Below are 57,671 nucleotides of genomic sequence, written 5' to 3' on the forward strand. Positions count from 1 at the left end.
GGGCTGAGCTGGTGCACGCCGACCGCCGAGAAACTGCTGCAGACGCTGACGCCCGAATGGTCGCGGCACGGCGGCGAGCTGCCGGAACTGCTCGTCGGCCCGCTGTCCCGGCTGCTGTCCGAGGATGCCGCTCCCGGCGCCACGCTGAAGCTCGACCTCGAGGGCGGGCGGACGCTCGAAGCGATCGTCGTCGGCCGTTCGCGCCCCGGCGAACTGCTGGTGCGCATCAACCTGATCGACCCGCAGGCCGATGTCGGCTGCCTGCAGAAACACTTCGGCCTGACCCAGCGCGAAGCCGAGGTGCTTCTCTGGATCAGCTACGGCAAGCCCAACCGCGTCATCAGCGAGATCCTGCTGATCAGTCCCCGCACCGTCAACAAGCACCTCGAACAGGTCTTCGAGAAGCTCGGCGTCGAGACGCGGGCGGCGGCGGCGGCCTTCGCGGTACGGGTGATTTCGCAGTAAGGGCGGATGGTCAGGTCAGAACGAATTCCGTGCGGGCTTCGGTCCGGCCGTTGACGAGGAGTTCTACCGCGTGGACGCCGGGATGATGGCGGCGGGTGCTGAAATCCTTGATGGTCTGGCGGATCGAAAGGCTGGCTGTTTCGCCTGCGCCAAGCTCGAAAGTCTTGAGTTTGAACACTTTGGCACCCGCCTTGCCCGAGGCACGAGCGTAGTGGACACGGTAGTCGACGACCAATCGCTGGGGCGCCGACGCGGTCGAGACCAGCTCCGCCCGGATGGCGATTTCATCGCCCAGACGGACCGTCCCAGGCGACACCGAGAACGACATTAACCGCACCGAGGCGCCATGTGACACGCCGATCAGCGCCAGTGCGCCGGGATCGCCCTGCTTGATGAGCGTGCGCAGCGCATGGCGCACGATCCACTTGGTCCCGGCATCGTCCTGCGGCCAGGTGGCGAGGCGCTCCAGCAGCCAGTCAGGCCGGTCCTTGGCAATGTCGTTGAGGTGGTTGGCGACCGACTTGCGCACATAGACGCTGGGGTCCGCCCGGAGCGCTTCGAGGATCGGCGCCGCCAGCGTGACGTCGGCTTTCAGCGCCGGGACCCGCGCGGCCCAGGGCAGCCTTGGCCGGCTGCCTTCGCTGACGAGGCGGCGGACGTGCTCGTCCTCGCTCGCAGTCCATTCCAGCATCCTGGCCAGCGTCCGCTCCGGCTCGAGGGCGAGGAAGGGGCGGATCGCGAACTCGGCGGTGCCGAAGCGGGTGAGCGTCGCGAGCGCCGCAAGCGACCTGTCGAAATCACCCTGCCCATGGCGCGCGACGAACTCCGTCACGGCGACGGCCTGAAAGCCGTGGGTCAGTTGCGGCGCCATGGCGAGCACGATTTCCAGCGCGGCGGGATATTCGGTAGGGAGTGCCAAGGCCAGGGCATCGGCGATATGGCGCACCCGCTCCATGATCGACAGGCCGTCCAGCCCCTCGGCCGCGGCGCCAAGGAACGCGGCGCTGTCGAAGCGGGGCGAGGCGGCGGTTCCGGCGTCGGCGATCACCCTCAGGGCGGCAGGCCCGAGGATGTCCTTCAGCAGCGCCGGGGTCTGGGGCTCGCTCGCCATCGTGTCGTCCGTTCCTTCGGCGGCCGACTCGATTGCCGCCGGCGCCTGCGCTATAAGCGGGCATCGCCGCCCGTTCCACGTCCTCGTCAGGAAAGTCCCCGCATGGATGAGACCGATGATCTCGGTGCGCTGCCGCCCGACAGCAAGCTGACCCGCTCCAAGCAGCGCTGGGCGAGCGAGCACAAGTTCATCACCGGCACCGAGGCCCGACCCGAAACCGAGCGTCTGCCGCCCGGCCAGCACCGGGTCGAGAACTGGCCCGTGCTCGATCTCGGCAAGCAGCCCGACGTCAGCCTCGAACGCTGGCGCCTGACCGTGGGGGGGATGGTCGCGCGGCCCGTCGCACTGGACTGGGCGGCCTTCATGGCGATGCCGCAATCGCGCGTGCGCACCGACATCCACTGCGTCACCACATGGTCGCGCTACGACAACGACTGGACCGGCGTCTCCACGCGCGACCTGCTCGACGCCGTCCGGCCTCGCGACGAGGCAAGCCACCTGATGCTTCATGGCTACGACGGCTATACCACCAACGTGCCGCTGGCCGACTTCGCGGCGGCGGACGCAATGCTCGTCCACCAATGGCAGGGCAAGCCGCTGACCCGCGACCACGGTGGTCCGGTGCGTCTGGTGATCCCGCACCTCTACTTCTGGAAGAGCGCGAAGTGGATCAACCGGATCGACTTCCTCGGCGCTGACAAGGCCGGCTTCTGGGAGGTCAACGGCTACCACATGCGCGGCGATCCCTGGGCCGAGGAACGCTACAGCTGAGGCGGAGCCAGGGGGCCGAGACGATATCCCGCGCGAAGGCGGGTGGATGGCGGTTCGATGGTCGATGGATTTGATCGATCGACGGACCTTACCGTCCCCATCGCTATCCGCCGCGCGGCGCCGCCACATGCTCTTTGCGAGAGGTATCGCACTGCCGATGCCACCGAAGCCGCAGGGCCGACCGCCTGCCCCCGAGTTTCCACGAAGTTTCGCCACGCCGGGGCTGCCGCGTCGGTTTGTTTCTCTAATATTGCAAATGATTCTCAATTGCTTTAGCTGACCCCGCAAACAGGGGGACACATCATATGCGACATACTCGTAAATTCCTGGCGGCAAGCGCCGTGCTCGGATGGCTGGTCGCCGTCCCCGCCGCCCACGCCGAAACCGACGCGAACACCGAGAATCCCGAGCAGACCCAGGGCACCATCGTGGTCACCGGCGAGCACTACCGGGAGGAGGTCGCGTCCGGCAAGGACACTGTCCCGCTCATCGAAATCCCGCAGGCGATCTCGGTAGTGCCCGCCGAACAGCTCAAGCTGCGCGGCGTCACCCGCATCGCGGACGCGCTGTTCACGGTGGCGGGCGCCTCGCGCAGCAGCACTTATGGCTTCTACGACGCCTATACCCTGCGCGGGTTCGACGCCGCCTATGGCAGCCTGTACCTCGACGGGCTGATCAACGAGGCCGGGGGCGGGGGCAGCAACAATGAGCTGTTCGGGCTGGAATCGGTCGAAGTGGTCAAGGGCCCGGCTTCGGCACTGTTCGGCGGCGGGTCGTTGGGCGGCATCATCAACCTCGTCAGCAAGCGCCCCGTGCTGGGCAGCGCATTCGCGAACTTCAGCGCCTCCACCGGCTCCTACGACCTGTTCGAGGGATCGGTGGACGCCAACCTGCCGCTCAACGCGGAGCACACGCTGGCTGCGCGTTTCGTCGGGCTTTACCGCGATTCCGGCTCGTTCGTCCGCTTCGCCGGGCAGAACCGGATCTATCTCCAGCCCTCGCTGACCTGGCAGGTCGCGCCGTCCACCCGCTTCACCGCGATCGCCACGCTCAAGCGCGACGACGACAATCCCTGGGGCCCGCTGCCCGCCTACGGCACCGTCTTCCCCTTCGACGACGGCACTTACCTCCCGCGCGACTTCGCGGTCAGCAACGGCGGCGACCAGAAGCCCGTCCAGCGCGAGAACCGCAAGACCATCGGCTATTTCCTCGACCACGACTTCACCGATACCCTGCATTTCAGCCAGACCGCACGTTACACGCACCGCACCACCTTCTGGGACCGCTGGATCTTCGCAGACGGCTACCTGGACGACGAAGTGGGCGAGGACGGCAACCCCATTCCCGGCACCGGCCGCACCATCGGCCGCTACTACTACGGGCCCTACGACGAGACCTACAAGTCGGTCCTCGCCGACAACCGGCTGACCTGGAAAGTCAGCACCGGCTTCGTGCGGCACAACCTGCTGGGCGGCGTCGACTATCGCAAGACGAAGTCCCATTACGACAGCGATGCCGATTACGACCCGTCGCACTTCCCGCTCGATGCGCTCGACCCGGACTATTTCGCCCCGCTCAATCCCGTTTCGTCGCCCTATTCCGGCTCCGGCAAAGGTAGCCAGCTCGGCTTCTACGTGCAGGACCACATGGAGCTGGGCGACGCGGTCACGCTGACCTTCAACGGCCGCTGGGACCGCGCGAAGTCCGATGGCGAGTTGCAGACCGCGTTCTCGCCGCGCGTCGGCGCGACCTGGATGGTGGTGCCCGGCGTGTCGCTCTACGGGAGCTGGTCCAAGTCCTTCACGCCGCAGTACGGTTCGCAGGTGGTGCTCGAGGTGGAGGGGGACGGCAATCCCTCCGTCATCGGCCAGGCCCCGCCGGAACGCGGCCGCAACATCGAGGCCGGCGCGAAGTTCGACCTCGCGTCGGCCAACCTCAGCGGCATGGTCTCGGTCTACCAGCTGACCCGCAGCGACGTACTGACCGCCGATCCGCAGTTCCCGATGTACTCGCGCGTCTCGGGAAAGCAGCGCAGCGAGGGTGCGGAAGTCGAACTGCACTGGCGCCCGGCGCAGGGGTTCTCGCTCGACTTCGCCTATGCCTACATCAAGGCGCGCTACGTCGAGGACAGCGATTATCCCGTGGGGACACGCCTTCCCAACATCCCCCGGCACGCGGCTTCGGCCTTCGCCAGCTACGTGGTGCCGGAAGGCATGCTCGCCGGGCTCGGCGGGAACCTGGGCGTCGCTTATACCAGCACGCGCCAGACCTACGATGCATTCCCTTATCCGGGGCAGGACCCGCTGATGGTGCTGAAGGACTACACGCTGGTGAACGGCGGGATTTCCTACGCCTTCTCCTCGTGGGAGGCGCAGGTCAACGTCAACAACATCTTCGACACGCGCTACTTCCCCGATGCCTGCTGCCTCAGCCGCGTGACGCCGGGCGAGCCGCGCAACTGGCGCCTGACGATCCGCAAGTCGTTCTAGCGGAGACACGAAAAGCCGGAGGCGGTGCTCCGCCCCCGGCTTTTTTCATAACTTCCGGTGCCGGTCAGAACGGCAGGTTGTAAAGCCTGACCGCGTTGTCCTGCAGGACCTTCTTCTGGATGGTCCGGTCGTAGCCGCCGAGCACGTCCTTGAGGTGTTCCTGCACGCCCGGATAGAGCGAAGTCGGGTGCGGGAAGTCGGTTTCGAACATGACGTTGTCGACGCCGATGATCTCCAGCAGGTACTTGGGCGCGATCTTCTCGAACCAGAAGGTGCAGTAGAAATGGTCGCGGAAGTAGTCCCAGGGCTGCTTCTTGAGCATGTCGCGCTTGCCTGCCAGCATCTCGCGGAACTGGTGTTCCAGCGCCTCGACCGCGAAGGGCACCCAGCCGGCCCCGCTCTCGATCAGGCCGATCTTGAGCTTGGGGTGCTGATCGAGACGGCCCGAGACCATCCAGTTGCCCAGCGTCGCGGCGTTGCCGATCGAGAACATCGTCGCCACGACCGACAGCGTCTGCTCGAACTGGAAACCTTCCCAGGTCAGCGTGTTGGGATCGATCGCCGCATTGAGGTGGAAGTTGAGCGGCATGCCGGTCGCTTCGCACATCTCGAGGAAGGGCGTCCAGTAGTCGTGGTTGAAGCTCGGCACGCCCACGCGCTCGGGGGTGTCGGGCAGCACGAAGCCGCGCAGGCCCAGGTCGTGGCAGCGGCGCGCTTCGGCCTCGAGCTGCTTCTGGTCCCAGAACGGCAGGTGCGCCATGTTGAAGATGCGCTGGCCCGAGGCTTCCTGGAACTCCGCCGAGGCGTCGTTGTAGATCTGCACGATCTGCAACGCCAGTTCGGGATCGCCGAGGCTCATCAGCGCGCCGGCCTGCGTCACGCCCGAGTTCTGGAAGCCGATCTGGGCATGGACGCCCATGTCGTCCATCGCCGCGAGGCGCGCCTTCAGTTCGTGCCCGCCGGGGTGCGCCTGCTCCAGCTTTGGGAAGGCGAGGCGGCCGAGCAGCTTGTTGTTGTCGGCGCGGATGACGTTGCCGCCCAGCGTGCCGAAGTCACGGTCGCCCACGAACCAGCGGTCGGTGCCGTTGACGCGCTCGACGCGCGGCATCTTCGACTTGAGCGCTGCCGGCGCACGCGAGGTGAACAGCTCGGGCGCCTCGGTGATGTGCGTGTCGGTGTCGACGATCTTGATGCCTTCGAACATCGGATCGAGCCCGCCCGACTGCGAGGCATAGTCTACCTCGCGGATCAGGCCGCCATCCTTGTATCCGTCCGCAGACCAGTATTTGCGTGCCGACTGGGCCAGTTCCTGGGTGTCGTCATCGGCCATTGCGATTCTCCCGAAAAAATAATGTGCTCGTTTCGCAACCGGGCCGGGTCATGACAATCGCGAGGGGCAAGGCAACGCCGCGACGATGAATGGCGATGTCCTGCGAGACGCGGCGGGGGCGCCGATCACTCTGCTTGCGGCCCGAATACCGGTCGGGCATTCATTCGGCCGGGAGAAGACCATGACACAATCGCGAACGCTTGACGACATCCGAGTGGAGTTCGACGCCCCGGACAACGTACCGAAGGATCGCATCGTCGACCTGTCCTTCGCCAACGGCAGCGAACCCAACGACCTGGTCGACCCTTACGAGCCGTTCGCGTGGCTCAACGGGCAGGAGATTCCGCGCCTGCTCTACAATCCGCCGATGCGTTCGGGCCTCGGCGCGATCTCGGGCTCGGGGCGCGGCAACTGGGTGGTCTCGCACTACGAGGACATCGACCGCGTCTATTCCGACAACGATCATTTCTCGAACGCCGGCACTGCGGAGTTCCAGCGCCTGATCGGCGAAACCTTCAAGTCCATCCCGCTGGCGATCGACCCGCCGGACCACTCGAAGTACCGGCTCTACCTGATGCCCTACTTCAGCCCTTCCCGCATCACCCGCGACATCGAGCCGCGCATCCGCCGGATCGTCACCGAGATGATCGACGAAGTCGCGGACAAGGGCGAGGTCGACATGGCCTGGGACTTCGGCCGCGTCTATCCGGTTCGCATCTTCATGGGCCTGATGGGCTTCCCCGACGAGATGTTCGAGCAGTTCCTCGACTGGGAGTGGGACATCCTGCATTCGGGCACGCTGGAAAAGATGCAGGCCGCGCTGCGCGGCGTGCTCGACTTCCTGCGCGCCTTCATCGCCGAAAAGGAGGCGAACCCCGACGAGCACCTGGTCTCCTCGATCGTCCACGGCACAATCCAGGGCCGTGCGCCCACCGAGGACGAGAAGATCGGCATGGTCTGGTTCCTGTGGCTCGGCGGGCTCGACACGGTAGCGGCGACAATCGCGCAGATGTTCCGCCGCATGGCACTGCAGCCTGAAATCCAGCGCAGCATCCGCGAAAATCCGGCGCTCATCAACGGCGCGGTGGAAGAGTTCCTGCGCACCCAGCCGATCCTCTCCTCCACCCGCAGCGCGACCCGCGACTTCGAGTGGCACGGCGTCCAGATCCGCAAGGGCGACTCGGTGCAGTGCCTCAACCCGGCGGGCAACTTCGACCCCACCCGGTTCGAGAACCCGCGCGAGTTCGACCCGGAGCGCCGCGCCAATCGCCACTTCACTTTCGTCGGCGGCGTCCACATCTGCCTCGGCGCACACCTCGCCCGGCGCGAACTGCGCGTGCTGCTGGAGGAATGGTTCGCCCGCATCCCGGAGTTCAGGCCGAAGCCCGGCTCGGACACCAGCGTGTTCCCCGGCCTGCTCTCGATCCGCAACCTGCCGTTGGTGTGGGACGTGAAGTGAGCCGCTCGCCGCATTGAGCGTCGTCCCGGTCGCGCCAGGGACGACGCGAGGTCGGCGCTATGCTTCCGGCACGCGCGGAGTGAAGGCGATGGGCAGGCCCTTGATGCCCCAGACGCCGGGGAACGGCCGCCAGCCGGGCTCGCCGTCGGCGGCCGGGTCGCCCATCGCCTGCGCGACGAGGTGGATGCCTTCCTGCAACTGGGCGCGGGCGATGTATTGGCCGAGGCACATGTGCTTGCCCATGCCGAAGGCGACGTGGCGGTTCTCGGGGATGATCGGGCGGTCGGGGTCGAAGGCGGCGGGCGCCTCGAACAGGCGCGGATCACGGCCCGCGACGTTGAGGTTGAAGAACAGCATCGTGCCCGCCGGAATGCGCACGCCGCGATACTCGACATCCTGCACCGCCTCGCGGAAGGCGGAGCTGGGATTGAACACCCGCAGCGCCTCTTCGACCACGCGGCGGCAGTAGTCGAGGTCCTCGGCGCAGCGTGCGTAGATCCGCGGGCTGCCGAGCATGAGGTGCATCATGAAGGTCAGCACGTTCTTCGAGGTGTCGTACCCGGCCACGAACAGGAAGATCACGAGGTCCGCCAGCTGCCGGTCGGGCACGTCATGCTCCTTGCCGGCATCGAGTAGCATGTCGAGCAGGTCCGCCTCGCTCTTTGCGTCGGGGTTGGCGCGGCGCTCGGCCATCAGATCGTGCGCGAAGGCGTCGAGGTGCTCGAACGCCGCGTCGAGCGCGGGGACGCGGGCCTTGTCCATGCTGAAGGCAAGCCCGAGCGTCTCCATCGACAGGCGCAGGCCGGGTATCGCCTCCACCGGAGCACCGACCATCTGCGCCGTGACGGCGACCGGATAGTAGGAGGCGAACTCCTCGAAATCGATGTGCACGCGGGACTGGTCACGGGGCGTCCAGCTGGCCAGCAGGCCCTGCATCGTCTCGCGCATGATCGGGCGCAGCTGGTTGGCGTAGCGCGGCGTGAACTTGCGCGCGAAGGCGTCGCGCAGCAGGCGGTGCTCGCGGTCGGGCAGCGCGATCATCTGCTCCTGTGCGAAGCGTCCCCAGGGCGAGCCGCGGCATTCCATGATGTCGACCACCCCGTCGAAACCGGGGCGCAGCGCGTCGTCGCGGATCATCAGCTCGCGGATCGCGTGGAGGTCGAACACCGCGAAACCCGCCTCGGTGCGCGCTGCCCAGGGATGCTTCGCGCGCGCCTTGTCGAACTCCGGCCAGGGGTTGGCGGCGAAAGCCGGGTCGTTCCAGTCGAGATGATAGAGATCGAGCTGATCGATATCCTGCATGGCCGCTGCCTCTCCCGCCGCGCGTGGCCGCTCCCTCTCGAACGAGGAGCGTGCCTCACGAGCGTGCGGATATCACGACCCGCCCGGCGCGTGCCCGCGCTGCGACGAAGTTTGCCGCGACCTGCAATCACACAGGCAGCGCCGGTCAAGCGCGGGCCGTCAGTGCAGTTTGAGGCGGGGCCTCACGACGCGGTTGGCATGGCCCACGGCAATGAGCGCCGTGCCCTTGATCCAGCCGTGGATGGCGATGAGGTGCAGGCGGTAAAGCGAGAGGTAGATCAGCCGCGCCAGCCTGCCCTCCACCGCCATGCGACCGCCGACGAGATTGCCCATCAGCGTGCCCACGGTCGAGAACCGGCTGAGCGACACCAGCGAGCCGCGGTCCTGGTAATCGAAGGCTTTCAGCGGCCGGCCTTCCATCAGGCGCCTGAGGTTGTGGTACGCTGTCGTCGCCATCTGATGGGCCGCCTGCGCGCGCGGCGGGATCGGGCGGTCGCGGCCGGGGAGCAGGCAATAGGCGCAGTCGCCCAGCGCAAAAACCTTCGGGTCGGTCGCGCTCTGCAGCGTCGGAAGCACCACGACCTGCCCGGATCGCGAGGTTTCGAGCCCGTCCAGCCCGCCCGCGATCGGCCTGGCCTTGACGCCTGCAGCCCAGACCTGAAGATCGGCAGCGATCATCTCGCCGCTGCCGGTCACCATGCCCTGCGCGGTGCTTTCGACGATGGGCGTCGCGGTGCGGACCCGCACGCCGAGGGTCTCAAGCTCGTGCCGGGCAGATTCGGCGAGCTTTTCCGGCAGCGCGGGCAGGATGCGCGGGCCCGCCTCGATCAGCGAGACTTCCAGGCGGCTGCGGTCGAACACTTCGAGCCCGTAGTGGCTGAGCGCATCGGCGGCGCTGAACAGTTCGGCTGCGAGTTCGACCCCGGTCGCGCCGCCCCCGACGATCGAGACACGCACCCGCGCGTCGCTGCCCCCATCGTTCGTCATGGCGCGCGATACCCGCAGGCACTGGTCGAGCAGGCGGTCCCGGAAGCGGTCGGCATCGACGCGGCGGTCGAGGAAGATGCAGTTCTCCTTCACCCCCGGCGTCCCGAAGTCGTTCGTGACCGAGCCATAGGCGAGCACGAGATAATCGTAGCGTAGCGTCTGCGGCCCGACCACTTCGCTGCCGCGGTCGTCGAGGATTGGGGCGAGGTGGATGCGCTGCGCGGCGCGGTCGATGCCCGCCAGCGATCCCTTGAAGTAGCGGTAGCCCCACCGGTAGCAATGCCCCCGGTAGCCCACCTCGTCGAGGTTCGCGTCCAGTGATCCCGCCGCGACCTCGTGCAGCAGCGGCTTCCAGATGTGGGTGCGGTTCTCGTCGACGAGAATGATGTCGTGGCGCTTGCGGCCGTACCGCGCGCCCAGCCGCGTCGCGAGTTCAAGGCCGGCCGCGCCGCCACCGACGATCACGATCTGGGTCTTCTGCTGAGGCTGCACGCTGCGTTCCTTGCCACGAATCCGGAGTGTCTTGTAGTCCGGCGATGTATGTACTAACTGGTACACATGTGGGGCGGCGATGTCACCGCCCGTTTCTCGTTGCAGCCACGGCAGGCTCGAGCCGCAAGCAAGTGCGGCGCATACTGGCGCGTGCAAGAAAAGAAGGAGGTGCCGCATGTCCGGCACGAATGACCGCGGCTCCCTGCTCGTCCGGGCCTGGCTGTTGCTGCTGGGGATCGTCATCCTCGCGGCGGGCCTGTTCCTGACGGTCGGCGGCGCCAAGCTCGTCAGCCTGGGCGGGAGCTTCTACTTCCTGCTGGCCGGCCTCGCCCTGCTCGCCTCGGGCTTCCTCATCGCCCGCCGCAAGCCGGTGGGCGCGCTGGTGTTCGGCGCGGTGTTCCTGCTGACGATCTTGTGGTCGCTCTGGGAAGTCGGGCTCGAGTTCTGGCCGCTGATCTCGCGCCTCTTGGCGCTGGGCGTGGGCATGACGGTGGTGACCCTCTCGCTGCCGCTGATGCGCCGCGCGCAGGGCTTGGCGCCGAACTGGCGCCCCGCCCTCGCCGTCGCCGCCGTCGTGGGCCTCGGCTCACTCGCCGGCGGTGCGGGCATGTTCGTGCCGCATCCGACCGTGCCTTTCGCCGGCACCGAGGCCGCGATGCTTCGCGTCGATCCCGCGCACGAGCAGAAGAACTGGGAGGCTTACGGCAACACCTCCGGCGGCAGCCGCTTCGCCGCGCTCGACGAGATCAATCGCGGCAACGTGGGCAACCTCAAGGTCGCCTGGACCTACCGCACCGGCGACGTCGCGCAGAGCGACGGCAACGGCGCCGAGGACCAGAACACCCCGCTCCAGGTCGGCGACACCGTGTTCGTCTGCACGCCCCACAACAACGTCATCGCCCTCGACGCCGACACCGGCCGCGAGAAGTGGAAGACGCTCATCAACGCCCGCGCCTCGGTGTGGATGCGCTGCCGCGGCCTCGCCTACTTCGACGCCCGCGCGCCGCTGCAGCAGCCCAGCGTGCCCGGCTCCACGCCGGTGACGGCAGCGCTCGTACCCGAGGGTGCGCCTTGCCAGCGCCGCATCCTGATGAACACGATCAACGCCCAGCTCGTCGCACTCGATGCGGACACCGGCAAGTTCTGCCCCGGCTTCGGCGCCAATGGGCGCGTCGATCTCAAGGCGGGCCTCGGCGATGCGCCCGATCCGCAGTACCAGCTGACCTCCGCGCCGACGCTGGCAGGCACCACCGTCGTCGTCGGCGGCCGTGTTGCCGACAACGTGCAGACCGACATGCCCGGCGGCGTCATGCGCGGGTTCGACGTCGTGACCGGCAAGCTGCGTTGGGCCTTCGACCCCGGCAATCCGGCGATCACCGGCATGCCCGCGCCGGGCCAGACCTACACCCGTTCGACGCCCAACGTCTGGGCAGCGATGTCCTACGACCCGGCCTCCAACACCGTGTTCATGCCGGTGGGCAGCGCCTCGGTCGACCTCTACGGCGTGACCCGCAGCGCGCTCGACCACAAGTATGGCGCCTCGATGCTCGCGCTCGACGCGACGACCGGCAAGGAAAAGTGGCACTACCAGACGGTCCACAACGACCTCTGGGACTTCGACCTGCCGATGCAGCCCACCTTCGTCGACTTCCCTGTCGCAGGGCGCGGCAAGGTTCCGGCGCTGGTCTTCGGGACCAAGTCGGGCCAGCTCTACGTGCTCGACCGCGCCACCGGCCGGCCGCTCACCAAGGTGGTCGACACCAAGGTCAAGGCCGCCGACATCCCGAACGAGCCCTACTCGCTCACCCAGCCCAAGTCGGTGGGCATGCCGCAGATCGGCGCGCAGACGCTCACCGAAGCGGACATGTGGGGCGCCACGCCGTTCGACCAGCTGATGTGCCGCATCGCCTTCAAGGGCATGCGCTACGAGGGGCTGTTCACCGCGCCGGGCACCGACAAGTCGCTCGCTTTCCCCGGCTCGCTGGGCGGCATGAACTGGGGCGGCCTGTCGGTCGATCCCACCACCAACACCATCTTCGCCAACGACATGCGCCTTGGCCTGTGGGTCCAGATGTTCCCGCAGACGCTGGAGCAGAAGGCGGTCAAGTCATCGGGCGGCGAGTCCCCCAACACCGGCATGGGCAGCGTTCCCATGAAGGGCACGCCCTACTCGGTGACCAAGGACCGCTTCCTCTCGGTGCTCGGCATCCCGTGCCAGGCGCCGCCGTTCGGCACGCTGACGGCGGTCGACATGACCACGCGCAAGGTCAAGTGGCAGGTCCCGGTCGGCACCGTGGAGGACACCGGCCCGCTCGGCATCCGCATGGGCCTGCCGATCCCGGTCGGCATGCCGACGCTGGGCGGCACGCTGGCGACTCAGGGCGGCCTCGTCTTCATCGCCGGCACCCAAGACTTCTACCTGCGCGCGTTCGACTCAGGGAGCGGCAAGGAGTTGTGGAAGGGCCGCCTGCCCGTCGGCAGCCAGGGCGGACCGATGACCTACAAGTCCCCGCGCACCGGCAGGCAGTACGTGGTCATCACCGCCGGCGGCGCCCGCCAGTCGCCCCAGCGCGGCGACTACGTGATCGCTTACAAGCTGCCGTGAGGCGCAAGGGGCGGGCCTCAGGGTCCGTCCCGTTTTTTCCGAACAGGAGGGGGCCATGCGCCGCCGCATCACTCTACTCGCGCTGGCCGGTGGCTGCGCGCTGACCGCCGCCGCCCCTGCATGGGCCGACGACGCTGCTGCCGACGATCAGCCGACCGCCAAGCCCGCTGCCACCACCACCGCCCCGCATGCCGCCGCGACGGCGAAGCCGCCGCAGGCCCGTCACCCGCGCGACACGGCTACGGGCGATTGGGGCGGCTTGCGCACCCGGCTCAAGGACGCTGGCGTGAGCATCCGCGCGGACTACGTTTCGGAGACCTTCTCCGCCGTCGACGGAGGGCTGCGCCGCGGCACGGCCTATACCCAGCAGATCCGGGCGGGCGCCGACTTCGACATGGACAGGATCGCCGGCTTATCCGGCGGCACCATCCACCTGACCCTCAACGATCGGCGCGGCGTGGGCCTCTCGTCCGACTTCGTGGGCAACCGCCTGCCCATCCAGGAAGCCGCTGGCGGCCCTTACGCCCGCCTTAGCGAAGCGAGCTACGAGCAGGACATCGACGGCGGCAGGCTCAACCTGCGCGTGGGTTTCTTCGCCATGGGCAACGACCTGGGCGGCATGCCGATCGGCTGCAATCTGGTAAATGCGGCGTTCTGCGCGCATCCCCTCTCGATGTCGGGCAACAGCGGGTGGTACAACTACCCCAACGCCCGCTGGGGCGCTGCCGTGCGCTACCGGCTACGCCCCGACCTCGCGATCCGTACCGGCGTCTATCAGGTGAACCCCCGCCTCGGCGAGGAGGAGAACGCCTTCAAGCCCTTCGTCGGCGGTACGACCGGCGTCCTGCTCCCGATCGAGGCCGAGTACGATCCCGGCACCGCGCCCGGCAGTCACGCCATGCCCGGCCACTACAAGCTGGGCTTCTACTACGACACCTCGACCGCACCCCGGCAGGCAAACCCCGGCACGGTCGGCGGCCGTTTCGGCGGCTACATCCTCGCCGACCAGATGATCCTGCGCGACGGCGGCGACAACGGCGCACGGGGCCTGTCGGTCTTCGGCCAGTTCACCGCCAACCCTGAGGCCTCCGCCCAGATCACCCGGTGGTACGCGGCCGGCCTCGTCAAGATCGGCACCTTCGCGGGCCGCGATGCCGACACCGTGGCGCTCGGCGTCGTCCACGCGCAGGTCAACGAACGCCTCCGCGCCGCCCATGCCGATGCGCCCGCAGCGGAGGGCTACGCCAGCCTCCCACAGGGCGAGACCGCCATCGAGCTGAGCTACGGCTTCCAGGTCCGCCGCTGGCTGAGCATCCGGCCGGACGTGCAGTACATCGCCGATCCCGGCGCCTTCAGCTACCGCGAGACCGACAATGCGCTGGCGCTGGGCGTTCAGGTCAAGATGCAGATCTGAGACGATACACCCCATTGCCCGCGCGGCCCTGCTGAGGCCATAGGGACGACCATGAAAGCCACCAGCTTCACCGAACGCAATCGGCAGGACATCATCAAGGTCGCCACTGCCCACTTCGCCGACAAGGGCTTCGCCGGTGCCCGCGTCGACGAGATCGCGGCGGCGACGGCGACTTCCAAGCGCATGATCTACTACCACTTCGAGAGCAAGGAGGGCCTCTACCGGGCCGTTCTGACCGAAGCCTATCGCGGCATCCGCTCGGCCGAACTGGACGCAGGGCTGGAGGACATGCCGCCCCTCGCCGCGCTGGAACGGCTGACGGCGCTGACCTTTGACTACCATTTCCACCACCCCGAACTCGTCCGCCTGGTGATGGACGAGAACATGCGCCGCGCCCCTCACGTGGGCAGCGTGGTGGAGGCGCACAACGAAATGGTCCTGCCCAGCACCCGCGCCCTGATCGAGCGCGGCGTGGAAGATGGTAGCTTCCGACCGGGCATCGACGCCGTCGATCTGCACATGACCATCAGCGCACTCGCGTTCTACTTCGTGTCCAACCGCTATACTTTCGCCGCGCTGTTCAAGGCCGATACCATGAGCGAGGAAGCCGCCGCCCGCCGGCGCGCGCAGGTGGTCGCGACCGTGCTGGCCTATTGCCGCGCAGCCTAGTGGCGAAATCGCAGCGCAACATTATGACGGCCCGCCGCCCCACCGGGAATCCACCGGGCCTTACTTCGTTCGAACCGCACAACAGATACGATATAAGCTGGACGAATCGCGGCGCTCGTATTACCATGTTGCCAATTAGTATTACCTACATGGTTGACCAAGTATTACGAGGGCTCGGCGTATGGAAGGCGTTCGCGTAGGTAACAGGATCATCGGCGCCCAGGCGCCGGTAACCATCGGTTGGGAAAACATTCCCAAGGTGGAAGGCAACCGGTTGAAGGTCCTCTTCTTCACCTGGTTCCAACCTGCGGTACTCTTCGCTCTGATCGCGTTCTGGTACTACGCGCCCAATTCGATCGCCAAGGCATCGACGGCGATCGGCATCGGCCTCGGCTTCCAGGTGCTCCTGCTGGGAATGGAATGGGCCTTCCCGCGCCACGAGAGCTGGACCCTGACTTGGAAGGAACTCGTCACCGACCTGTTCTACGTAGGGCTTGGCTACACTTTCCTGCGCATGATCGACGGCTACATCGGCGGCGACGTCATGATCGAGGCCGTCCAGAAATCCTTCCACTGGGACAAGTTCGCCTGGTTCACGGGTATGCCGCTGCTGCTGCAGGCATTCTTCATCTCGTTCATCTTCGATTTCGGGCAGTACTGGATGCATCGCGGCATGCATAACTGGTATCCGCTCTGGCTGCCCCATTCGGTGCATCACTACATCACCCAGCTGAACATCAACAAGGGCGCGGTCGGCAACCCCGTCGAGTTGTTCCTGATCGGCCTCGGCATCGGCGGGTTCTTCGACTTCGTGCCGAGGGCCTTCCTTCTCGCCGGTGCGGTGGGCCTTGCGGTCGGAAGCTACCAGCACATCAACGTGCGCTTCAACTCGCCGCGCTGGTGGCGCTTCCTGTTCAACACGACCGAGCATCACAGCATGCACCACTCGCAGGACTTCGAAGCCACCCGCAGCAACTATTCCGGCACTTGGATCTTCATCGACCGCATGTTCGGCACCTGCCTCGACGGCGAAGCGGAACTGCTGGGCATGGAAGGCGGCCGCCGCATGGGCATCCGCGAGCAGATGACCTTCCCCTTCACCGAAGGCTGGAAGTCGCTCAAGCAGCGCTTCGGCAAGCAGCCATTCGCCGAGACGGCGGTCCCGGCCGAGTAACGGGACCGGCTCGCCCGGTAACGCCCACACACCCCATCTGTCACGCCCCGGCCGCCGCGGCGACCGAGCGGTCCTGCCTGAGCCCTGCCGCCGTGGCGGCATCGGAAAACTCTCCCGACTGGAGATCACATGAACTCGCGTTACATAGACTGGATCTGGCACATCCGGGGCAGTCTGGCGCTCGCTCCCCAGCAATCGAGCGACGAAGCCTTCGACAGGCTCCGCCCCCTGTTCCGCGAGACCGGCACCAGCCACGAGCAGGACAGCGACACTCTGACCTTCCGCAAGAAGGACCAGGCGGCGCAGGACAAGATGGCCGTGTTCGACGGCGGCGTCCTGCAGGTCGAACGGGGCGAGGCCGGATCGGTTCTGCAGTATCACCTGACCAGCCGGGCCTTGCTGTTCTGTTTCCTCGCCCCTCTGCTGTTCCTTGCCTTCGGACATCTGACCATGGCGATCGGCAAGTTCGAAAAACCTGCCGCCAAGACCGAAGAGAAGAAGAAGCCGGAAAAGGCACAGGCACCGATGAACCCGATCGACAAGTTCCTGGGCGCGCCCGCGCCGGATTCGCCCGAAAAGAAGAAAGCGGACAAGGCGAAGGAAAAGGCCGAGGACAAGGAGGACGAACACTCGCCCACGACCGCCTATGTCTTCGCCTCGATCTTCGCCGTGCTCTATGTCATCGGCCGCATTCTCGAAGATCGGAAGATCAAGAACCTGTTCAGAAAGAAGTTGCTGCAGGCGTAGACCCGTCGGCGATCGGGAAACCGGCCGTCCATACCTGCGCAAGTCCGGCCTGATGTCGATCTCGGCTGACCGACCGCGTACCGCCGGGATGCAGCGAATACCCTGGTGGTTCGTTGGATCACCATGCGACCCTCCGTTTCCATGTCCGACCCGATCAAGCAGGCCATTCGACGCCGGGTGGTCGGCATATTCAACGACACCGAACGGGGCGAGCAGCCGGTGGCGAGGAGTTCGAACGCGCTGTTCGATCGCACCTCGATCGCCTGGCGCGTCCACGGCGACGTGGGCACCATGATGGTGGGAGGCATCGCCGGCCTCCTCATGCAGATGCTCCACCCCAGCGTCCTCGCGGGGGTCTGGGATCACTCCAACTTTCGCGCCGACATGCATGGCCGTCTTCGCCGCACGGCCCGCTTCATCGCCACCACGACTTATGCCGACCGTGCCCAGGCCGAGGCGCTGATGAAACGCGTGCGCGCCATTCATGACGGAGTGAAAGGCGAACTGCCCGATGGCACACCTTACGAGGCGAATGATCCCTCTCTCCTGGCATGGGTCCATGTCACCGAGACCCGCAGCTTCCTCGATGCGTGGATCCGCTACGGCGAGCCGTGGATGTCCCGCCCGGATCAGGACAGGTACTTCGCGGAGATGGCATCGATCGGGAGCAAGATGGGCGCGTACCCAGTGCCTCGCTCACGCCTCGAGGCGGACCGCCTGATCGGTGCCATGCGCCCGCATCTGAAGGCGGATGAGCGAACCGCCGAAGTTGCGAGGCTGATCCTTCACGCCCCCACGTCCAAAGGGCTGGCAGCGCTGCCGGGAAGGCTCGCCGCTCAGGCCGGCGTCGATCTCTTGCCCCGCTGGGCCCGCGAACTTCATGGCCTCTCGCCGGCTCCCCTCGAAAAGCCGCTGGTTCGCGCCGGCACGCTGGGCGTGGCCCAGGCACTGCGCTGGGCATTCCGGTGATGGGCAAGGAACCCGGCCTCGACGAGCTCCATCGATCGATGCAGGAAGCGGCGGAGCAAGGCGATTTCGAGCGCGCGGCCCTGTTGCGCGATCGTATAAGTCTCCTGCGCGGTGTGCCGGACGGCGCTTCGACGGGCGATTTCGATCCCTCCGGCCTCGTTCGTCAGCAGCCGGGAGCCATGGGATTGGGAACCAGCCAGCAACATGTGACGCCGCCTGCCGGATGGACGCCGCCCAAAAAGCCGGACCCGATGACCAGTGGCCGCCGCCGCACCCGCAAGGGCAAATCCTGATACGCCTGGCCGGCGATGGGCACGCCGGCCCTCAACTCTTCCTAACTACGATGTCCGCCATCCAGTTGAGGGGAGCATGCATCCCGTGCCTGCGCGCGAGGCGGGCGATGACACCGTTGCGCGCGTCGGCCTCGGTAGGCCGGCCCGCGAGACGATCCGCCAGTATCGAGTTGACCGAGTCTGCCGGCCCCGCGCGATACCCCTCGACCACCTCGTCGGCCAGCGCATCATCCAGAGCGGCGCCTTCGGCCCTCCCCACCATGACGCATTCCCGCACCAGCGCGCGCATAAGGTCTGCCACCTCCGCGTCGTTCACAATACCGGCGGGCTTGAGGGTGAGCGCGCTGGCTGCGCCCGCGCAGTTGATGGCGAGCTTCTTCCACGCCGCCGTCAACCAGTCGCCGGTCACCCGGACATCGATGGGACTGTGGGCGAATAGATCCACGAAGGCCTCGCCGTTAGGACCTGCCGGAACGATCATGCTGCTACTGCGCCGCTGTACTACCACGCCGGGAGCGCTGCGCTCGGCAGGAATGTCGACGATCGCCGGGACCACGCAGTCGGAGGGGAGCGCGGGAAAGCGGGAGAGATGCTCGACCCCGTTCTGCAGGATCGCGACCCGCGTATCCGGGCCCATCAAGTGTTCCAGCCAGAGCGAGGCGCCGTCGGCGTCGTAAGCCTTGGTGACGACGATCACCCAGTCAACCGGCGTAGCGGCCGCGGGGGCCGACAGGATGCGCGGCCGGCTCTCCAGCACGCCTGTCGGCGTTTCCACTCGCAGGCGTTCGAACTGCGTGCGAACGCAGAGGGATACGTCGAGCCGGTCGTCGTGGATCAGCCACGCGCCCACTGTCGCGCCAACCGCGCCCGCTCCAACGACGGCAACTCTCGTCATGTCATTTCTCCGCCCGGCTTCATCGACGATGGAGACCTTCGTCCCCGTCGTGCCGCGCCACGTACCAACGATACAAGCGCAGGCCCGCATAGGCAGCCGACGCCAGTGCCAGTCCGGCCAGTACCACGTGCTCCACCGACCGCAACCGGCCGAATACGGCTTCCACGCCCTGGCCGAATATATAGCCGAGAGCCGTGAACAGCGGTCCCCATATCGCTGCGGCGACAAGGTTCAGCGCCATGAAATGCAAGGTGCGGATCCTGGACGTTCCCGCCGCCGCCGGGCTGATGGTTCTCAGGCCGTAAAGGAACCGGAAACTCAGGATGAAGATGGTCGGGTGCCGCTCCAGCCGGTCCATGGCGTTGGCGAACGCCGGACGCGCGACGATCCGCCGCAGCCACGGGGACTGCCGGAAATGCCGTCCGGCGAAGAAGAACACCTGATCCGCCACGAACGAGCCCCCGCTTGCCGCCAGTGCCGCTTCGACCGGATCGATCAGTCCGCGATGCGCCAACAGCCCGCCCAGCAGGACCACCGTTTCACCCTCGATCCCCGCCCCCAGGAACAGGGCCAGCAGGCCGTAGCGCAGGACGATGGTTTCGAGCGTCATTGGGGACACTTGCCCGATGGCGCTGCCGGCGACCAGCCCCTACCGGTACTCTGCCGGCATGGGAGTGGCGTCATCGGATATTGCGCCTAGTATGGGCCTTGATGACTGAAACGTTCCTGCAATCGGGTACGATCTACTACGCCTGCGAGTGGCTGATACGTATCCTGATGCTCATGGTGATCCCGCTGCGCCGGACGCCGGAAGCCACGCGCAGCTGGCTTCTGCTCATCTTCTTCCTCCCCATTCCGGGACTGCTGCTCTACCTGGCGATCGGCCGGCCGCGCTTTCCCCGCTGGCGAGGGCAACGCTTCGAGACTGCCGCATCGATCCTGTCGCCTCGGTTGCAGCCGCTCCAATGCGTCGACGCGCCGGGCGAGGCGGCGAGGCTCGCCGCGAAGCTCGGAGGATTTCCGGCCGTTTCGGGTAACTCCGTCGAACTGTTGGGCGATTATGACGGGACCATCGACCGTCTTATCGAGGATATCGACGGGGCTCGTTCCCATGTCCGGCTGCTTGTCTACATCTTCGCGGACGATGCGACAGGCAGCCGCGTCGCCGCCGCCCTGGCGCGGGCAGTGGAACGAGGGGTGGCCGTGCACGTGATGTTCGACCCCGTCGGCTCGCACCGGTGGAAGAAGGGCGCGCTGGCCATGCTCGCCGCCACAGGTGCGCAGGTCCGGGAGGCGTTGCCCTTCCACTGGCTGCGGGAGCGGACGCGGCGTGACATGCGCAACCACCGCAAGCTGTTCCTCATCGACGGAACGATCGGATACGCCGGATCGCAGAACATCGTCGACAAGGGTTTCCGCACGGGCATCGAGAACCGTGAACTCGTGGCCCGCGTGACCGGTCCCGCCGTCGCCGAGATGACGGCGGTCTTCCTGTCGGACTGGTTCCTGGAAACCGAGGTGATGCTGGACGATGGCGTGACGATACCGGCTTCGACCGGCAACGCACAGGCACAGCTTCTTCCCAGCGGGGCAAACTATCCGCTCGAGGGGTTCCAGACCTTGCTGATCGGGCAGCTTCACCGCGCCGTCCGCCGCGTGGTCATCACCTCGCCCTACTTCATCCCGGACGAGAGCCTCCTTGAAGCGATGCGCACGGCGGTTCTTCGCGGCGTCGAGGTAGACCTGATCGTCTCCGCCGTGGTCGATCAGCCGCTCGTGAGCCTCGCCCAGCGTTCCTACTACGACGACATCCTGCGCGCCGGGATCAGGGTCCATCTGTACCGCGACTACCTCCTCCACGCCAAGAACGTCAGCATCGATGGCGAACTGGGCATCGTCGGCTCCAGCAACGTCGATTTGCGATCGTTTCAGCTGAACGAAGAGGTCAGCCTGCTGCTCCATGACCGGGGAAGCATCGGTGCTCTGGAAACTGTGCAAGCCGGTTACATCACGGACAGCGACCCCCTCAGCATCGAAGCATGGCGGAAACGGCCCCGCATCCGCAAGATCGCCGAGAACATCGCGCGATTGGTCAGCCCCCTGCTCTGAAGAACACCTGATAGAGCCATCCGTCGGTTGCGACGCCGAAGCACGCGGCGGCCATGGCCTGTCTCCCGACAAGTATCAGCAAACCGGGAACATGGCGGAAACCGTCGCGGCGAAAGCACCGAGATGCACTGCCAGTTCGCTTGCGAAAGGGGGGCGGACGATCGCATGATGGTCTACATCGGCGACGATGCGGGTGGTCAGCCCCTTCAGATGGCGCCTCCAGCCAATGAAGCCGTCGACGTTGAGGAAGCGGTTGATATACCTTTGGTTGTGGCAACTCACGATCATCGCTGGTCCGTCGAAATCCCGTGGGACATGATCGTGCGCCGCCTTGAGGAATGACCGCGCCACGCCGCGCTCCGCAGCCGGCACCCATGCCGGCAGAGTCGTCGAACGCTTGCGCATGAGGTAGGCGCCGAAGGCGTTGCGCTTCTTCAAGGCAGCGCGGGCCGTCTCGACCAGGCCGTACCGTTCACGCTTCCGGTGCCAGGCGGCGCGGATCCACTTCCATGTGGCGCCCAGCGAATGACGCGTACCCGTGTTCGGCGCGTCGACGAGAACGAGCCCCACGTCATCACCGTCAAGGCGCAGGCGACAGGCGAGTTCATGCGCGAAGCGCCCGCCGAAGGAATAGCCGAGGATTAAGTACGGCCCTTCCGGCTTGCGTTCGCCGATGGCCTGCATGAAACGCACCATGATCGCGTCCATGCTCATGTCGCTGCCGTCGCTGACCGCCGGGCTTATGGTCAATCCATAGAGCGGCTGGCGCGCCACCAGTTCGCGGGCAAGCGAGATGTAGCTGAGCGGGCGGCCATGCACATCGGGAACGCAGAAGATCGGAATTCCCACGCCCTGCTTCTGCAGCGCCACGAGCGGCTCGTCGCCGGCTGCCGGATCGTTCTCCAGCGCTTCCTGGAGCAACCTCGGGGTGGGTGCATGCGCCAACAGGGCCGGGGAAATGGCGCGCCCGAGCACCTGCTCCAATGTGAGGGCGACATTGACCGAGGCCAGCGAATTGCCACCAAGCTCGAAGTAATCGTCATCGAATCCGACATCGCTGATGCGCAGTTCCGCCGCGATGACATCCGCCGCCGCGCGGGCGATCGGGGACAACTCATCCGGCGAAGACGACGGCCGCGGCGGCTCAAAAAGAGCGGGGAGCGCATTCCGGTCGATCTTGCCGGACATCGTCTCTGGCAGCGCCTCCGCCTTGTGCAGCCAGTCGGGCAGCATGTGCTGGGGCAACCATTCGCCGAGGCGCGAGCGGACATCGGCGAGCGTGAGCCCGTCGGTCTCGTCACCGGCTACGTAGGCGACCAGCCGCTCCTTGCCTTGCGGGTCCGATGCAAGGGCGACCGCCGCCTGGCGTACGCCGAGAAGGCCCAGCAGATGCGTCTCGATCTCGCCGGGCGCGATACGGAAGCCCCGCAGCTTGATGAAATCGCCCTTCCTTGCGACGAACTCGACGGTGCCTCCCCGCCACCTACCGATGTCGCCCGTCCGGTAGAGCCGCTGTCCGGGATTGTCGGGATCGGCGATGAAGCTCCGGGCCGTCTGCTCCGGATCATTGACGTATCCGCGCGCCAGCATCGGGCCGGCAATGTGGATTTCCCCCTCCTCGTCGCCGACGACAGGCGAACCGTCATCGCGCAGGATCAGGATGACCGCATCGCAGATCGGCTCTCCCAGTTCGGGATCGGAGGCGGCGGTGCGGGGGACATAGGCTACGGTGCTGCAGGTCGTCGCCTCGGTCGGCCCATAATGATTGAATATTCGTTCGACGCTGCTGCGAGCATACAGCTTCTGGACCAGACCGATGGAGAGCTTTTCCCCGCCGACGTTGATGGCAAGGACGCTGTCGGGAATCTGGCCGGCATCGGCCAGTTCGGCAAGCACGGATGGCACCGTGTTCAGCATGGTCGGCCGTTCCCCGGAGAGGAATGGCTCCCTGGGGTGTTCCTTCAGCAGGACTGTCCCGCCCGAGGTGAGGGGGCCGAATATTTCGAAGACCGAAGGGTCGAAGCATATCGAAGATGCTGCCACGACCCGTGACAGTTCCTGCTTGGTGTACGTGTCCGCCGCCCAGGCCATCATGCGCGTGGCGGTATGTTCCAGCATCACTCCCTTGGGCTGGCCCGTGGAACCGGAGGTGTAGATCACATAGGCCAGGGACCTGCCGTCCCCGCGATCGACAAACGGAGGACGCTCCGCAGCGCCGCGCGGCGGCGAAGCCCAGGCCCCGCCCTCGGAGATGTCGAGCACTTGTCCGTCGAAGTTGCCGAATATGTCGCGCTGTACGTCGGTCAGCAACGCCCGGGCGCCGCTGTTATCCATCATGTATCTCAGGCGTGCTTCGGGATAGGCCGGGTCGAGCGGCAGATATGCGCCGCCCGCCTTGAGAATGCCCAGAACACCGGCCACCAGGTCGAAGGATCGCGCCATGCAGATGCCGACGAGACGTTCCGGCCCAACCCCCATCGCAAGCAGGCGATGGGCGATCCGGTTGGCGCGGTCGTCCAGTTCGGCATAAGTGATGAAGCTGCCGCGGTGCTCCACCGCTACTGCCTCGGGAGTGCGCTTCGCCTGGCGCTCGAAACCGTATTCGAGCCGTGTCTCGACGCCGGACCGCATGCTGCCGATTTTCAGCGCCTCGTCGAGCATCGCTGCATCCCGGACAAGGTACGCGGAGCAGTGGCGAAGATCGGGGCTGCCAATTCGTCCCCTCGGCGCGCCAGGTTACGCGCTTGCGGGGTTCGCTGCATTTATCCTGGCCGCAGAAGTGTGGCCGAGCGCCTCGACCCGGCTATGTGCAGCCTGGCCGAAACGCTGCAGATAATTCTCCAGGCAACGCGGGTCACTCAGCATGAACGGAGCATCGAAAACCGTCATGCGCCGGATCGCCAAACTAATGACAGGTGCCTGCAAGGCGCGAAAATCGGGGTTGTGGACGCCTGAGGCCGGGCAGTCGGGGTAGAACTCTCCGATCATGAGGCCCTGGCCGACGAACATGGGCTTGAGCTGTTTCTGCACCCGCTCGATCAACTCGGCACCGGCTCTTGCCGGCAGGTGGGAGAATACGACGATGACCGCGCGGTACATTTCCTCCTCATGCCCCACGGGATCGTCGAACTCGGGGAAATAGGACCGGACGGTGTCGATGCCCTGTAGCAAGTCCCGCTCGTCTATCTCTTCGCGGTCGCAAAGCGCGATCTGAAGCATCCCCTTCTTCGTGGCACCGGCCGCGAACGGGCATACGGGGCCCGTGCGTCCGAGATCGGGATGTCCCGCACGCAGGAAATCCAGGACATACTTGCAAATGGAAATCAGGGCCTGCCGAGTCACGGAACCGCCCGGAGCGTCCGTCTCGCGCATGACTTCGTCTACGGTCCGCAAGGAGGAAAACAGGCCGTCTTCGCACCAGACGCGGGGACCGGCGCCGAAGGTTTCGTCTCGCATGCCTTCTCCATGATAGCCTGACACCGGATCGGTCATACAAATCAGGAGAGGATAGGACCTCCGAATGCGTAGAAATCATAACGGACATTCGGATTAACACTTTTTCTCACCGTCCTTGCGCCCCTGAATAAGCGCACCAGTGTCTGGGCAAGCCCTCTCCCCCACGTGTCTTTATCACTGGCAAGATACGGTCGGAAACCCTTGAATCCGCCGGGTTTGAGCCATCCCTCCCGGTCCGCACGGCTCAACATTCCGCCGCAAGCTGAGAGCTATATTGCGGCTGGGTCGAGAACGCTGCGGTCATCCCCGTCGAACAACCCGGGCCGGGAACGCTCGTGCCCTGCGATGATCGATCGATACAGGGCGAGGTACTCCTGCGCCATGCGTCCGGCGCTGAAGCGGCGCTCTATGCTGCGACGCACGGCTCGCCGGTCGAGTTCTCCGGCTCTGGCCACTGCCGCGACGGCGTCCTCGACATTGTCGACGAGAAATCCGTTAACGCCGTCCTCGATGATCTCGAGCATCGACCCGCGGCGCGTGGCGATCACGGGGGTCCCGCAGGCCATCGCCTCGATGACGGAAAGGCCGAACGGTTCGTCGAAGTTGACGAGATGAAGCAGCGCCCGCGCTCCGCCGAGAGCCTGAATACGAGCCAGCCCGCCCGCAGGGCCGTGGAACCGAGCGAAACGATCGTCCAGCCGAGGCTCTACCTCGCGGTGGAAGTAACCTTCGTCCTGCACGATCCCGTGAAGGTTCAGCCGCCGCCCCGACGCTTTCGAGACCTCGAGAGCCTCCCGAACGCCCTTGTCGGGATGGACGCGGCCGAAGAACAGCAGGTCGTCCGATCCGATCGGGTCGAAAGCGAACGCCTCGAGATCGATACCGTGATGAATGGTGGCGGCGTAGCGCAATCGCGGGTGACGGTCCGCGGCACTGATCGCTACGTAGTGCACCGTGTCTTGGAACGCTTCGTACATGGGCAGGATACGCTCGGACGAGAAGCCGTGGATCGTAGTCACCATCGGCGTGTCGATCATGCGGCAAAACGCATGGGCCGGGAAATCCGCCTGGTTGTGGATGATGTCGAAGTCGCCCGCCCGTTCGAACAGGTGCGCAATGTGGCGATACTCCCAGACCTTCGCATCGATCGCCGGATCTTCGCCATAGGGGGCGGGAACCACGCCATCGAGCCGGCCTGAAGTCATGCTGTCGAGCGTGGCGAACAGGGTCACTTCCACGCCGCGCGCAACCAGGGCCTCGGTGAGCAGGCTGGTGACCAGTTCCCACGGTCCGTAATGCCGCGGGGGAGTCCGCCAAGCTATAGGAGCGAGCATTGCAACTCGCACGTCAGTGTTCCGGCTCAAGACGCAGGATCAATCCTTCGTCGGGGAGCAGTGTGCCGTCGAACGGCCGCGCGGACAAAGTCGACGCGAGAACGCCGTCGACGGCCCCGCCCTCTTCAAGTTCGCAACTTCGCGGCTCGGAGCTCAAGTTCAGAATTATCGCCAGCTTTTCGCCTTGATGCTCCCGCAGATAACACAGCACGTCGGGGCCGCCATCCAGCAGCCTGAACGATCCGACCGACAAAGCGGCCTGCGAACGGCGCAGACCGAGCAGCAGGCGATAGAAGTTGAGCATCGATGCCGGGTCGGCGTCCTGCGCCGCGACGTTGCGGCTGCGCCAGTCGTCGTTCAGGGGCAGCCACGGTTCATTGGTGCTGAAGCCGGCGTTGGGACTGTCGTCCCACGGCATCGGCGTACGCGAGCGGTCGCGCCCGATGTCGAGCGCAGGTTGCCGGAAGTGCTGAGGATCGCGCATCCGCTCCGGCGGTATGGTGACTTTCCCGATGCCGATCTCGTCGCCTTGATAGAGCGTCGGCGTTCCGCGCAACGTCAACAGCAACATGGCCGCCACGCGCGCCTGAGCCTCGCCGATGCGGGCGGCGATGCGCGGTGCATCGTGGCTCCCGATAACCCAGTTCGGCCATCCATGCGCGGGAAGCGAAGCCTCGTACGCCTCTATCATGCCGTGCAGATGCGCCGCGTCCCACGGGCTTTCGACCAGCTGAAAGTTGAAGGGCAGGTGCACCTGCGGCCGGTCCGGCGTCCCATACCAGCGCGCATGGCGCTCGTTGGGCAGGAATATCTCGCCGACAAGAACACGGTCTCCGTAGCTATCGGCCAAGGCGCGCATTTCGGCGGAAATAGAGTGGGCTTCCGGCTGGTCCGTCGAATAGACCTGAAGCAGACGATCCCGCTCGGTAATGAGGGGCGTCCAGGCCGGGTTGAGCGGATTGTCCGGCAGTGCCTCATGCTTCACGATATGCCACAGGACATCGATGCGGAAGCCATCGACCCCTCGGTCCAGCCAGAAGCGCAAGACGTTGCTCATGGCCTCGCGAACTTCGGGGTTGCGCCAGTTGAGGTCGGGCTGCTCCTTGAGGAAGGCATGCAGATAATACTGCCCAGTCGCCTCGTCCCACTCCCAGGAGGATCCGCCGAAGTCGCTGATCCAGTTGTTCGGAACACCGCCGCCCGGAGCAGGATCGCGCCAGATGTACCAGTCGCGCTTTGGATTGCTCCGCGAGGATCGGCTCTCGGCGAACCAGGCGTGCTGGTCGGAGGTGTGGTTCGGCACGAAGTCCAGCAGGAGCTTGAGCCCTCGGGCATGGACCGCGGAGATCAGCTCGTCGAAAGCGGCAAAGTCGCCAAAGACCGGCTCGACCCCGCAGTAATCAGCCACGTCGTAGCCGAAGTCCGCCATTGGCGATGGGAATATGGGCGATAGCCAGATCGCATCCACCCCGAGCGATGCGACGTAGTCGAGGCGTGCCTCGATGCCCGACAGATCCCCGACCCCGTCGCCATTGGAATCCTGGAACGAGCGGGGATAAATCTGGTAGATCACCCCTGTTTCCCACCAGGGTCTCCGCGTTTCCTCCATCATGTGGCTCACAAAGCGCGGTGGGGCCGGTAGTTCCGCTTGATGAGTCCACCAGAATGCACGCTGATGCAGAGCATGGCTTGCAGGGGCGTGCGCCGTGCGTGTAGTTCGGAATGCAGATGATGATCGATGCTTAGTCCGTCCGAACAGGCCCACTTGAACCTGGATCAAGCCAGGAACATGCGAGCTGACGGCATCTCCTATCGCGAAATAGGTCGGGCCCTCGCTCTCACGAGTAGCCAGCTGAGCCACATCCGCAGGGCGTTGACACGGGCAAAGGCGTCACAGACGAAGCTGAGCAGGGCCGATCCCGCCGCGACTGACCGCGATCTGCCCCTGTCCCAATCGGTGCTACCGCCGGGACTTCGGCAGATTTTGAAAGCCTCGGGATTGATTACGCTAGGCGATGTCGCTGCACGTATCGGCGATCCGGAACTTCCTGGATTGGAGGCCCTGCCCGGCGTGGGGCCGCACAGGGCGCTATTGATAAAGGGCCTGCTTGACCATCATGGGCTCCTGCCTGGTCCGGAGGACTTGCGATCCGAAATCGAAGCCCTGTTTCCGGAATTCGGTGACGCCGATCCGGCCTAGTCGGAAAACGCCTGCCCGAGGCGCCACGCCACCTTACGCCGGGCGACGGCCGGGCAGTATGGTGGCCAGCAGTGCCGGGCCGGCCCCGAGAACGATCGGCAGCACGTTCGCGAGGCTTTCCCCTGCCATAAGCGCCAGCGCTGCCAGGATTACGATCGCAATCGGCAGCAGATAGCCGAGAGGGCGGGCGATCTTCTCCCATGCGCCCTGCGGCTGCTCCCGGCGCCAGCTGCGCACGGTGTCAGGCTTTTCCGCCTGCCTGATGAACAGGGCGAAGCTGCCGTTGACGATGCGCGGTGCAGGATCGAGCACCACTAGGCGGCGGCGGATCAGCGAGCGGATTGCAAGAGCGGCCTCGATATTGATCACCTTCCGGCGGGCCAGGTTGACGAGCAGGACACGCTCGGCATGAGACGACGCCGCCCACAGGTGCTGGTAATGTTCGATCACCTCTCCGCGCAGATAGTCCCGCGCGGCGGCAGGCGTGGCAGGCCGCACGCTTTTCGCCCAGGCGAGGAGCGCCTCGAAGTAGACCGAATGATAGACGCTCGTCTCAATGGGATATTGCTTTATATCTCCACGCTCCTTCAAGTCCGGCCAGATGCTGGAGGAAGGCCGGTCACCCGGCGCGATGAGCGAATGGAGCACGTCTTCCGGGAGATACCTGACCTCCGACATCAATTCCATGATGCCTTGGATCTGATCCTTGCCAAATCGCTCGGGCTTGGGTGCCCCTTCGTTCGCGCATGCGTTCAGACGGTCTCGGATTTCGCCTTTCTCCTTTTCCGTCCAATTGAACTTTTCCCTCACGGGGAGCGTGCACGTCTTGAAGTCCTCGAACAGCTTGCTCCATCGCATCTGCTCGGTGCGCGAGATCGCCGCGTTCCCCGGGGTGTCGGTGGACCGGCGGCCTTCGCTCTGCTCACGTTCGTAGGCGCGCAGGATGCGGTCGAGCGGAGAGAGGTCGGTCATGACGACGAGCCGCCCGGACTCGCCGCGCTTCCAGCTGTCCTCGGCAGCCTTCGAAAATCGTTCGAGGGTTGTCAGGGCCTGGGCGCGCACTACCGCGTCCTTGAGCGCGATGTCGAGGCCGACGACGACGACCGTCCCGCCTTCCTTTATCCGCTCCAACTGATTTTCGATTTCTTCACGAACGTGCCAGGACTTGCTTTCAGCCCGAGAAATATCGAGCGGTTCGTCGCTTCCCAGCAAGTCGATCATCAACGCCAACGGCCCATTGAGGACCACCGCGCGCTCGGGCAGATCGGGCTTGCCATCCTTGAACTGAATGTCGGGATGAGTGACTGCGTCCAGCGGAATGCCAAAGCCGAACAAGGCGCGGTTCATGCCCTTGCAGCAAGCATACACCGCCCAGACGAGCCCGAAGAGCACCAGCACTCCGCCCAGGATGCTCGGTCGCCATACGTTGCCCCAGGGTCGGTCTGCGTCGACCAGTCCGATAAGATCGTCACTCATGCCTTCGGAACCCGGCTTCACGCAGAACGCGAGCGTCAGCGGGGCCGCCAGCTTCTCAAGGCCTCCGCCCTCTTTTTTACATCCGTAAACCGAACGATCGCCAACGGGACCGAGCCATTTGCGCAGCACCGTCGCCGACCCGGTATGCTCCTGCAAATTCGTTTCCGTTTCCACCCGCGCATCCGGTTGAAAACCGTAAAGCCCCGGCCATTGGAGCGAACTGGGGCGATCGCCCATCGGTTGCTCATCCTTGACGCCCAATGTCATTCCGATGGCCTCGAGCGCCATGCGATTGGCCGTCCAAGCTGACTTGAGGTGCGCGATCTCTGCTTGTGCGTCGATGCTCCGCGCATCTTCGTGGGCGTCCACCCAGCAGGCATACGCAGGGACGGCGCCGCAAGCGATGAGCAGGGCGGCGGACATGGCCGCAAATCCCCATTCGTCCGCCGGCAGAAGCGCCTTCGGGGACATGTGGTTCGGGTCGCGAGCCGCCTCTTCCTGCCGTTCTGCGCGGCCTTTCGTCCCCAGCCACAATATCGCGCCTGTCACTGACAACGCGGGCACGAAGATGGCGACAAGGGCCCGCACTCTTGGCGTGCCAAACAACCAGACGCAGAGCTCCGCAGCAATGGAGGCGGCAATGGAGAAAGCCAGTATCCCCAAAGACGCCTGTAGCATGACGCGGGCGGTACCGGGCCTTGGCCAAAGCCAGAGCCGGGCGCGCGTTCCGGGAAACGGTTCAGGCGACGTCGGAACCTGCTTCCAATGATGCAGCCAATACACTGCAGCGCATAGAGTTGCCATCAATCCGAACGCGATGAGAATCGCCCCGAACCACAGTCCGGCCGCCATTCCAGCCGTTCCCGCAAGCTGCTGGTCCAGTTCGTTGACGGGCCTGTAGACGATCAGCACCCATGGCGTGCCGCGAAGTTTCCTGGCTACGAACTGCTGGTCCGTACCCGCGAACTGGGCTGTGAAGCTCAGGGGCGCGTTTAAGCCATCCTCCTTGTCCTTGTCCTTGTCCTTTTGGCTTAGGGGACCGGCAGCTGCGTCCCAGTCAGGTGTGGCGGCCGCGTCGCTGATCACGGCGAGGCTCGCACTCGACTGCAAGGCGTTCCTGAGCGATGTGCTGCCGATCTCGTATGTTCCCGACGCGAACAGGTAGGGCAACTGCGGGTCGGAGCCATCCACGACAATGAAGCTGAACGACCTCGGCAAGACTGGCGCGAGAAACGTGCGCGAGGTCATCAACTGCAGGATCACGCCGGAGCGCGGACCTATCGGGATTTCCGTTGCGTGGGCAGCGGTCACAGCCTTGTTGCCCGCCGCGCGAGCGTCCGAAGCCTTGGACACGGCATCCGACCCAGGTTCGATCGGAGAGCAAGACTTCAGGTAGGCGGCGCCGTTGCGACCCTCGAGCGAAAAACGGTTGACCACGATGACCTTCGCGGCGCCATCGGTCTGCGCACGGACCGCACCGATCGTGTATTGAGGTTCAATGTGTAGTCCCGTCAGATGCGAGCAGCTCCGCTCGGACGAATTTCCTTTGTCTGCCGCGCCTCTTCCATCGGGTAATCTACCATCCGCCACGCCTTGCATGGCGCGTCGGAAATAGTCGCGTTCGGCGAGGATCGATCTTGCGCCCGCGTTGCAACGATAGGCAAGTGCCGAATAGCCGGGGAACGCCCTCCCCAGTTCTCCGAAAGCGAACACACCCTCGCGGACTGGCCATCTCATGAGCGAACTGTTCGATGACGCATCAGGCGACAACGATATGGTCCTCAGAGAATAATCGTCAGGCCTTCCCCATTCGCCAAAAGTAGGCGCATTCCGCTTAGCTGCCGCCGGATAGGGCACCGACGGTTCGACGATACTCCCATCCGGGAATTTGCACTTCAGCGTACCGTACCTCGTCTGCCCTGCGCGCGGAATCGTGGGACGATCCGAGAAGCGAGGAGTCGCGGATACGGGTATCCAGATCGGGTTGTTTATCGCTTCCCGCAGTTCGGCACCGAAGTTCTTTGCCAATGTGCGCGATACATGCACCAATCTCGCTTCCGACTGCGCGCGGAATCTCAGCATGTCGAGCATGGTCAATCCCGCCAGCGTCACAAGCGCGACCGCAGCGACCACGCCGAAGACGGCGGTGGCGACTTCCGCCACGCTCATGTCCCCTGCCGGGCCGAGAAAGCGCAGCTTGATGGCCGGCATCAACAGCACGGCAAATACAAGCAGCATCGTCACCGCCGTCAGCAGATCGGGCGACAGACGGAACAGCCGCGCCTGCAATTCGCGCTGCGGCACGAGACCGATGAGCAGGCACGTGGAGCCGGCGACGAGAACGCTGGAGGTCTCCGTCGTGGATGCCTCGGCGGACTGCCAGCCGCCCTTGTCCCGCATGCAGTCGGGCGCGGTCCAGCCCTCGGGGAATTTTACTGGCCGGAAATACGCGACGTAGGATTCCCCCGCCACCGTCACTTCCAGCGGCTTGGCCGAACGCTGCGTTTCCAGCACCTGCTGCCGGAAGACCAGTTCCGACTGCTGGGGATCGCTTTCCTTGCTCTTGGCTGCCGCCTGGAGCAGCTTGGTGACCAACGCGCGGTACTCGGCGTTGGTGGGCACGATGTCGCCCAGGTCCCGCACGGGAAGCCGCGCGGTGCCGAGCGAGGAGATCACCCGTCCGTCAGCGCCTACGACCACCACGTCCCGGAAAGTAGGCGTGTTGCTGTTGAGCGGTGCGATCTTCTGCAGCGGAATGGACAACTCGTAGCAAAAGACCGGCGGGAGAGGTTTGGGAGAGCGCCTGTCATCCCCAGGATAAAGGTTGGCGTCGAACCCACCGAAAAGCTTGCTAGGATCGACTTCGTCCACCAATGCGGCATAGCCTTTCCCTCCGGGAGCCTTCACCTGTTTGGCGTCGAGTTCGATCTCCTGATCGAGCTGCCACAACTCATCCATGCTGAGATTGCCGGTCATTCGCAGCTGATCGGATCCGCGGTCGAAGAATACGGACAGGGGTGTTTCGGCAGTGCAGTTAGCGGCCTCCGGCACAGGCCCGGGTTCTGGCTGCCGATCCTGATACAGCGTCTGCATCGAGACCAGTTCGGGATTCTCCCTGCGCACCAATGCCGTCTGCGGATCACTGCGGGTCGGTTTCAGGGCCCCGGAAGCGGGAGGTGGATAGGGACCGACGCTGTAGAGGAGCTGGATCATGCCGATATCGGGATGATCCAGGCGCGCCGCCGCCTTCCAGTTCTTTTTGGTCTGGATCAGCCCCCGCGGCGGGGCCTGCAGACGGTCACGCAGGAGATTGGCCCTTGCAAGGCTCTGCACCGTCGTCGGCCACGACTCCAGCGAGCGTCCGACGATGTCGAGTTGCTCGTAGTTGTCGCGATGCTCTGCTGCGGCCCAATCCAGGCTACGCACGAACGCAGCCACGGCGGCGACGAGGCCCAGGCCCGCAATCAGGATGACAAGCACACGGAAAATCCGCCGCCCGCTCCCCATGGTCGAGGATGACGAATCTACCACGCGCGCGAATACCGGCGCGCGCGGCCGATGTATCCATGGCAAAAGCTCAGCAGCATATTCGCTCCCATCTTGCGATGAGCGACCCGTTATCTATGGATGATGACCGCACCCCAACCGAGCTTTCTCGCATTGAGAATGCGGAACCCTACCTGTTAGTGAAACAAAATAAAATTATAGAAATCAGCATCCGAGATTTTTAGTTAGTATTCAGGTTACCACCAAAGGCACTGGATTACATCACATATAGCGATTTATGAAACAGCCCCTCGGCAACATGACGGTACTTGTAATTTACTCTGTCGGATTCATGTAACCCGATCGCAGACGATCCTTCGCCAGTTCTCGGCACTGACTAGCTGCGCAGGCCCGAAACTGACTGTTAGTTTATTACCTCCAAAATGGCATTCTGCGAACATTGGCTGGCGTTCCGCGAACGCCGGTTGCCAACCAGGTACTGGGCATCCTGCGTTTTATTCAAACCGCAGTAAAAAGGGGGCAGCTGTTTTCATCATGACTGCTTTGAACAATCTTGCACTTGAAACCAAGTATTCATCGCAATCTATATGATATCCATCCAGCCAGAGTGTTAGCGGCTCACTCGTGGCTGCTCGGGAGCATCTCCCGTTCTACCGGATAGGTCTGACCGACGGCGCGGCGATGTGGCAGTTTCGCAGCCAGCCATCTCATTCTCGCGCCGGCGTCTTTTACAAATGCGGGATCGGCGGCTAGCTTGCGGTCGAAGTCCCCACGCACGTTTGCATCGGACGCCAACAAGGCATCAAGGATAGGCGCCATCACGAAATCCTCGGTTCCGGCCGTCGCGGTCAACACTTCGGGGAACAGGCCCCAGGCAAGGAAGCTGTCCTGGCTTTCCGGCTCCAGCAGCGCTGCCGCGAGCAAGCCGAGCGGCTGATCGGCGGGAACGCGCATGGTGCCAGCGGGGATGGTCGCCTCGGCCAACTCATGCGTAAAGCGCGCCTCCACCGGAATGCGCCCGTCACGAGCGGAAGCGAGCTTCACGTCGTGAAGACGCACCCTATCGACCGGCAGCGTGCGATCCTCGGGAAGAGTTTCAAGGTCGATCCCGTGGAGGCGCAGTTTCTCGATCACTTCCGTCTGGGCCGCCGGGATCAGCCACGCCTGGGGCAGCCGCACGGATTCGACCGCGTCCTGGCCGATGATCGGCATCCGGAAAGTGATCCTCCTGCCAGTGAAACGCTGCTCCATCCGGCCGGTCGCGGGGGAGGGATAAGTCTCGAAGGCGACCCCCTTGAACCTGTCCAGCCAGCCGATAGGCTGCTGTGCGGGTGTCCACCGCGTAAGCAGTTGCACGGGGCGATCGGCGCGGTCGATCGTCTTGGCTTCGGCGATGCGGCCGGCATCCTGCGCCGCCAGCTTCAGCGCGGCCTCCAGCAGCACGTAGGTGCCCAGCACGCGCTGGCGATAGGGCTTGAGCATGTGGTTTTCGACCAGCACCGTCGGCACCCCGATGAAATCGCCATAGCCTGTCGAGTAGCGCGGACCTTCAGGACTGTAGCGGATGCCCTTGGTCGGATCGCGTGTATCGACCGGGCTGGGATAGATGGCCGGCTCGTGCCCGGCGCGGGTCAGTGCCGCCTTCACGCTGGGGCCGAAACGCTGCTCCAGCCAGAGCGCGGTGGCGCGGTGGCGCGCATATTTGCCCCACCCGGCATAGGTGTACGTCACGTCGTATTGCATGTCGAAGCCGCCGCTGACGTGGCAGTCGATGTAGAGCGCCGGGTCCAGCCGCCGCAGCAGTGCCACCATGGCGCGCACCTCGGGCGTATCGAGCTTGGCGTAGTCTCGATTGAGATTGATGCCGCGCGCGTTGCCTTCGGTGCCCTTGGCCTCCGGGCCGCGCACATGGAGGAAGTTCCACGGGCTTGCCCGCTCGTGGCCGTCGATGTTGAGGATCGGCACGAAAATCAGATCGACCTTGTCGAGCAGACCCTGCTTGCCGCGCATCGCGATGTCGCGCAGAAGCATGAGGCCCGCGTCCTTGCCGTCGATCTCCCCCGCATGAATGCCTGCCTGCACGAGCACGACGGGCTTGCCGGAGCCGCCCTTGCTGGCACGCACCATCAGCAGATCTCGGCCTTCGCCGGTCTTGCCGAAGCTCTCCACATGGATCAGCGGCGAGGCCTGGACGAGTTTATCTAGCCAGCCGCGCACTTCATCATAGCGCGGCGTGGTGCGGAAGCCGGCGGCCTCGGCCGGAGTGATCCAAGGGTCGCCTGCCGGAACGACCAGCTTCTCGCTCGCCCCCGACCACGCAAGCGCAGGCGGCAGCACGGCAGGCGGTGACGGCTCTGCCGCATAAGTGGTGGTTGCCGTGGCGACGGCCACGGTGATGGCTACGAACTTCAGCATCGATCTTTCTTGCGCTCAGAACCGGGCGCGCAGGCCGGCGGTGCCGGTGCGCGGCGTGCCGGGCTGTACCCACAAGGGCGAATAGCTGTTTGCGTACCAGTGTTCGTCGAACAGGTTGGTGATCGATCCGAACAGTTCGAGATGCTCCATCACCTCCACCTTGCCGAACAGGCGGAACAGCGTGTGCGAGGGCAGCATGAACTCGGTGCCCGTCTCGCCCGATCGCTTGCCGACATGCTGCATCCCCGCGCCGATCTGCGCCTCGCGGCCTCCGATGGCGAAAGCCTTGGCGACCTGCAGGTTGAGGTTGTGCTTGGGGATGTTGATGAGCGGATCGCCGGGGCTGATCTGAAACGAGTAGTTCGGGTCGAGCATACTCGAGCGCGCCTCGGCATCCACGTAGGCATAGCTGACCAGCACGTCGATGCGGCCCGGCAGGCGGCCGTTCAGGTCGAACTCGACGCCCCGGCTGCGAGCCTTGCCAATGGCCAGTGAATAGCCGGGAGAGTTGGGGTCGGTGGCCAGCACATTCGCCTTGGTCAACTGGAATGCCGCCAGCGTTCCGTTGAGGGCGCCGCCCAGCAAGGAGAGCTTCAGCCCCACCTCGATCGATTCGCTGGTCTCCGGGTCGAAGATCACTCCGTTCACATCGGTGCCGACATTGGCGCGGAAACCCTGCCCATAGGCGGCAAAGACGGTCAGCGGATCGCCCGGCCTGTAGACCACACCCGCCTGCGGACTGAAGCGGCTGTGTTTGCGGCGGCTGCTCACGCCGCTCAGGCGATTGTCGGTCTCCAGCGTCAACCGGTCGTACCGCCCGCCGATGCGGACCTGCAGCCGTTCGGTGATCGTGATCTGGTCCTGCACGTAGGCGCCGGTCGCGCGCTGGCGGTCGGTGCGGTCCGTGATGACGGATGTGGTCGGCAGCGGAAAACGGCCGTAGACCGGATCGATGATGTCGACGACATTGCCCTGCTTCTCGGTCGGGTTCGAGGCGAGCGTCGGCGGACGATAGCGGGTGAAATAATTCATATAACTGAACTCGTCATGGTCGGCACCGATGAGCACGCGATGGCGTAGCGCACCGGTTTCGAGTTCGCCTGCAAGTTCGGCTCGGATGACCTTGTGATTGGCATCGTACCGGCGCGAGCGGCGCTGGCGCGAAAGCGAGCGGCCGTCGCTGTAGAGCGCCTGGCGCGAGGCGATCGTCTCGGCGTCCGATGAGGAACCGGTGAGCAGCGTGTCGCGGATGCTGCCGCCGACCAGCAGGCTCCAGCGATCGCTGAATTCATGCTGCAGGCGCATCTGGTGCCCGGCGGCGCGCGCCACCGTATCGCCGTCACCCGGCTCACCCAGGAAGCGCGAACGCGGCACAGTGTCGAAATTGCCATCCAGCACGACGATCCCGCGATCGAAAGGCACTTCCACGCGGGTCTTCTCGAAGTCGTACGTCAGCCGCGTATCAGGCCCCAGCGCCAGGCCGATCGAAGGGAGGAAGCCCCACCGTGTCTGGTGGACGAGATCGCGGAACGTATCGCCGTCCTCGGCATAGCCGATCAGGCGCGCGGTAAGGCCGCCGGTCAGTGCGACGTTGACGTCCGCCTCGCCGCGCACCCGGCCCCAGCTACCGTACTGGATCGAAGCGCTGCCGAATGTGCGGCCGAGTTCGGCCTGCTTGGTCACCAGGTTGACCGTACCGCCGGGCTCGCCGCGCCCGATCAGCGCCGCGGCGGGGCCTTTCAGCACTTCGATCCTCTCAATCCCGGCTGCATCGCGCTGGCCGCCAAAACCCCGCCCGCCGTTGAACCCGTTGACGAGGTAGCCGCTCGGCATGTTCTCATCCCCTGCGAAACCGCGGATCGCAAAGGAATCCCCCAGGCCGCCGAGCGTGTTCTGCCGTACGACCGATGCATTGAGGTCGAGCGCGTCGGTCAGACGCTGGATGCCATTCTGCTCCAGCGTCTCCGCGTCGATCTCGGCGATCGATTGCGGAATTTCGGAGACCGTGAAGTTGCCGCGATAGGCCTGGCGCACACCTGTCACCGTGATCGCTTCGCTGCCCTCCTCGGCCTCGAACCCCACCTCTTCGGCACCGGCTTCGCCGAACGACGCCAGCGCCATGGCGAATGGCAGAGTTCCGGCCAGCAGCCAGCGGTCTTTGGCAAAACGAAGCATGCGATCCCCACGATGAATATGCCGCGAAGGGCGCTGCCCCTCGATAGGGCCGGGCTTCTGTCAGGTCGAAAGCGGGCCGTCAATGATATGTTGCATCATATCATTGATTGGGGCAGGAACGCGCGAAATCCGCAGAAATCCCTCGTTTTCAGCAATGATCGGGAAACATCATGACCGAAGCCCTGACTCCCATCTTGATCGACGACCTTGCCGTGACTTACGGCAACCACCAGGTTCTGGCCGGACTCTCCCTGTCCGCGCCGGCGGGCAGCGTCACGGCCCTCCTCGGCGGAAACGGCGCGGGCAAATCGACCACGCTCTCGGCTCTGCTCGGCTTCGTGAAGGCGAGTTCGGGTCGTGTCTCGGTCTGCGGTATCGATCCCCGCACCGCCCCCGACGAGGCCCGTCGCCACATCGCCTATCTCCCCGAAAACGTCGCGCTGTACGAGCACCTGACCGCCGTGGAGAACGCACAGTACCTGCTGGCGCTTTCGGGCGGGAAACAGGATCGCGCGGCCATCGCCGCGGCTTTCGCTGCCGCCGGACTGCAGGAGCGCGGATGGGACCAGCGCCTCGGCGCCTTTTCGAAGGGCATGCGCCAGAAGGTCGCCATCGCCGTCGCCCTGTTGCGCGAAGTGCCGGTGCTGCTGCTCGACGAGCCGACCTCCGGCCTCGACCCGCGCGCTACGGCTGACTTCAACGCGCTCGTCCTTGCGGTGCGCGGGCGCGGCACGGCGGTGTTGATGGTGACGCACGACCTGCTCGGCGCCGCCCATATCTCCGATCGCATCTGCTTCCTCGAATGCGGTCGCATCGTCCAGGACGTAGCCGCCCAAGGGCCAGAGCGTTTCGATGTGCGCGCGCTGCACGCCCGCTTCGCGGCACCCGCAAAGGGACTGGCGGCATGAACGCAGCCGCCCTCATCGCGCGCGACGAATTGCGGCTGATGCGCCGCAACCGCGTGGCCGTGATCGCCTCCGCCCTGCTGGTATTGCTTACGCTGGTAGCGGTGGCAAGTTCCTGGTCGCACCAGCGCGGGATCGAGGACTTGCGCGCCCGCCATCAGCATGCGGCTGAACGGGCCTTCGACGCACAGCCTGACCGGCACCCGCACCGCATGGTTCACTACGGCACCTTCATCTTCCGTCCGCTTGGCGCGCTTGCCACCTTCGACCCCGGTGTCGATGCCTTCACCGGCAATTCGATGTTTCTCGAAGGCCACCAGCAGAACACCGCGAACTTCGGCGACGTAAACCAGAGCACGCTGCTGATACGCTTCGGCCAGTTGACCCCCGCCTTCGTGCTACAGACGGTAGCGCCGCTCCTGCTGATCTTTCTTGGCTATGGCGCCATAGCGCGCGAGACCGAACGTGGCACCTTGCGCGTGCTGATGATGCAGGGCGCGACGCGCGGGGCAATCGTACGCGGCAAGCTGCGCGCGCTTGGCATGGTTGCCCTGCTGGTAGCGCTGCCCGCGTTCCTGGGCCTCGTGGTGCTGACGGCGACATCCGGCGCGGCGATACTGCCGACGGCCGCGATCGTGCTGGGCTATGGTACATGGCTGCTTTTGTGGGTCACCGTCATCGTCCTCGTTTCCGCGTCGGCCTGCCGCAGCCGAGACGCGCTCCTAACGCTTGTCGCGATCTGGGCCGTGAGCGTGGTCCTGCTGCCGCGTGTCGCGCCTGACGCGGCGAGTGTGGCCGTGCCGCTAAAGAACCGCCTCCAGACTGAGGTGGCCATCGCCCGCGACTTGCGCAGGCTCGGCGATGCCCACGACCCCGACGATCCCCACTTCTCCGCGTTCAAGCGATCGGTTCTGCAGCGCTACGGCGTAACGCGGGTGGAAGACCTGCCGGTCAACTACAAGGGCCTGCTGGCGATCGAGGGCGAGCGGATAACCTCCGCCCTGTTCGACCGCTACAGCGGCGCAAGCCATGCCGCGCAGGAGACCCAGAACGCCATGGTCCGCGCCGTGGGCGTGGTCAGCCCGGCGATCGCGCTGCGCTCGCTGTCGATGGCGGCGGCAGGCACCGACTTCGCGGCCCATCGCGGCTTCCTCGAGCAGGCGGAAGCCTATCGCTACGACCTGGTGCAACGGCTCAACCGGATGCAAGCCGACGGCGTCACCTATGCCGACGACACCGCCACCGATGCGGGCGCCGATCGCCGCAAGCGTGTCGGCGCGAGAAACTGGGAAGCCATGCCCGACTTCACCTATCACGCGCCCGGCGGCACAGCGCTCGCGGCGCGTGCCCTCCCCGGACTTTTCGTGATCCTGGGTTGGCTTGGGCTGGCCGCAGCCCTGCTCGCCTTCGCCACCCGCCGCATGGGAGAGCGTCGATGATTTTATGGATGCATGAAGCCCGCCTGCTGCTGCGCCAGCGCCTTGCAGTCATCGCGCTCGGCCTGCTCACGGTGCTGACCATGGCTGCACTCGCCGCCGGAATGGCCGAAATCTCTCGCCAGCGCGCTGCTATTGCCGCCATTCCAGTCGCACAGGCCGAGGATATCGGTGCCATCGCAGCCTGGGTCGACAAGGACAAGGATGCCGGGAGCGCCGGCTATTACAGTTTCCACCCTACCTGGGACACGCCTTCCCCACTGGCCTTCGCGGCGCTGGGGATGCGCGACGTCGCACCCTACATCCTGCGCGTACGGGCGCTAGGGCTGGAGGCACAGATATACGACGGCGACACCTTCAATCCTGAACTGGCCCTACCCGGCCGCTTCGACTTCGCCTTCGTTCTGGTTTTCCTCGCCCCGCTCTTCGTCATCGCCTTGTGCCACGACCTGATTTCGGGCGAGCGCGAGGCCGGGCGCTGGCGTACCTTGGCGGCATTGCCGAATGGCGGCGCGGCGCTATGGCGGCGCCGCACATGGCTTCGCCTCGCGCTGCTCTGGGCCGTGCTCGGCGTACCCTTTGCCGTTGCCGCCGCGATCTCAGGCGTGGAGATAACCGCGATCCTCGCGATCCTATTGCTGATTCTGGCCTACCTGCTGTTCTGGGCTGGCCTTTCCGTTCTAATCGGGCGCCTTCGCTGGAGCAGCGTCGCCAATGCAGCAAGCCTGGCCGCGCTCTGGCTGGTGCTCGTGCTCGTCCTGCCGACGCTCGGCCACGTCGCGATCAACCGCGCGGTCCCGCTGGAGCAGGGCGCCGAGATCGCCCTTGCCCAGCGCGAGGCGGTCAACCACGCCTGGGACATCCCGCGCGAAAAGACGATGGGCCGCTTCTACGCCAGCCACCCTCAGTGGGCCAATTCCGCGCCGCTGGGCGCCGCGTTCCACTACAAATGGTATTTCGCTTTCCACCAGGTCGGTGACGAGAGCGTTTCGGACAAGGTTCGCGAGTATCGACGGGGCCTCGAAAGTCGCGACCGTATCGCACGTGGACTCGGCTGGGTGCTACCTTCGATCGGTGTGCAGACACTGCTGACAAGCATGGCGCGGACCGACCTCGCCGCTCAGCTCGCCCATCGCGACCACATCCACGACTATCACCGGCGCCTTCGCGAGTTCTACTACGGCTATCTCTTTCGAGACCGCCCTTTCGGCAAGGCGGATTTCGAGCGCGCTCCGCAATTCGACGAAGAATCCTGAAAACCTGTAAAAGGGTAAGGGGGACGGCGTGTTCTGTTTTTCGAGCTGCGGTACGCACCCTGCCCCGCTAGGAATACCGCCCTGAACGCAGACCTTACCGAGCCTAAATAGGCTCCCTCAACCAGCTCCTTCGTTCACATCGCGGGAGAACGACATTCTTGCCGTTCGGCGACCCATACCACCGGGATGATGTCTTTATGGTCCTGGACTTGCAATTTTGCCCTGCCTGGTTTGACCCTCCCGATGATGTTTCTGGCCTCAGCTTTCCTCGGCCCGGGCGGTATCGGTATCTATGATCCCTTCCATCGCGCTCTGCATCGTCTCGTAGAAGCTGGCGAGCCGCTCCATGCGCTCGGCGGCGGGCCCTTCGGCTACCTTCGGTCCGCGTGCCGTCATCAGCCGGCCTAATGACCCCAGCGACGCGGTGCGCAGCAGGAAGGGCGTGCCGAAATCCTCGCGAGCGACGTAAAGTACGCGCTTGGTGCCCCGCTCACCCACCCGCCGGCAGTGGCCTGCGGTTTCGAGCAGCTTGGCCGCCTTGCAGGCGTTGCTCTTGCTGATCTCCAATTGCTCGGCGATGTCGTCGAGGCTCGCCGGATCGCTCTGGAACAGAAGGAATCCATAAACCCGCGCAGCGTTGGCAGGCATGTTCCACCCCGCGAGAAGGGTCGCGAACTCGTCGAGGAACCGGCGCTGTTCGTCAGTCTGCATGATTGACAATATTTCCCATAATGTAAATATACGAAATTAGCGGAGAGAATCAAGCGATGGCTGCGCTAGCGCAAAGCTTCACCCGCTCAACCGTCAAACTGTTTTGGGATGAAGAAAAAATGCCTGCTCCCCTTGCCACAGAACTGTCCACCGCCGCCGTTCTTCCCGAAGGATTGCTCTACATAGACGGCGTCCTCCGCCGTGCCGAGGGCGATCGCACTTACGACAATATCGGCCCATGGACCGGCAAGCCCGTCGGCATCGCCGCCGATGCCGGCACCCTCGACGTCGAGCAGGCGATCGCCGCCGCGCGCCGGGCCTTCGATACCACCGACTGGTCCAGCAACCACGAGAAGCGCTTCACCCTCGTGCGCAGGCTCTACGATCTCTTCGAAGTCAATCGCGACCGTCTGGTCGACATCGCCCGGCATGAGGTCGGGGCGCCGCTCGTGGCGGTCAATCGCGCCCAGGTCGCCAATTGCCTGAACAGTTGGCGCGACCTCATGGACGTGTACCCCGAGCTTCAGTGGGAGAAGGACTACGGAGTTCGCGAGACCTCGTTCGGCAAGAGCCAGCGGACCGCGCACTACGAGGCGATCGGCGTCGCCGCCGCGATCACGCCGTGGAACTTCCCGCTCTACGTCAATGCCGAAAAGGTGGTCTCCGCCCTGCTCGCGGGCTGCACCGTGATCCTCAAGCCGGCGCCAGACACCCCGCTGGCCGGCGCGATCTTCGGCGAACTCGCCGCCGAGGCGGGTTTCCCCGCCGGCGTGCTCAACGTCATCACCGCGAGCGATCCGGCCGAGGCGGGCGAACTGCTCGTCACCGATCCGCGCGTGGACATCATTACCTTCACCGGCTCGACCGCGATCGGCAAGCACATCGTCAGGCAGGGCGCGGAAACCATGAAGCGCGCGTTCCTGGAACTGGGCGGCAAGTCCGCCAACGTCGTGCTCGAGGACGAACCGAATTTCGCCCAGATCGTGGCGCAGTCCATCCTCGTGTTCCACGCGGGCCAGGGATGCGCCGTCCAGTCGCGCCTGCTCGTGCCCCGCAGCCGCTACGAGGAGGCCAAGCAGATCCTCAAGGCCGCCTACGATGCCTTCGCCGACAAGTGGGGCCATTTCGACGACCCGGCCTGCTCGATGGGCCCGGTGGTTTCGCAAAAGCAGATGATGCGCGTGAAGGGCTACGTCGACCTGGGGGTCGAGGAAGGCGCCACGCTGCTGGCGGGCGGGAACCTGCGCCCCGACAAGGGCGACGGCTGGTTCATCGAGCCGACCTGCTTCGTCGACGTCACCAACGACATGCGGATCGCGCAGGAGGAAATCTTCGGCCCGGTCCTCGTCGTCATCCCCTTCGATGACGACGAGGATGCGATCCGCATCGCCAACGACAGCATCTACGGCCTGTCCGGCGGCGTCTGGTCGGGCGACCGCGAGCGCGCGCTGAGGGTCGCGAAGTCGATCCGCACCGGCACCGTGGGGGTGAACGGCGGCACCCCGATCAACGGCGACCTGCCCTTCGGCGGCTACAAGCACAGCGGCGTTGGCCGCGCCTGGGGCATCGAGGGGATCGAGGAATATCTCGAAACGAAAGTGATCGCTTACCCGGTGTGAGCGAGCGGGTTGCCTCGATCATGGTCGAGGCAACCTTCATCCGACGGGGCGGTATCCGGTGTTCTTCATAAATTGATGATGCACATGCGAAGCGGGCGATCGAGGGGTCGCCACACTGCCGCCGGGCAGCACTCTCCACCCTGACGAGAGCTACGGCGTGTTCATCGAACTCACGTGTTTCGTCAACGTCCGCAACGACATGCGTCAGACGCCATTGATGAGTGGCTTTGGCCCGGCTTGCGACGATGCCTTGGACTATCGCAAGTCATAGGCCGACCATTGGTCCCCTCAACTTCCCGAAAGTGGATGTTCCGCTGGACCGGGTGTTTGCTTCATCTCCCCGCCGGGCCCGCAAGGCCGTATCAGATCGCTCACCACAATGAGGGCGACCGTGAATCAGGGATTTAATTGATGGACAAGCTTCTTAGGGCGCGCCGCCGTTCTATTCTGGCTAGCACCGCGCTCATTGCCGTGAGCGTATGGGCTGCTCCCGCCCTTGCCCAGACCGGCGCGCAATCAGCCGCCGGTGAGGCAGAGACCGCCGCTTCCGCGCCGGGCGACATCGTCGTCACCGGCTCGCGCATCGACCGCCCCGGGTACGAATCGCCGACCCCCCTGCTCCACATGACGCAGGAAGACCTCGAGGTCGTGAGCCGCACCAACATCGGAGCCGCGCTCGCCGACCTGCCGCAATTCAAGGCTTCGCAGTCCCCGCAGACCTCGGGCACCAATGCCCAGGCGGGTCGCTTCCCGATCAACATCCGCGGCCTGGGTGAGACGCGCTCGCTCGTCCTCGTCGACGGCCGCCGTCTCGTCAGCGACAATGACCTCAACACCGTGCCCTCGATCATGGTCAAGAGCGTGGATATCGTCACCGGCGGCGCCTCGGCAGCCTGGGGCTCGGACGCGGTCGCGGGCGTGGTCAACATGATCATCGACAGCGATTACGAAGGCGTGCGCCTCGGCGCAGAAGGCGGGATCTCCTCGCGCGGGGATGCGCAGCAGGTCAAGTTCGAGGGCAAGTACGGCACCCGCTTCGCGGATGGCCGCGGCCACTTCGTGATCGGCGGCGAGTTCGTCGACAACAAGGGCATCCTCAAGAAGACCGACCGCGAGAACACCGGCCGCTTCGCCACCATCAGCAACGCGCTGACGCCCGATGTCGGCCTCGCCACCCAGTTGATCGGCGGCTACATCACCTCGGGCGCGCTCAAGGGCTACGGCTTCAACCCCGACGGCAGCCTGCGCACACCCGACCTCGGCAGGATCGTCGGCACCAACATGGTCGGCGGCGAAGGCCCGTCTGACGACGAGCGCAGCCCGCTGATCACGCCGCAGAAGCGCTACGCCGTGATGGCCAAGGCGTCGTTCGAGCTGACCGATACGCTCAAGCTGAGCGCCGACCTGCGCTATTCGCGCTACTACAACAGCTACACCTGGTTCGGCGACCACACGAGCAGCGTCACCATCAAGTCCGACAATGCCTTCCTGAACGACAGCATCAAGCAGGCGTTGGCCGCTGCCGGGCAGACCAGCTTCACGATGGCCCGCTACAACGCGGACCTGTCGTACAGCACCATCAACCTCGACCGCCGCAGCATCCAGGGCACGCTTGCCCTCGACGGCAGCTTCGGTGACGGACGCTGGCGCTACGGGGCCTATTACAGCCACGGCCAGTACCGCAACAAGATCAACACGCCAGGGTTCCTGATCACCCAGAACTTCGCCAACGCGGTGGACTCGGTGATCGACCCGACCACCGGCCAGGCGGTGTGCCGCTCGCGTGCGGCGGGCTGCGTGGCGATCGACCTGTTCGGCGAAGGCGCACCTTCGCAGGCAGCGATCGACTACGTCACCGGCACCCCGCGCCTGAACAGCCTGAACAAGCTTGACACCTACGGCGTCTCGCTGCGCGGCGAGCCGTTCGACCTGCCTGCCGGGCCGGTCTCGATCGCGATCGGCGCGGAAGGGCGCAACCTCTCGACCGTGTCGAAGGTGGGCGAACTCGATGCCGCCAGGGCCTTCAGCACGTTCCGGTTCAGCTCGCTGAGCGGCAAGTACGACGTCAAGGAGGCTTTCGCCGAAGTCGTCGTGCCGGTGATCAAGGACGTGCCCGTACTCCGCAAGCTGGAGCTTAACGGCGCCGTGCGCGCATCGGATTACAGCACCAGCGGCACGGTATGGTCGTGGAAGCTGGGCGCCACCAACGAGTTCCTGCCCGGCGTGATCGGCCGCGTCACCCGTTCGCGCGACATCCGCGCGCCCAACGTGAGCGAGCTCTACACCAACCAGACGGTCAGCAACGTCAACATCGTGGATCCGCAGCACACGGCCGACGGCAGCCGCAGCGTGGTCGTCTACGGTGGTGGCAATTCCGCGCTGATGCCTGAGAAGTCGGACACCTGGACGGCCGGCATCACCACCGCGCCGCTGCGCGGGCTGACCGCCTCGATCGATTACTTCAACATCGCGATCAAGGACGTCATCACCAGCATCAGCGCTCAGGTGCTGATCGACCGCTGCAACGGCGGCAATACCAGCCTGTGCGACTACATCACCCGCAACAGCGATGACCGCATCACCAGCGTCGCCTCGTCCTCGGTCAACCTGTCGGAATTCAAGACTGACGGCGTCGATGCCGAAGTGGCCTATACGATGCCGGTGAACAACGAGGCGAACGGCCGCTTCACCTTCCGCCTCGTTGGGACCTGGGTGAACCACTTCACCACCGACGACGGCATCACCAAGGTCGAATACGTGAAGTCGCAAGGCTATGCCTTCGTCAACGGCGTGCCCCGCATCCGCGCCAACGCCTCGGTCGGCTATGCCAGCGACGGCTTCAGCGGCCTCGTCCGGGCGCGCTACATCTCGTCGGGATACTGGAACCGCACCGCCACGGCGCTGACCAACAACCGCATCCCGGCTTACACCTACTTCGATCTGCAGGTGAGCCAGAAGGTTCCGTTCGGCGACGGCGACAAGCACTTCGAGCTTTACGGCAACGTGTCGAACCTGTTCGACAAGAACCCCCCGCTCTACTCGACCTTCTCGCCCTACTACGACGTGATCGGTCGCTACATGACCGCGGGTGTGCGCCTCGAGTTCTGAGGCCCCCATCCAGGACAAACGAAAGGCGGCGGGTTCACACCCGCCGCCTTTTTCATGGCTGCTCGGTCATGGTGCCGGAGCAGTCAGGGATTGAAGCGGTGCATCCATTCCACCATCACCGGATCGGGATGCGAGGCGAGGATATGGGCGAGCACCTCGGGGCGCTCGTCCTGGCCCAGCTTGAATATCCCCGCGCACGAGCGAATCTCGGCACGGAAGCCGATGATCGCTCCGGCCAGGCGGGAATAGCGCTCGCCGAGTTCTTCCTTGGACCACGGAACGGCGCGGGCACGCTCCATCTCGTCGATCAGGATTTCGAGGGCGGGCCCGGTCAGCGCATCGTCGAAATGAAGGTCAGCCGCGACACGCAGCTGCACGTAGTTCCAGGTCGGCGCCCAGTCGCGAAGACCCGCGTGTTCGGGCGAGACGTAGCCCTGCGGCCCGGTGAAGAGAATGCTTGCGCGGTGATCGCCTCGCAGCGCGTCATGCAAGGGGTTGTGCCGCGCCATGTGCCCGATCAGCGCGACGAGCTTTCCTTGCTCGTCGTATTCGCCGACGAGAGGCAGCAGGGCCGACTGAACCTCATCTCCATCGGCACAGGACTGCACCCAGGCGAGCGGGTACTGCTCGATCAGGAACCGGACGTCCTGCGGGCCATAGGCCGCGAATAATTCGTTCAACGCGCTGCTCCTCATCCACGCGGCAATGGATGCCGCGCCAAGCATGCAGTGGGTCATAGACTGGCCCGTCTCAAGGGCCAGTCTTGCCAAAACCTGCGGGACCAGCGGACCAACTCAATATTCGAACGAGGCGCCGTTGCTCTGGGCCTCCTCGAAGGCGGCGGCGGTCGCCATCGCCGCCGCGACCTCGCGGCTGGTCATGCCTTCGAACCACTGCGCCTCGTGAGGCCTGCGGCGCGGCCATTGTTCGTCGAGCGTGGCGGCATCGTAGAGGCGCCCGTTCTGCATCACGAACTCGAGTGAGCGCGTGTTGCGGATGTCGGCCAGCGGGTCCCTGTCCAGCACCAGCAGGTCGGCCAGCTTGCCCGGCTCGATCGAGCCAAGATCCAGCACCCGCCCGATCACCTGCGCCGAACCGATCGTCGCTGCGTGGAGTACTTGGGAGGGGCTGGCCCCGCCGGACGCCATCGCCTCCAGTTCCCAGTGATAGGTAAGCCCCTGCACGATGCCGTGCGCCCCGACACCGAGCAGGCCGCCGGCGCTGCCGATATCGCTCGCCTGCTGCGCGAAACGGGCGAAGCCTTGTCCGTCCGCCCGGTTCCACTGCGCTGAATCGCGTTTCGCGGCGAAGGCGAACTCGGGCACGAAGCGGCCCAGCTTGGCGTCGAAATCCTGCTGGTGTCCGGCCGTCATAGCCCCCAGCGGCCCCGGCGCGCCGTAGAGCACCAGCATCGTCGGCACCGTGGAGATCCGCGAGCGCACGAGCATCTGGATGAGGTCGTCGTGGATCGGCGCGATCGGCAGGCTATGCTCGTTGCCGGCATAACCGTCGAGCATCTGGGTCAGGTCGAGGCGGTAATCGCTCGCCCCCTCGGTCGTCGGCATGAGTCCGAGGGCCTGCGCGCCTTCGATCAGGTGCCGCCGCTCGGCCCGGTCGCCGACCATGTACTGCTTGATGTTCGGCGTGCGGTAGTAGTCCGAATAGCGCCGCAGCGTGGCGATGGCGTCCTCGCGGCTCGCCATCGGGCTGGTGCGGAACACCCCTTCCCCGGTCGAGAAGACGCGCTGGCCGGTCATCAGGCCGGCGTCGATCATGTCGGCATAACCGAACACGTCGGGGTCGAACGCCTGCACGTCGAGCCCGGCGGTCACCCCGTAAGCCAGGTTCGCGGCGAAATCCCAGTGCCCGATGTCAAGGATGCGGCGGCGCGTCTCGAACCAGTGGGCATGGGAGTCGATGAAGCCCGGCACGATGAACTTGCCCGTCACGTCGCGCATTTCGGTGCCGCGAGGGATCTTGACGGTCCCGCGCGGACCGATCCCGGCGATGCGGTTGTCGACGACGAGAAGGTCGGCGTCGTCGATGACTTCGTCGCCCTTCATCGTGGCGACCCGCGCCCCGCGCAGAAGCAGGCTGCCACGCGGCACGTCGCGCGGCAGGGCCACGTCCATCGGTACGCTGCGCGCCCGCTTCTCGATGGCTGCGGGAGCGCCGTCGGTCGTGGCGCTCAGCGCCAGTTGCCGCACCGTCGAACCCACCGACCAGACGAGCGAGCGCATGCCGGGCGCCCAGTCCATGTAGTCCGCGCCGATCGCCGTGATCCGCCGCGCGCCCGAGGCTGGATCGCTGACCGTGACGGTCGGCGCCTCGCCCTGCTTCGCCTCCGGCACCGGGACGAGGTAGAGCTGCGAGGCATAGCGCACCAGCGCCGTCCTGCCGTCCGCGCCAAGCTGCGCGTTCTTGAGCGGCGCGGGCGCGTTGAAATACTGGCTGTCGGGCCGGGCGACCAGCTTCACCAGATGCCGCGCCGCCTCCTTGCCGGGCGCTGCGGGATCGATCGCATGCGACGAAATCCAGCCGTCCGCGTAATAGCGCACCCGCGCCGGATCGGCATCGCGGCGCAGGTCCATCGCCGCGCCCACATCGCCGAGCAAGGTCATCGGGCCGCCGTCCACCGGCAGGCGCACCAGCGTGGACGGCATCGGCCCGAGGCTCTCTGCCGAACGGTAGAGCCGGTCGTGCTGGCTGGCGGAAAAGGCGACCACGTCCTGGCCCCCCGCGAGGAACAGCGGCTCTGAATAATAGGCGGCCTGCGCGGTGATCCGGCGCGGCGCGGTCCTGCCGTCGACCGCCGCGACCCAGACGTGGCCGCCCTCCTTCGCGGTCCAGGTGACGTAAGTGACGAAGCGCCCGTCGTCCGACCAGCTGGGCTGCCAGGCGGCGCCGGGCACGTCGAGGCGGCGCGGCTTCGCGCCCTTGCGGTTCGCGGCCAGGTAGAGGCGGCCGACGGCGCCGAACACCAACTGCCGCCCATCGGGCGAAAGGCGCGGGGTCTGGATCACCCGGACGTGGACCGGGCCAGTGTCGATCCGGTGCTGGCGGCGCAGGTCCGGCGCCATCTCGTGCCGCACATGCGCCTCGAAGGGAATGTCCGCCAGCGCCCCAGTGGCGACGTCGAGCCGCTTCAGGCCGCCGCCGAGCCCCAGGTAGATGCTCCGGTCGTCGGCCGAAAAGACCATACGCGGCAGCAGGTCGACATAGTACCCGCCCGACTGCCCATCCGGATCGAGCGGCCGATGCAACAGCCGGTCCGCGCCATTGGCAAGGTCGTGCAGGCGCAGCACGGTCTCGTCGCCCTCGCGTGTCGCGTAGGCCAGCCAGCGTCCGTCGTGCGACAGCACGGGGCGCATGCCGCCGCCCGGCGTCGTCACTACCGCGTGCTGCTGGCGCATGGCCAGATCGAGACGCGCGATCGTCCAGTGCGGCAGCGGGCCGCTGGTCCAGGTCGTCCCCGCCTTCGCGGCGTAGTAGAGGCTCTTGCCGTCGGGAGAGGCGACCACGCCCATCGCGTTGCGCCGCTGCGGGTGTGGATCGTCACCATTCGGCTGCGCCTTGACCAGCACCTCGCCGGCGCCGCTCGCCGCGTCGAACGACCATAGCTCGAACGCCAGCACGCCCCAGATCATGCGCGAGATGTAAAGCGTTTTGCCGTCGGGCGACCACGCCGGCGAACTGTAGTGGGGCACACCGCTGTCATCGCGCGAAACGCGGCGGGCATTGCGGCCATCGGCATCGGCGATCCACAGGTTCTCGCGCCCGTCGCGATCGCTGACGAAGGCGATGTGGCGGCCATCGGGCGAGAATACCGGCTGGGTGTCGAACGCGGCGCCGGTCATCACCGGGCGTGCTTTCCCGCCTTCCGGCGGCAGCGCGTAGATGTCGCCGAGCAGGTCGAACAGGATGGTCCTGCCGTCGGGGGCGAGGTCGAGCGCGGGCCAGGTAACTTCCCGGGTATCGTATTCGATCACCCGCCCGGCCAGCGGCGGCAGCGTGTCCGCGAACACCGGGGCGGCGGGAAGCGGCGCCATGCATGCCAGGATCACCGAACGCGCCAACCATTTGCTCACTGCATCAACCCTTTGCATCGTTCTCGTCAGGACCGTGTCATCGCCGTGCCCCGTGCATCGCGAAACATCCAGTTTGCGTCCGCCGACGGGACCATCACGCAACCGGCCCCAAGCGCCGGTCAGACCGTGCTCAGGAGCAGGCTGGTCTCGCTGTTGAGCACCCCGTCGATCATGCGCACCTGCCGCAGCACGCGGTCGAACTCGGGCAGCGTGGCGGCGCGGATATCGGCGACAAGGTCCCAGTTGCCGTTGGTCGTGTGCAGCGTGCGGATCTCGACGATGCCCCGCAGCTTCTGGATCACCTGCGTCGTCGACTTGCCGGTGATCTCGATCATCATCACCGCCCGCACCGACAGGTCGTCATAATCGTCGCGGACCCGGATCGTGAAGCCGAGCAGCGTTCCGGTGTCGACCAGCCGGTCCAGCCGGCTCTGCACGGTGCCGCGCGCCACGCCCAGGACATCGGCCAGCTTCGACAGCGAGGCGCGCCCGTCCGCGCGCAAGTGACCGATGATCCGCCGGTCGAGATCGTCGGGGATGAATTTCGCGGAGGATGCCATGCCCGGATCGCCTTCCTTTTGAGCAAATTGCACAATCGATCCATAAAATTTGCGCAATGTTGGCCAGTTTGCAAGGCGGTCTTGCGATTTATACCAGCGGCTCGCCAGCCTAGGATCGTCCGGCCACTCACAACAGGACAAGACATCGATGCCTCCCGCTCCGTCCCCGCTCGCCTTCATTCCCTTCGTCAGCGTCGAGAACATGATGCGCCTGGTGCACCATTTCGGGATCGAGACGATGCTGCGCGAACTGACCGATGCGATCGAGGCGGACTACCTGCGCTGGCCGAAGTTCGAGAAGACCGCGCGGCTAGCCTCGCATTCGGAGGAAGGCGTGATCGAACTGATGCCGACTTCGGACGGCGAAGCCTTCGCCTTCAAGTACGTCAACGGCCACCCCAGCAACATCGCCAAGGGACTGCAGACGGTCGCCGCCTTCGGCCTGCTCGCGCGCGTCGACACCGGCTACCCGCTGCTGCTGGCCGAGATGACGTTGCTGACGGCGCTGCGCACCGCGGCGACCTCGGCGATGGTGGCGCGCAAGCTCGCGCCAGCGAACTCGCGGGTCATGGCGATGATCGGCAACGGCGCGCAGGCTGAATTCCAGGCGCTCGCCATGAAGGCCATCGTCGGCATCGAGGAAGTGCGCCTCTACGACATCGACCCCGCCGCCACCCGCAAGGTGGCGCGCAATCTCGAAGGCTCGGGGCTCAGGGTGGTCGCATGCGAGACCTCGCAGGACGCCATCGAGGGCGCCCACATCATCACCACCTGCACCGCCGACAAGGCCTATGCCACGATCCTGTCCGACAACATGGTCGGCGCGGGCATCCACATCAACGCCATCGGCGGCGATTGCCCGGGCAAGACCGAGTTGCACAAGGACATCCTCGCGCGGGCCGCCACTTTCGTCGAGTTCGAGCCGCAGACCCGCATCGAGGGCGAAATCCAGCAGATGGAAGCGTCCTACCCAGTGACCGAGTTCTGGCAGGTCCTAAGCGGCGAGGCGCCGGGCCGCGCCGACGCCCGGCAGATTACCCTGTTCGACAGCGTCGGCTTCGCGGTGGAGGATTTCTCCGCGCTGCGCTATGTGCTCGGCAAGCTGGAAGGCACCGCCTTCTTCCAGCAGCTCGACATTCTCGCCGATCCCGACGATCCGCGCGACCTGTTCGGCATGCTGCAGCGGGCCTCCGCCTGAGGTGCGAGGCGCGGGGCTTGGTCCCGCGCTTCGAAACGACCTTGGACCTTTACGGTCCAAGCGGCGAGGCGAAGAAGCGCCCCCACCAGACTGGAGAATGAGAATGGGCGATACGATCTTCGAACGCATGACCATGGACCGCCGGACGGTTCTGGCGGCCGCCCCGGTCGTGCTGGCTGCTGGCGCGGCGCCCGCTCTCGCCAAGTCGGGGCGGGGCGCTTCCGCTCCGAACGACATCGTCATGATGAACGCGACAGACCTGTCCGCCGCGATCCACCGGCGGGACCTGTCGAGCCGCGAAGTGATGACCGCGCACCTGGCGCATATCGACAAGCTGAACCCGCGCTTCAACGCCATCGTGTCGCGCGTCGACAGCGAGGCGTTGCTGCGCCAGGCGGCGGCGATGGACGAAGATGCCGCCGCCGGCCGCTTCCACGGCCCGCTGCACGGTTTCCCTCACGCGGTGAAGGATACCGCCCCGGTCAAGGGCATCCGCACGACGCAGGGCTCGCCGATCCTGCGCGACAACATCCCGGCCGCCGACAGCCTCGTCGTCGCCCGCATGCGCGAAGCCGGCGCCGTCTTCGTCGGCAAGACCAACGTCCCCGAATTCGCGCTGGGCTCGCACAGCTTCAACCCGGTGTTCGGCACGACCCACAATGCCTATGCCCACGGCCGCGCGGCCGGCGGCAGCACCGGCGGCGGCGCGGTCGCCCTGGCTCTGCGGATGGTGCCGGTGACCGACGGCAGCGACTTCGGCGGCTCGCTGCGCAACCCGCCGGGCTGGAACAACGTCTTCGGCCTGCGCCCGTCGTTCGGCCGCGTGCCCTCGGTGCCCAACAGCGACATGTTCTGGCAGAACTTCGCCACCTCGGGGCCGCTGGGCCGCACCGTGGCGGATCTTGCCATGCTGCTTTCGGTCCAGGCCGGCGGCGACAAGCGGTCGCCGTTCTCGCTCGGCGACGATCCCACCACGTTCGCCCGGCCACTCGACCGCGAATGGAAGGGCGCCAGGATCGGCTGGCTGGGCGACCTGGGCGGCGCGCTGCCCATGGAGGCAGGCATCATGGAGACCTGCACCAAGGCGCTCAAGGCGTTCGAAGCGATCGGCATGCGGGTCGACGAGGCTACGCTCACCGAACCGGCGGCCGAGATGTGGCGCACCGCGACGAAGCTGCGGCAGTGGTCGGTCGGCGCCGATCTCCAGGCCTTCTACGACGACCCTGCCAAGCGCGCGCTGATGAAGCCGGAAGCGATCTGGGAAATCGAAGGCGGCATGAAGCTGACCGGGCCGCAGCTCGCCGAGGCCTCGGCCGGACGCAGCCGCATCTACCAGGCCTTCGACGCCGCGTTCGAGCATTTCGATTTTCTCGTGCTGCCTACCGCGCAGGTCTTCCCCTTCGACGTCAAGGAACGCTGGCCGACGCAGATCGCCGGCAGACCGATGGACAGCTATCATCGCTGGATGGAAGTGACGCTGCCGGCAACGATGGCGGGATTGCCCGCGCTTGCCGTCCCCGCGGGCTTCGGCGGCGCGGAGCGGCTACCCATCGGGCTGCAGATCATCGGCAAGCGCCACGCCGACCTTGCCGTCCTGCAGGTCGGTCGCGCCTACGAAAAGGCCTCGCCGTGGATCGCCGCCAGCCTGCCGCCGGCACTGCGCGGCAAAGGCTGATTGCGCCTGAGGCGACAATCTGCGGCTGGGGCAAAGCGTGATCGAGTTGGAAATGAAGCATCCTTCGCCATCCCGCGCCCGTGCGCGGGATGGTGTTTCAGGATAAGGTGATCCTATTCAAGTCGCGGCCTCGGCGGCGACCAAAATCCGAGACTGGCGAGCACCCCGCGAAAGGAACTTTTACGTGCCCTTCAGCATATTCGAACTCTTCAAGATCGGCGTCGGCCCCTCCAGCTCGCACACGATGGGCCCGATGACCGCCGCCTGCCGCTTCGTCCGGGGGCTCGAGGCCGACGGGCTGCTGGCCGCGACGACCCGCGTGACGACTGCGCTCTATGCCTCGCTCGCGCTCACCGGCCGGGGCCATGCGACGGACACTGCCGTCATCATCGGCCTGCACAGCATAGACCCGGAGAGCGTCGATCCCGACAGCGCCGCGCAGATGCTGCACCGGGTCCGGGATACGCAAACGCTGGCGCTGGCGGGCCACCATCGGATCCACTTCAGCGAGGCTCAGGACCTGCTGTGGCATGGCGGCGACCAGCTCGCGTTCCACCCCAACGGGCTGTGCTTCACCGCTTACGGCGACAACGGCGACGCGCTGTGCTCGCGGACCTACTTCTCGATCGGCGGCGGGTTCGTGCTGGACGAGGACGATGTCGCGGCCGGTCCCGCCCGGGCCGGCGCGATCCTCGAGCCCTACCCGTACCGCGACGCGTCAGAACTGCTGGCCACGGCGGCGGAGCACGGCATGACCATCGCGCAGGTGGCGCTCGCGAACGAGGACGCCCGGCGCCCCCGCGCCGAGACGATGGCAGGGCTCGCCCAGATCCTCGGCGCCATGGACCAGTGCATCGAACGCGGGCTGGCCGGGACCGGCGAACTGCCCGGCGGCCTCAGGGTGAAGCGCCGCGCGAACCGGTTGCACGCGGAAATCCGGGCCCGGCAGGAGCGCGCGCTGAGCGACCCCCTGGCCATGCTGGACTGGATCAACCTCTGGGCGATCGCCGTCAACGAGGAGAACGCCGCCGGCGGCAAGGTCGTGACCGCGCCCACCAACGGCGCCGCCGGCGTCATTCCGGCCGTGCTGCGCTACCACGAGCGCTTCCAGGGCGGCACGCTCGAAAGCCGCACCACGTTCCTGCTCACCGCTGCGGCCATCGGCGCGCTCTACAAGCGCAACGCCAGCATTTCCGCGGCGGAAGTGGGATGCCAGGGCGAAGTTGGGGTCGCCTGCTCGATGGCGGCGGCGGGCCTCGCCGCGGTGATGGGCGGCTCGAACGCGCAGATCGAGAACGCGGCGGAGATCGGCATGGAGCATAACCTGGGCCTGACCTGCGATCCCATCGGCGGCCTCGTCCAGATCCCCTGCATCGAACGCAACGCCATGGGCGCGGTCAAGGCGATCGACGCGGCCCGGCTCGCGCTGAGCGGTGACGGGCAGCACTATGTCAGCCTCGATCACGTCATCGACACTATGCGCCGCACCGGACGCGACATGAAGCAAAGCTACAAGGAAACGTCCCTCGGCGGCCTGGCGATCTACGCGCCGGCCTGTTGATGCCAGCCCGAGACTACTGATTGGAGAGGTCTACGCCCACAAAGTCGTGGACATCCGAAGGATCTGGCGAGGTGGGCAAACACCGTCGAACAGTTCGAGGTGGCTGACCACCGGATGGGTCTTGGGCTCATTCGGGTCGTAGCCGAAAGGGGGCAGCACCCAAGCGTTGATCGACTGCGGCGCTCCACGGAACCGGGTCAGCGCAGAGGACGCGATGCGTTCATCGTGCAGATGTTCGCGCGACGCGGCGATCTGCGCGATGGCGGCAGGAGGACAACCGTCGTGTCGAACTGGCCGTGGGGAGAACTTCAGCGCCGAGAACGGCGCGCCTTCGCCCCCCTGGGGAGTGGGGGTTTGGTCGGGGGACCGAAGGCGCCGTCTGTCAGGCCTTGCGAGTGAGCCCGACCATCAGCACCGCAAGTTTGAGCTGGTGCGCGGCGAACTTCAACGCGCCCAGGAAGCATGCGGCGTATCCCGACGCGAACAACTGGTCGGGGTGATCCCTTCGCCGCCCGGCCCGCCGAGTTCGTTCGGCGTAGACAAATGCAGATCGAGCTGGCCATCCTCGGAGCGGGTGGGGCCATCACGGCCTCCGTTTGCGGTGGCGGATGTGCGATACTTGACGTCGATCGACATGGTTCATTCCTTTCGACGTAGCCGCAGGTCATTCCTGCGGAGATGCTGAGGAAAGGCCGATCAGGTCGCAGCGACCTTCGAGCGGCGGCGTGCGCTGCTGACGGTGAGCGAAACCGCAGAGATGAGGAAGTAGAAGGCGCCGAAGGCAGCGTAGGGTGCGATGTCGGCGATGCCAACCGGCGCGGCGTCCGCAGCCTTGCTGAGCATGTGAGCCCCGGCGAGCCCAGATTGGGCGCCGCTCAGGATCATGGCCCACTGCGCCCCATAGGATTTCCAGCGCCGCACGCCGGTGATGAGCTGGAAGAGCCCGGACAGTACCGCCCACACCCCAAAGATCTGGAGAACGGCGTGCATGCCGTGCGGAAGGGTCGCCGCCACGGCGACGGCGGTCACGACGCTGACGACGAAGTTCAGCATCTGGCTCTTGTTCTTCACCAGACCGCCCGTCCGGCTGGCGTCGAGATAGTTGGCGAGCGCATCCCAGGCGGGATAGGCGACGAGCATCACTCCAGCCAGCGCCGGCATGGTCTGCGCGGCGGTGAACGCGAGCGCGACCCATACCGCGGATACGGCGAAGCGAAGATAGTAGTAGGTCTTGAGCCAGTCCCGGTCCGGGGCTTTCGCTTGGATGGTGGTCGTCATGGCAGGGTTCCTTTCAGTGATGCGGGTACACGTGTCCCTTCCCGGAATCCGGGTGGGTCGGTGATCGGCGGTTCAGGCGGGCGCGGCTGGCGTTCGGCCGCGTCAGGTCAGGCTAGAGGCGGAAGCGTCGAGGCAGGCGCCATCGCGCAGCGCCCGCGACGGCGGTGCAACCGACGCTATACCAGACAACCACATAGAGAGGGTCGTTGAACGGGCAGCAGAAGGCGAAAACGAAGGCACCGCAAGCACCGGCGGCAATGCCTGAGGCAAGCGCGCTCAGCCGAGGCTGGGTCGGTGCGGCCCTGCGCATCAGGGCACCGAGCAGTGCTACGATCGGAAGCGAGAGGACGAAGATCGACGCCGCGCACAGCACGCCGCTCGCCGGGTCGATGCGATCGAGCAGCACTCGCTCACCCACGTCTTCGGGAGTGA

General features: G+C 65.6%; 39 protein-coding genes and 1 pseudogene (1 of these 40 running past the window's edge). 20 read left to right on the forward strand and 20 right to left on the reverse strand.

The window, feature by feature from the left end; genetic code table 11:
* Positions 1–465 (forward strand): helix-turn-helix transcriptional regulator (locus PMI02_RS07740; protein ID WP_007681176.1); only part of this gene is annotated, 465 nt, incomplete at its 5' end.
* Positions 466–475: 10 nt separating this feature from the next.
* Here PMI02_RS07740 and PMI02_RS07745 read toward each other — a convergent pair.
* Positions 476–1,576: a DNA alkylation repair protein gene (locus PMI02_RS07745; RefSeq protein ID WP_007681179.1), complete on the reverse strand. Its 1,101-nt coding sequence runs from the start codon at positions 1,574–1,576 to the stop codon at positions 476–478.
* A gap of 102 nt (positions 1,577–1,678) precedes the next feature.
* On the opposite strand from PMI02_RS07745, the gene PMI02_RS07750 reads away from it, so the two are divergent.
* Positions 1,679–2,347 (forward strand): sulfite oxidase-like oxidoreductase, encoded by a 669-nt coding sequence (locus PMI02_RS07750; RefSeq protein WP_007681181.1) that lies wholly within the window; start codon positions 1,679–1,681, stop codon positions 2,345–2,347.
* Positions 2,348–2,652: 305 nt separating this feature from the next.
* Entirely contained in the window at positions 2,653–4,836 is a 2,184-nt protein-coding gene (locus PMI02_RS07755; protein WP_007681184.1) for a TonB-dependent siderophore receptor, read from the forward strand.
* A gap of 64 nt (positions 4,837–4,900) precedes the next feature.
* On the opposite strand, the gene PMI02_RS07760 is transcribed toward PMI02_RS07755, so the two are convergent.
* Entirely contained in the window at positions 4,901–6,166 is a 1,266-nt protein-coding gene (locus PMI02_RS07760) for an amidohydrolase family protein (RefSeq protein ID WP_007681186.1), read from the reverse strand.
* Positions 6,167–6,347: 181 nt separating this feature from the next.
* On the opposite strand from PMI02_RS07760, the gene PMI02_RS07765 reads away from it, so the two are divergent.
* Positions 6,348–7,625 carry a cytochrome P450 gene (locus tag PMI02_RS07765; protein ID WP_007681188.1) on the forward strand — a complete coding sequence of 426 codons (1,278 nt, stop codon included), beginning with the start codon at positions 6,348–6,350 and terminating at the stop codon, positions 7,623–7,625.
* A gap of 57 nt (positions 7,626–7,682) precedes the next feature.
* On the opposite strand, the gene PMI02_RS07770 is transcribed toward PMI02_RS07765, so the two are convergent.
* Both PMI02_RS07770 and PMI02_RS07775 read right to left on the reverse strand, forming a co-directional pair.
* Complete coding sequence (locus tag PMI02_RS07770) at positions 7,683–8,927, reverse strand: cytochrome P450 (protein ID WP_007681190.1); 1,245 nt, start codon at positions 8,925–8,927, stop codon at positions 7,683–7,685.
* 159 nt (positions 8,928–9,086) lie between these two features.
* The gene (locus tag PMI02_RS07775; RefSeq protein WP_007681198.1) at positions 9,087–10,406 is read right to left on the reverse strand and encodes an NAD(P)/FAD-dependent oxidoreductase; all 1,320 of its coding nucleotides are present in this window, start codon (positions 10,404–10,406) and stop codon (positions 9,087–9,089) included.
* Between the two features lie 175 nt (positions 10,407–10,581).
* On the opposite strand from PMI02_RS07775, the gene PMI02_RS07780 reads away from it, so the two are divergent.
* The 7 genes from PMI02_RS07780 (at position 10,582) to PMI02_RS07810 (ending at position 18,277) form a co-directional block, all read left to right on the forward strand.
* Positions 10,582–13,011, forward strand: coding sequence for a membrane-bound PQQ-dependent dehydrogenase, glucose/quinate/shikimate family (locus PMI02_RS07780; protein ID WP_007681199.1), 2,430 nt, complete (start codon positions 10,582–10,584; stop codon positions 13,009–13,011).
* Positions 13,012–13,066: 55 nt separating this feature from the next.
* On the forward strand, positions 13,067–14,425 hold the full coding sequence (locus PMI02_RS07785; protein ID WP_007681200.1) for a carbohydrate porin: 1,359 nt from the start codon (positions 13,067–13,069) through the stop codon (positions 14,423–14,425).
* A 51-nt stretch (positions 14,426–14,476) separates the two neighbouring features.
* On the forward strand, positions 14,477–15,094 hold the full coding sequence (locus PMI02_RS07790) for a TetR/AcrR family transcriptional regulator (RefSeq protein WP_007681202.1): 618 nt from the start codon (positions 14,477–14,479) through the stop codon (positions 15,092–15,094).
* Between the two features lie 181 nt (positions 15,095–15,275).
* Complete coding sequence (locus PMI02_RS07795; RefSeq protein ID WP_007681203.1) at positions 15,276–16,268, forward strand: sterol desaturase family protein; 993 nt, start codon at positions 15,276–15,278, stop codon at positions 16,266–16,268.
* 129 nt (positions 16,269–16,397) lie between these two features.
* Positions 16,398–17,015: a hypothetical protein gene (locus PMI02_RS07800; protein ID WP_007681205.1), complete on the forward strand. Its 618-nt coding sequence runs from the start codon at positions 16,398–16,400 to the stop codon at positions 17,013–17,015.
* A 123-nt stretch (positions 17,016–17,138) separates the two neighbouring features.
* A complete protein-coding gene (locus PMI02_RS07805; RefSeq protein WP_007681206.1) occupies positions 17,139–17,984 on the forward strand; it encodes an oxygenase MpaB family protein in 846 nt (281 codons plus the stop codon).
* The gene (locus PMI02_RS07810; protein WP_007681207.1) at positions 17,984–18,277 is read left to right on the forward strand and encodes a UvrB/UvrC motif-containing protein; all 294 of its coding nucleotides are present in this window, start codon (positions 17,984–17,986) and stop codon (positions 18,275–18,277) included. The genes PMI02_RS07805 and PMI02_RS07810 overlap by 1 nt, the downstream gene beginning before the upstream one ends.
* Before the next feature lie 31 nt (positions 18,278–18,308).
* On the opposite strand, the gene PMI02_RS07815 is transcribed toward PMI02_RS07810, so the two are convergent.
* Together PMI02_RS07815 and PMI02_RS07820 are read right to left on the reverse strand one after the other, a co-directional pair.
* Positions 18,309–19,172 carry a 2-dehydropantoate 2-reductase gene (locus PMI02_RS07815; RefSeq protein ID WP_007681208.1) on the reverse strand — a complete coding sequence of 288 codons (864 nt, stop codon included), beginning with the start codon at positions 19,170–19,172 and terminating at the stop codon, positions 18,309–18,311.
* A 19-nt stretch (positions 19,173–19,191) separates the two neighbouring features.
* The gene (locus PMI02_RS07820; RefSeq protein ID WP_007681209.1) at positions 19,192–19,782 is read right to left on the reverse strand and encodes a DedA family protein; all 591 of its coding nucleotides are present in this window, start codon (positions 19,780–19,782) and stop codon (positions 19,192–19,194) included.
* Between the two features lie 101 nt (positions 19,783–19,883).
* Here PMI02_RS07820 and cls point away from each other — a divergent pair, with 101 nt between their 5' ends.
* Complete coding sequence (gene cls / locus PMI02_RS07825) at positions 19,884–21,281, forward strand: cardiolipin synthase (RefSeq protein WP_007681210.1); 1,398 nt, start codon at positions 19,884–19,886, stop codon at positions 21,279–21,281.
* A 75-nt stretch (positions 21,282–21,356) separates the two neighbouring features.
* On the opposite strand, the gene PMI02_RS07830 is transcribed toward cls, so the two are convergent.
* From PMI02_RS07830 to PMI02_RS07865, 7 genes are all read right to left on the reverse strand, one after another.
* Positions 21,357–23,942: an amino acid adenylation domain-containing protein gene (locus PMI02_RS07830; protein WP_007681211.1), complete on the reverse strand. Its 2,586-nt coding sequence runs from the start codon at positions 23,940–23,942 to the stop codon at positions 21,357–21,359.
* A 75-nt stretch (positions 23,943–24,017) separates the two neighbouring features.
* A complete protein-coding gene (locus PMI02_RS07835) occupies positions 24,018–24,737 on the reverse strand; it encodes a DUF6875 domain-containing protein (protein ID WP_007681213.1) in 720 nt (239 codons plus the stop codon).
* Between the two features lie 269 nt (positions 24,738–25,006).
* Positions 25,007–26,071: a glycosyltransferase family 4 protein gene (locus PMI02_RS07840; protein ID WP_007681219.1), complete on the reverse strand. Its 1,065-nt coding sequence runs from the start codon at positions 26,069–26,071 to the stop codon at positions 25,007–25,009.
* 13 nt (positions 26,072–26,084) lie between these two features.
* Positions 26,085–27,680: an alpha-amylase family glycosyl hydrolase gene (locus PMI02_RS07845; protein ID WP_007681221.1), complete on the reverse strand. Its 1,596-nt coding sequence runs from the start codon at positions 27,678–27,680 to the stop codon at positions 26,085–26,087.
* A gap of 624 nt (positions 27,681–28,304) precedes the next feature.
* On the reverse strand, positions 28,305–33,227 hold the full coding sequence (locus PMI02_RS07855) for a hypothetical protein (RefSeq protein WP_036502853.1): 4,923 nt from the start codon (positions 33,225–33,227) through the stop codon (positions 28,305–28,307).
* Positions 33,228–33,872: 645 nt separating this feature from the next.
* The gene (locus PMI02_RS07860; RefSeq protein WP_007681235.1) at positions 33,873–35,669 is read right to left on the reverse strand and encodes a M14 family metallopeptidase; all 1,797 of its coding nucleotides are present in this window, start codon (positions 35,667–35,669) and stop codon (positions 33,873–33,875) included.
* A 15-nt stretch (positions 35,670–35,684) separates the two neighbouring features.
* A complete protein-coding gene (locus PMI02_RS07865) occupies positions 35,685–37,844 on the reverse strand; it encodes a TonB-dependent siderophore receptor (RefSeq protein ID WP_007681237.1) in 2,160 nt (719 codons plus the stop codon).
* Between the two features lie 170 nt (positions 37,845–38,014).
* Between PMI02_RS07865 and PMI02_RS07870 the strand changes: the two genes are divergently transcribed.
* From PMI02_RS07870 to PMI02_RS07880, 3 genes are read left to right on the forward strand one after another with little or no spacing between them, the layout of a single operon-like run.
* Entirely contained in the window at positions 38,015–38,752 is a 738-nt protein-coding gene (locus PMI02_RS07870) for an ABC transporter ATP-binding protein (protein WP_007681239.1), read from the forward strand.
* Positions 38,749–40,188: a DUF3526 domain-containing protein gene (locus PMI02_RS07875; protein ID WP_007681241.1), complete on the forward strand. Its 1,440-nt coding sequence runs from the start codon at positions 38,749–38,751 to the stop codon at positions 40,186–40,188. The genes PMI02_RS07870 and PMI02_RS07875 overlap by 4 nt, the downstream gene beginning before the upstream one ends.
* The gene (locus tag PMI02_RS07880; RefSeq protein ID WP_007681243.1) at positions 40,185–41,441 is read left to right on the forward strand and encodes a DUF3526 domain-containing protein; all 1,257 of its coding nucleotides are present in this window, start codon (positions 40,185–40,187) and stop codon (positions 41,439–41,441) included. Before PMI02_RS07875 ends, PMI02_RS07880 begins: the two co-directional genes overlap by 4 nt.
* A 258-nt stretch (positions 41,442–41,699) precedes the next feature.
* Here the strand turns inward: PMI02_RS07880 and PMI02_RS07885 are convergent, their stop codons facing one another.
* Positions 41,700–42,152: a GbsR/MarR family transcriptional regulator gene (locus PMI02_RS07885; protein ID WP_007681244.1), complete on the reverse strand. Its 453-nt coding sequence runs from the start codon at positions 42,150–42,152 to the stop codon at positions 41,700–41,702.
* A 119-nt stretch (positions 42,153–42,271) separates the two neighbouring features.
* On the opposite strand from PMI02_RS07885, the gene PMI02_RS07890 reads away from it, so the two are divergent.
* Both PMI02_RS07890 and PMI02_RS07895 read left to right on the forward strand, forming a co-directional pair.
* Positions 42,272–43,771, forward strand: coding sequence for an aldehyde dehydrogenase family protein (locus PMI02_RS07890; RefSeq protein ID WP_157222432.1), 1,500 nt, complete (start codon positions 42,272–42,274; stop codon positions 43,769–43,771).
* Positions 43,772–44,182: 411 nt separating this feature from the next.
* Positions 44,183–46,879, forward strand: a complete 2,697-nt coding sequence (locus tag PMI02_RS07895) for a TonB-dependent receptor domain-containing protein (RefSeq protein WP_007681246.1) — start codon at positions 44,183–44,185, stop codon at positions 46,877–46,879.
* An 83-nt stretch (positions 46,880–46,962) separates the two neighbouring features.
* On the opposite strand, the gene PMI02_RS07900 is transcribed toward PMI02_RS07895, so the two are convergent.
* From PMI02_RS07900 to PMI02_RS07910, 3 genes are all read right to left on the reverse strand, one after another.
* Positions 46,963–47,559, reverse strand: a complete 597-nt coding sequence (locus PMI02_RS07900; RefSeq protein WP_007681247.1) for an FMN-binding negative transcriptional regulator — start codon at positions 47,557–47,559, stop codon at positions 46,963–46,965.
* A 114-nt stretch (positions 47,560–47,673) separates the two neighbouring features.
* Positions 47,674–50,967, reverse strand: coding sequence for an amidohydrolase family protein (locus PMI02_RS07905; protein ID WP_162130151.1), 3,294 nt, complete (start codon positions 50,965–50,967; stop codon positions 47,674–47,676).
* 119 nt (positions 50,968–51,086) lie between these two features.
* Positions 51,087–51,527: an Lrp/AsnC family transcriptional regulator gene (locus PMI02_RS07910; protein WP_007681249.1), complete on the reverse strand. Its 441-nt coding sequence runs from the start codon at positions 51,525–51,527 to the stop codon at positions 51,087–51,089.
* 148 nt (positions 51,528–51,675) lie between these two features.
* Between PMI02_RS07910 and PMI02_RS07915 the strand changes: the two genes are divergently transcribed.
* From PMI02_RS07915 to PMI02_RS07925, 3 genes are all read left to right on the forward strand, one after another.
* Positions 51,676–52,725: an ornithine cyclodeaminase gene (locus PMI02_RS07915; RefSeq protein WP_007681250.1), complete on the forward strand. Its 1,050-nt coding sequence runs from the start codon at positions 51,676–51,678 to the stop codon at positions 52,723–52,725.
* 103 nt (positions 52,726–52,828) lie between these two features.
* Positions 52,829–54,400, forward strand: a complete 1,572-nt coding sequence (locus PMI02_RS07920; RefSeq protein WP_007681253.1) for an amidase — start codon at positions 52,829–52,831, stop codon at positions 54,398–54,400.
* 184 nt (positions 54,401–54,584) lie between these two features.
* Entirely contained in the window at positions 54,585–55,961 is a 1,377-nt protein-coding gene (locus PMI02_RS07925; RefSeq protein ID WP_007681255.1) for an L-serine ammonia-lyase, read from the forward strand.
* Positions 55,962–56,373: 412 nt separating this feature from the next.
* Here the strand turns inward: PMI02_RS07925 and PMI02_RS26305 are convergent.
* The 3 genes and pseudogenes from PMI02_RS26305 to PMI02_RS07940 all read right to left on the reverse strand — a co-directional run.
* Positions 56,374–56,597: pseudogene (locus PMI02_RS26305) on the reverse strand (organic hydroperoxide resistance protein); the annotation flags it as partial.
* Positions 56,598–56,657: 60 nt separating this feature from the next.
* Positions 56,658–57,239 carry a DUF308 domain-containing protein gene (locus PMI02_RS07935; RefSeq protein ID WP_007681263.1) on the reverse strand — a complete coding sequence of 194 codons (582 nt, stop codon included), beginning with the start codon at positions 57,237–57,239 and terminating at the stop codon, positions 56,658–56,660.
* Positions 57,240–57,351: 112 nt separating this feature from the next.
* Positions 57,352–57,671: the end of an NrsF family protein gene (locus tag PMI02_RS07940; RefSeq protein ID WP_007681265.1), read on the reverse strand. It continues 322 nt past the right edge of the window; the window shows 320 of its 642 coding nt (coding positions 323–642); its start codon lies off the right edge, out of view; it ends in the stop codon at positions 57,352–57,354.

It is taken from the genome of Novosphingobium sp. AP12, assembly GCF_000281975.1.
In the GTDB taxonomy this organism is placed as follows: domain Bacteria; phylum Pseudomonadota; class Alphaproteobacteria; order Sphingomonadales; family Sphingomonadaceae; genus Novosphingobium.

Excerpts from the sequence above, each read along its gene's own strand:
- PMI02_RS07745 (WP_007681179.1), bottom strand. The coding sequence starts at position 1,576 with ATGGCGAGCGAGCCCCAGACCCCGGCGCTGCTGAAGGACATCCTCGGG.
- PMI02_RS07750 (WP_007681181.1), top strand. The coding sequence starts at position 1,679 with ATGGATGAGACCGATGATCTCGGTGCGCTGCCGCCCGACAGCAAGCTG.
- PMI02_RS07755 (WP_007681184.1), top strand. The coding sequence starts at position 2,653 with ATGCGACATACTCGTAAATTCCTGGCGGCAAGCGCCGTGCTCGGATGG.
- PMI02_RS07760 (WP_007681186.1), bottom strand. The coding sequence starts at position 6,166 with ATGGCCGATGACGACACCCAGGAACTGGCCCAGTCGGCACGCAAATAC.
- PMI02_RS07765 (WP_007681188.1), top strand. The coding sequence starts at position 6,348 with ATGACACAATCGCGAACGCTTGACGACATCCGAGTGGAGTTCGACGCC.
- PMI02_RS07770 (WP_007681190.1), bottom strand. The coding sequence starts at position 8,927 with ATGCAGGATATCGATCAGCTCGATCTCTATCATCTCGACTGGAACGAC.
- PMI02_RS07780 (WP_007681199.1), top strand. The coding sequence starts at position 10,582 with ATGTCCGGCACGAATGACCGCGGCTCCCTGCTCGTCCGGGCCTGGCTG.
- PMI02_RS07785 (WP_007681200.1), top strand. The coding sequence starts at position 13,067 with ATGCGCCGCCGCATCACTCTACTCGCGCTGGCCGGTGGCTGCGCGCTG.
- PMI02_RS07790 (WP_007681202.1), top strand. The coding sequence starts at position 14,477 with ATGAAAGCCACCAGCTTCACCGAACGCAATCGGCAGGACATCATCAAG.
- PMI02_RS07795 (WP_007681203.1), top strand. The coding sequence starts at position 15,276 with ATGGAAGGCGTTCGCGTAGGTAACAGGATCATCGGCGCCCAGGCGCCG.
- PMI02_RS07800 (WP_007681205.1), top strand. The coding sequence starts at position 16,398 with ATGAACTCGCGTTACATAGACTGGATCTGGCACATCCGGGGCAGTCTG.
- PMI02_RS07805 (WP_007681206.1), top strand. The coding sequence starts at position 17,139 with ATGCGACCCTCCGTTTCCATGTCCGACCCGATCAAGCAGGCCATTCGA.
- PMI02_RS07810 (WP_007681207.1), top strand. The coding sequence starts at position 17,984 with ATGGGCAAGGAACCCGGCCTCGACGAGCTCCATCGATCGATGCAGGAA.
- PMI02_RS07815 (WP_007681208.1), bottom strand. The coding sequence starts at position 19,172 with ATGACGAGAGTTGCCGTCGTTGGAGCGGGCGCGGTTGGCGCGACAGTG.
- PMI02_RS07820 (WP_007681209.1), bottom strand. The coding sequence starts at position 19,782 with ATGACGCTCGAAACCATCGTCCTGCGCTACGGCCTGCTGGCCCTGTTC.
- cls (WP_007681210.1), top strand. The coding sequence starts at position 19,884 with ATGACTGAAACGTTCCTGCAATCGGGTACGATCTACTACGCCTGCGAG.
- PMI02_RS07830 (WP_007681211.1), bottom strand. The coding sequence starts at position 23,942 with ATGCTCGACGAGGCGCTGAAAATCGGCAGCATGCGGTCCGGCGTCGAG.
- PMI02_RS07835 (WP_007681213.1), bottom strand. The coding sequence starts at position 24,737 with ATGCGAGACGAAACCTTCGGCGCCGGTCCCCGCGTCTGGTGCGAAGAC.
- PMI02_RS07840 (WP_007681219.1), bottom strand. The coding sequence starts at position 26,071 with ATGCTCGCTCCTATAGCTTGGCGGACTCCCCCGCGGCATTACGGACCG.
- PMI02_RS07845 (WP_007681221.1), bottom strand. The coding sequence starts at position 27,680 with ATGGAGGAAACGCGGAGACCCTGGTGGGAAACAGGGGTGATCTACCAG.
- PMI02_RS07860 (WP_007681235.1), bottom strand. The coding sequence starts at position 35,669 with ATGCTGAAGTTCGTAGCCATCACCGTGGCCGTCGCCACGGCAACCACC.
- PMI02_RS07865 (WP_007681237.1), bottom strand. The coding sequence starts at position 37,844 with ATGCTTCGTTTTGCCAAAGACCGCTGGCTGCTGGCCGGAACTCTGCCA.
- PMI02_RS07870 (WP_007681239.1), top strand. The coding sequence starts at position 38,015 with ATGACCGAAGCCCTGACTCCCATCTTGATCGACGACCTTGCCGTGACT.
- PMI02_RS07875 (WP_007681241.1), top strand. The coding sequence starts at position 38,749 with ATGAACGCAGCCGCCCTCATCGCGCGCGACGAATTGCGGCTGATGCGC.
- PMI02_RS07880 (WP_007681243.1), top strand. The coding sequence starts at position 40,185 with ATGATTTTATGGATGCATGAAGCCCGCCTGCTGCTGCGCCAGCGCCTT.
- PMI02_RS07885 (WP_007681244.1), bottom strand. The coding sequence starts at position 42,152 with ATGCAGACTGACGAACAGCGCCGGTTCCTCGACGAGTTCGCGACCCTT.
- PMI02_RS07890 (WP_157222432.1), top strand. The coding sequence starts at position 42,272 with ATGCCTGCTCCCCTTGCCACAGAACTGTCCACCGCCGCCGTTCTTCCC.
- PMI02_RS07895 (WP_007681246.1), top strand. The coding sequence starts at position 44,183 with ATGGACAAGCTTCTTAGGGCGCGCCGCCGTTCTATTCTGGCTAGCACC.
- PMI02_RS07910 (WP_007681249.1), bottom strand. The coding sequence starts at position 51,527 with ATGGCATCCTCCGCGAAATTCATCCCCGACGATCTCGACCGGCGGATC.
- PMI02_RS07915 (WP_007681250.1), top strand. The coding sequence starts at position 51,676 with ATGCCTCCCGCTCCGTCCCCGCTCGCCTTCATTCCCTTCGTCAGCGTC.
- PMI02_RS07920 (WP_007681253.1), top strand. The coding sequence starts at position 52,829 with ATGGGCGATACGATCTTCGAACGCATGACCATGGACCGCCGGACGGTT.
- PMI02_RS07935 (WP_007681263.1), bottom strand. The coding sequence starts at position 57,239 with ATGACGACCACCATCCAAGCGAAAGCCCCGGACCGGGACTGGCTCAAG.